We start from the raw sequence: 55,580 nt of genomic DNA, 5'->3' as shown, positions 1-55,580 counted from the left end.
AGCACGCAGAGCTGGTACTCCTCTTCGAAGCCGTCCGGCGGCTTCGGGCCGAGGTTCTTGACCACCTCCAGGCACAGCGTCGAGCCTTCGAACCGGCGACCGCGCATCCACCAGTACGTCACCAGCGCGGCCGCGAGCCGGAGCGCGCTGCGCACCTCGGCTTCGGTCGCCCAGCGCAACGCGGCCAGGAGATCGTCGTACGCGGCGTCGAGCCGGTCGAGCCAGACGAGCTGGTCGCCGGTGCGCAGAAGGGGATCGGCCTCCTCGGCGAGGGCGAGGAAATGCTCCGCGTGCGCGCGCCGCAGCTGCTCGGTCTCGCCCGCTTCGGCGAGTTTCCCGGCGAAGAAGGCCCGGATGGTTTCGAGCATCCGGTACCGGTCGCCGGTGCGTTCGACCAGCGATCTGTCCACAAGGGACGGAAGCAGGTCCGCGGTGTCCGGGATGGCGCAGACCGCTTCGGTGTCGGCGAGGGTCGTGCCGCCCGCGAAGACGGTCAGCCGCCTGCCGAGCAGGCGTTCGTCCTCCTCCAGGAGATCCCAGCTCCATTCGACGACGCCGCGCAGCGTGCGATGCCTGCTTTCGGCGCCCCGGCTGCCCTTGGAGAGCAGGCGGAACCGGTCGTCCAACCGTGCGGCGATCTCGCCGACGGGCAGCGTCCGCACGCGGGCGGCGGCGAGCTCGATGGCCAGCGGCAGCCCGTCCAGCGCGGCGCACACCCGCTGGACGTCGCCCGCCGTGGTGTCGTCGACGGCGAAGCCCGGGTCGTTGGCCAGCGCCCGGTCGGCGAACAGCCGGACGGCGGCGAATTCCAGCGACCGCGCGGGCGGCGTCCCCGGCGGCGGCACGGCGAGCCGCGGCACGGGGGACACGACCTCGCCGGTGATGCCCAGCGGTTCGCGGCTGGTGGCGAGCACGCGCAGCGCGGCGGCCGCGCCGAGCAGCCGGGCGACCAGCTTCGCGGCGGCCTCGACCAGGTGCTCGCAGTTGTCGAGCACCAGCAGCACCGCCCGGTCGGCCAGCGCGTCGATCAGCCGTTCCAGCGGCGCGGTGTCCACCGGGGCGGTGACCGTGCCGAGCGGGACCGTCCGCAGGCCGAGGGCGGTCAGCACGGCGTGGGCGACGTCGGCGTCCTCGCCGTACGGCGCGAGCTCGACGAAGACCGCCGGGAGGTCCGACGCGGTGGCGGTCTCGACGGCCAGCCGGGTCTTGCCCGTCCCACCGGGACCGGTCAGCGTCACCAGCCGCGAGCGGTCCAGTTGGCCGAGTACGTGCCGGAGGTCGCCTTCGCGGCCGATGAAGCTGGTGAGCTGCGCGGGGAGCGGCGCCGTCGTCGCCTTGACGGGCGGTGTCTCGCCGCGGAGCACGGCCAGATGCGCGGCGGCGAGCTCCGGCCCGGGATCGGCGCCGAGTTCGTCCGCCAGGACACGGCGGGCGTCCTCGAAGGCGGTGAGCGCGTCGGCCTGACGTCCGGCGGCGTGCAGCGCGCGGATCAGCAGCGCGCGTGGCCGTTCCCGCAGCGGCTGCTCGTCGATGACCTCGCGAAGCCCCGCGAGGACGTCTTCGTGTCTGCCCAGCTTGAGCTCGGCCTCGACACGGTCCTCGATCGCCGACGTCTTCAGCTCGTTCAGCCTGGCGACCTGCGGATCGCGGAACGGCGCGTCGGTGATGTCCGCGAACGCGGGACCGCGCCAGAGACCGAGGGCGTCGCGAAGCAGTTCAGTCGCCTTCGCGGCGTCTCCGGCCGCGAGAGTGCGTCGTCCTTCGGCGGCGAGCCGTTCGAAGCGGTGCACGTCGACGTCGCCAGGGTCCACGGCCAGCCGGTAGCCCGCCGGGCTGAATTCGACGGGCGCGAGATCCTTCAGCGCCCCGCGCAGCCGCGACACCTGCGATTGCAGCGCGTTCGCCACGCCTTCGGGCGGCTGTTCGCCGTAGAGACCGTCGATGAGCCGCTCCGCCGGGACGACCCGGCCCGCCTCCAGCGCGAGCAACGCGAACAGGGTCCGGACCCTGGGGCCGCCGACTCCGACGACGGTGCCGTCGTCGCGGCGCACCTCCGTCGCCCCCAGCACGCCGAATCGCATGCCGCAACCCTAGAGCGTCGTTGACCTGGGCGGATCCAGCCCGCCCGAGATCCGCCGAATGGCGTCTATACACTTCGCCGGGTCCCCACGCAATGGGAGAGGTATGTCTGAGCAGGAACAGGTGGTCCTCGGTCAGCCGACCGTCGGCGACGAAGAACTCGCGGCCGTGGCGGAGGTGTTCCGGTCCGGCTGGCTGGCCGGTGCCGGCCCCGCGTGCCGTCGGTTCGAGGAACGCTTCGCGAAGACCGTCGGCACCGCGCACGCCCTGACCACCAGCAACTGTGGGTCGGCACTCTTCCTCGGGCTGCGTGTGCTCGGCGTGAAGCCGGGCGACGAGGTCATCGTCGGCGACTACACCTTCCCCGCCACCGGCCACTCCGTGCTCCAGGCGGGCGCGACGCCGGTGTTCGCGGACATCCGCCCGGACGACTGGAGCGCCGACCCGGCGTCGATCGAAGCCCTGATCACCCCGCGCACGGTCGGCATCCTCGCCGTCGACGTCGCCGGGCAGCCGGGCGACTTCGACGCGTACCGCGCCATCGCCGACAAGCACGGCCTGTGGTTGTTCGAGGACGCCGCCTGCGCCGCGGGCGCGACCTACAAGACCCGCCCGGCCGGCAGCCTCGCCGACCTGGCCGCGTTCTCCTTCCACGGCCGCAAGGGCATCACCGCGGGCGAAGGCGGCGCGCTCGTCTCGGACCGCGAAGACCTCATCGCGCACGCGCGCAAGCTGCACACCTACGGCATCGAGCCCGCCATCACCCGCGAGGGTTCCGGCGCGCTGCCGATCCCGGAGTTCCACGAGCTGGGCTACAACTTCCGGCTCTCGGACGTGCAGGCCGCGATCATGAACGTCCAGCTCGACCGCCTCCCGGACCTGCTCTCGGCCCGCCGTTCGGTGGCCAAGCGCTACCACGAGGCGTTCGAGGACCTGCCCGGTCTCGACGTCCCGGTGGAACTGCCGGACCGCGAACACCCGTGGCAGGCCTACATCCTCACCGTGGCCCCGGAGATCGACCGCGACGCGCTCGCGCTGCGGATCCGCGAGCAGGGCGTGCAGTGCAACTTCGGCACCTACTCCTCGCACCTCCAGCCCATCTACGGCAAGAAGCAGACCTTGCCGGTTTCGGCGGACCTCTTCGCCCGTCACCTCGCCATCCCGATGCACGCCAACCTCACCGATGACCAGGTCGACCGGGTCATCGGGACCGTCAGCGCCGCACTGCCGAGCTAGGAGAGAAATGCCCGACAAGAAGGTCCTCTTCACCGGGGGTGGCGGCTTCATCGCCGCGCACGTCATCCCGATGCTGATCGAGGGCGGGTACACCGTCCGCGTCTTCGACAACATGACCCGCGGCGACCGCGCCCGGATCAACGAGTTCGTCGCCACCGGCAAGGTCGAACTGGTCGAGAAGGACGTCCGCTACGGCGGCGCCGTGCGCGAGGCCATGCGCGGCTGCACGCACGTCATCCACTTCGCGACCGTGTCGATCAACAAGTCGGTCGCGGACCCGCACGAGTCGATCGACATCAACATGGTCGGCAACCACAACGTCTTCGCCGCCGCGGCGGACGAGGGCGTCGAGCGGGTCGTGTTCGCCTCGACCGCGTCCGTCTACGGCGACCCGAAGCGGCTGCCGATGCACGAGGACGACGAGCTCAAGCCGCTCACGCCGTACTGCATCTCGAAGCGCGCGGGCGAGGACATGCTCGGCTTCTACGAGCGCACCAAGGGCCTGTCCTGGAACGCGCTGCGGTTCTTCAACGTGTACGGCCCCGGCCAGAAGATCGAGGCCTACTACACGTCGGTGATCAACCACTTCATCCAGCGCCTGCGCGCCGGCCAGCCGCCGATCATCGACGGCCGCGGCGACCAGTCGATGGACTTCGTGCACGTCACGGATCTGGCCCGCGCCGTCGTCGCGGCTCTGGAATCGGAGCAGGCGAACCTGCCGATCAACATCGGCACCGGGATCGACACCTCCATCGCGACGCTGGCGAAGATCCTCATCGACGCCGTCGGCGTGAACGTCGAGCCGCTGTTCAACGAGCGCGACGTGCTGGTCTCGCGCCGTGCCGCCGACATCACCCGTGCCCGCGAGATGCTCGGCTGGGAGCCGAAGATCTCGGTGGAAGAGGGCATGTACGAACTGGTGAAGGCCTCCGAGTGAGTGCCGGGCCGGGGGAGAGCCGCCCCATGCGCATCGCTGTCGTCAACAACTTCTTCCCGCCGAGGGTGGGCGGAAGCGCGCACATGGCGGCTTCCCTGGCCGAGCAGTACGCGGCTCGCGGGCACGAGGTGCTCGCGATCACCGCGGCGTACGCCGACGCCCCGGCCGACGAGACGAAGGACGGCTACCGCGTCGTCCGCCTGCCCGCGGTGAAGATGCCGCAGCTGGGCCTGTCGATCGACTTCGACATGAGTTTCGCCTCGCTGCGGCCGGGGAACTGGCGGCGGCTGCGGAAGCTGCTGGACGAGTTCAAGCCCGACGCGATCCACCTGCACGGGCAGTTCTTCGACCTGTCGTGGCTGGCCGGACGGTACGCGCGGCGGCACGGGCTGCCGATGCTGCTGACCATCCACACGCTGCTGATCAGCGACAACAAGCTGTACGGCGGCGTCTTCCGGTTCCTGGACACCGTCTTGGTGAACCCGATCCTGCGCTACCTCAAGCCGCGGTACGTCATCCTCGACAAACTCGGGGTCGACTACTGCGTCGAGCGCTACGGGACGAGTGACGCGAACTCGGACTACTTCCCGATCGCCGTCGACACCGGGAACTTCGAGAAGCCTTTGACGAAGGACGTGCGGGAAGAGCACAACCTGGGCGACGGTCCGGTGATCGTCTCGCTCGGGCACGTGATCCCGCTGCGCAACCGGCTCCCGCTGGTCGAGGCGCTGCCGTCCATTTTGGACAAGCACCCCGGCGTGAAGGTGGTCGTCGTCGGCCGCGTGTACCACGACGTCTTCCTGAAGCGGGCCGAAGAACTCGGCGTCGCGGACGCCATCGTCGTCACCGGCGCCGTGCCGAAGGCGGACGTGCCCGCGTACTTCGCCGCCGCCGACATCGTCACGCACGACCTCAACGGCGGCTGCGGCACCGCGTCGCTGGAGGCGATGCTCTCGGGCACCGCGACGATCGCTTCGGTGACCGAGGACAACTACCCGGGCATCGAACTGCGCAACGGCGAGAACATCCTGCTCGTGCGGCCGGACGACAGCGAGGCGGTGGCGAACACCGTCATCGAACTGCTCGACGACCCGGAGAAGCGGGCTTTGGTGGCACAGCGCGAAAGCGCGATGGTGCGGGCCAACTTCGGCCTCGACGTCGTCGCGGAGGAACACCTGCGCACCTTCGAGAAAATGGTGACCGAGGCCGATGTTCTTCGATGACGAGCGCAGCAACCGGCTGCGCCCGCAGATCCTGACCGAACTCGTCTCGCAGTACATGAACGACGCCGAGCGCGCTCGGTTCTACGGACTGCCGGAGTCGACGCGGGTCCGCGAACGGGTCAAGATCATCAGCCCGGAGAACCTGACGATCGGCGAGCACTGCTGGATCGGCGAAGGTGCCGCGCTCGACGCGAGCGGCGGGCTGGAGATCGGCGAGCACACCAGCATCGGCCTGAACACGCTGATCTTCACGCACTCCAGCTGGCTCGCGAACATGACGCTGCAGAACCACTCCGGCAGCGACCTCATCGAACGCAAGCCGGTGAAGATCGGCAAGGGCTGCTTCATCGGCGGCCTCGTGGTGATCATGGCGGGCGTCACGATCGGCGATTTCGCCACCGTGCAGCCGAACTCCGTGGTCGCGAAGGACGTCCCGCCGCGCAGTCTCGTCGCGGGCAACCCGGCGCGGGTGTTCCAGAAGTACGACGACGAGTACATCCAGTCCGAGGTGGAACGGGTGCGCGGCGAGAACGCGCGGCGGCGCGCGCTGGCCGAGGAGCGAGGGGACGCTTCTTCGTCCTGGGGCGCTCCGGCAGGCGACTTCACGGAGTAGGGGCGAGACGCCGCACACCCGAGATCGCCGCCCAGTCACGCGAGTTCCGCCTTCGGTCACGCGAGTTCGCCGTCTGATCACGCGAGTCACGCTTCCGGCGTCTTGCCGCCACGCAACTCCTCACCGTAATGATTCACTACCCTCCGTGCTGATACGTTGTCGGCGAAAGCGTGGGAAGATGGTCCGGTGATCACGGGCGAAGGAGAAGTTCGATGAGTGTCGTGCAGTGGCCTCACCGCCTTTTGACGCTCGACGACTGGGCCGCGCTGCCGGAAGACCCGGACCACCGGGTCGAAGTCGTTGAAGGGGTCCTCGTCGTGTCGCCGCGTCCCTTGCTGGTCCATCAGTGGGCCGTCACGCGTCTGGGGTTTCTGCTCCATGACCAGCTGCCCGCCGGATTCAGTGCGTGGAGCGAGGCGGAGATGATCATCGACGCCGCTCCGCTCACCGTCAGGGTGCCCGACGTCGTGGTGGCGAGAACAGGGATTCTGGAAAGCAGCCCGGCTCGTGTTCCAGGCGACGAGGCGAAGCTGGTCATCGAGGTCCTGTCCGAGGGCACCGTCCGCACCGACCGGGTCACCAAGTTCTCCGAGTACGCCGAAGTCGGTATCGAGCACTACTGGATCGTCGACCTCGACGACCCGGCGAGCATGGTCACCTACCGGCTGGTCGACGGCGAGTACGAGAACTTCGGCGAGCACACCGGAAAGGTGAGTCTCGACTTCGACGGCACTCCGCTCACCCTGGATCTCGACGCGCTGACCACCCGGCACGCTCAGCGCCCCTGACCACACGTGAGTTCCGCCTCCGCCTGCCGGAGGTCACCAACCGACGGGAACCATCACCCCACCTGGACCGACTACTAGGCTCAGCGTGCGGGTTTCCCGGTCGGGAGGGTGGGCGGATGAGGTTCACACGGTTCGGCGCGTCGTTGCTGGTCACCGGGTTGGCCCTGCTGGGCGCCGCGACCCCGGCGCTGGCCCATTCGGAACTGAAGAGCAGCGACCCGCAGCGAGGTGCGTCCCTGGCGACACCGCCGACGCAGGTCATACTGACCTTCACCGGCCCGGTCACCCTCCCCGAGAACCCGATCCAGATCACCGGCCCCGAGAACGCGTCGTGGACGGTCGGCCGGGCGGAGGTCGCCGGCGCCGTCGTCACGGCGCCCGTCCGGGCCGTCGGGCCCGCGGGCGAGTACACCCTCCGCTACAAGGTGACGTTCGAGGATTCGCACGTCGCGAGCGGATCGGTGAAGTTCAGCCTCGGCAATCCGGTCGCGCCGCCGTCCAGTCAAGCCCAAAGCAGCCAGGCCCCGGCCAGTCAGCCACAGAGCAGCCAAGCCCCGGCGCCGCAGGCCGACGAGACCACTCCCGCGGGCCTGCCGACCTGGGTGTGGATCGTCCTCGCGGCCGCCGCGGCGGCCGCCGGTGTGGTCGTCGCGCTCCGGTTCACTCGACGGAAGGACTGAGCCTTCACGGAACGAGAGCGAGTGAGGCAACCTTTCAGGTGGTCAACCGTCGAACGGAGATGAGGACCAGGGTGGCTCGCGGCGATGACGAGTTCGTCGAGTTCGTGCGGAACTCGTCGACCCGTCTTCAGCATGCGGCCTACCTGCTGACCAGTGACCGTCATCAGGCCGAGGACGCCGCCCAGACGGCGCTCGCCAAGACGTACGCGGCCTGGTCGCGGGTACGTCGCAAAGACGCCTACGCGTACGCGCGGCAGGTCCTCGTCAACCACGTCATCGACGGCTGGCGGCGCCCGATCCGCGAGAACGCCACCGAGGAGATTCCCGAGCGGCCGAGCGGGATGGACGTCGCCGGGGTCGTTGTCCAGCGGAAATGGCTCCTTGACGCGTTGCGTACCCTCACAGACCGGGAGAGAGCCGTGGTCGTGCTTCGGCACTTCTTCGACTTGAAGGAATCCGATGTGGCCGGTGAACTGGGTGTCTCGGTGGGCACCGTGAAGAGCACCAACTCCCGGGCCCTGAGCAAACTGCGGATCACCGCGGAGGACGGAACGGAACTGATCGGGGGGCTGGGACGATGACCGACCTCGAGACGCTGCGCTCAGCTTTGAGGGAAACGCCTGCCGAGGAGTTCGCCGAGCCCGACCTCGGCGCGATCATGGCCAAGGGCAGGCGCATCCGCCGCCGTCGCCGTCTCGCGACCGGCGCGGGCGGGGTCGCCGCCACCGTGGTGACGGTGCTGGTCATCGTCGGCGCGGTCGCGTTGAAGAAAACGCCGCCCGCCCAGCAGCCGCTCCCGCCCGCCGCGAGCGCCCCGTCTTCGTCGCCGACGTCCGTATCGCCGACGCCCGCGCCGCAGCCGACGATCACCAAGGCGCCGTCGACCTCGGTACCGCTGGGCAACATCATCTCCCTCGAGACCAAGGGCGAGGACGGCCGGGAGATGGTGCTCTACGCTTGCGCGCTCGACGAACCCGACATGCCGAACGTCGAGTTCGGCCTGCGGGTCGCGTACCGGAACGGCGACGGTTCGTACGACGACCTGATGATGAGCAACGAGTACAAGAAATCGGACCGGTCGTTCGGCTTCCACGCGGTGGACGGCGGAGACGTCGTCCGGGGCGCGTTCGTCCCCGTGTTCGGCTACTTCGCCGGCGAGGCGGCGCGGATCACCAGCACGGTCCGGGGGAAGCCGGTCGAGGCGAAGGTGGTTCCGTGGAGCGAAGACCCGACGGTCTCCCTCTTCTGGTTCGACGGTTCCCAGGTGGAGTCGTCGGGAGTGCTGACCCCTCTCATCGCCTACGACGCGAGGGGCCAGCGCCTCACCAAGTAGTTCAGGCCGCGGCCTGGGTGAGCACCTGGTCGACGACGGCGTGCGAAGGCAGGATCAGGTCGCGCTCGGTGTCGGCGTCGATCTTGCCTTCGAGCAGCTCCAGGAACCGGTCCAGCTGCGTCGCGAGCGGCTCGCGCGCGGTGACCAGCTCCGGGATCTCGATGACGGTCTGCTGCCGGTAGCCGAGGCCGTCCGGGGTGACCGAGTCGTGCGAGACGTGCCGGTAGATGGTGACGTCGCGGCGGAGCAGGTCGATCTCGATCATGCGGTCCAGCTCGGACACCCAGAGCGAACGGACCTTGCGCTGCCCGAGGCGGGACGCGGAAACCGTGGCGAGGCCGGACTCGAACGACAGCACCGTCTCGATGGTGTCTTCGGCGCCTTCGACCGAGTTCGGGTGGAAGTAGCCGGCGCCGGAGGCGACCCGCTGCGGGGTCGCGCCGCCGAAGAACTGGATCGCCAGGTCGACGTCGTGCACCAGCAGGTCCCACGCGACACCGGTCTTGATGCGCGGCGCGTAGGGGCCGTGGCGGCGGGCCATCAGGTGGATGGGCTCGTTGACCAGTGCCCGCGCGGTCATCACGGCCGGGTTGTAGCGCTCCAGGAGCCCGCACATCAGCGGGACGTCCTTCTTCGCCGAAAGCCCGACGATCTCCTTGGAGAATTCGAGGCTGTTGCAGACCGGCTTCTCGACCAGCAGCGGCTTGCCCTGGCCCAGGATCTCCTGCGCCAGCTCGTAATGCGCCTCGGTGGCCGAAGCGAGCACGACGGCGTCCACATCGGACAGTGAGCCGATTTCGGGCGTCCACTGGGTTTCGTAGCGCTCGGCGACCTTGCGGCCGGCCTCTTCGCGCGGGTCGATCACGCGGACGAGGTCCACGCGCTCGTTCGCGGCGAGCACACGGGCGTGCAGCGAACCCATGTTCCCGGTGCCGATGAGGGCGATCTTGTGCGTGGTCATGCGCCGAGTACCTCGCGAACCGTTTCGATGATGGTGTCCAGATCGGACTCGGAAAGGTGCGGGTGCACCGGCAGGGAAAGCGCCTGCGCGGCGACGGAAGCGGCCACCGGGAAGTCTTCGACCTTCGCGTCGGGGATCAGCGGGTGGTTCCGGTAGCAGTCGTAGTCGAAGACGATCTTCGGGTAGTAGATCCCGTTGCCGATGCCCTTTTCGGTGAGGGCGGCGGCGAGTTCGTCGCGCGAGAGGAAGGCGTGCGGGCCGACCAGCACGGTGTACTGGTGCCACACGTGCTCGCGGCCCGGCAGGACCTGCGGGATGTCCAGACCCGGCGTGCCGGCGAGGCCCTCGGAAAGGCGCTTCGCGTTGGCCTGGCGGGCGGCGGTGAGCTGGTCCAGCTTCTCCAGCTGCGGAATGCCGACGGCGGCGTGCAGGTCGGTCATCCGGTAGTTGTGCCCGGCGACCTCGTACTGGTACCGGGCGCGCATGCCCTGGTTGCGCAGCACGCGCAGGCTGTCGGCCAGCTTGTCGTCGTCCGTGGTGATCACGCCGCCCTCGGCGGTGGTCACGTTCTTGGTGGCGTACAAGGAGAAGCAGCCGATGCCGAAGGAGCCGGCCTGCTTGCCCTGGAACGACGCGCCGACGGCCTGCGCGGAGTCCTCGATGATCTTGAGGCCGTGTTCGGCGGCCAGCGGCGCGAGCTTGCCCATGTCCGCGGTCTGCCCGTAGAGGTGCACGGGCATCAGGACCTTGGTGCGGTCGGTGATCGCGGCGGCGACGGCGTCCGTGTCGATCGCGAAGTCGTCGCGCCGGATGTCGGCGAAGCGGACGGTCGCGCCGGCTTCCAGGATCGCGTTCAGCGTGGCCACGAAGGTGAACGGCGAGGTGACGACCTCGTCGCCCGGCTTCAGGTCGAGCGCCTGGATGGCGGCGACCAGCGCGGTGGTGCCGTTGTTGACGGCGATCGCGTGCTTCGTGCCGGAAACGCTCGCGAACGCGTCCTCGAAGCGCTTGACCATCGGTCCCTGTGCGATGGCGCCGGATCGCAGCACCTCGACGACGAGGTCCTCCGCGTCACGGACGTCGACCACGGTAATGGGGATCATCTGCAAGTCTCTCTCGACTGGGCGTTCTGGTGCGTCCGGTACAGTGAGCCGCCGGTTCTGCGCCCGGCCGCCCTCTCTGGCGCGGGCCACACGTTACCGGGACCGCCGAAGCGCCCATTACCCCAGGCTGCCTCCCAGCCACAACGAACGGATCTCACGTGGTGAACCGCATCCACCCGACAGCGATCATCGGCGAGGGCGTCGAGCTCGGCGAGGACAACGTCATCGGGCCGTACACGGTCATCGTGGGTCCCACGCGCATCGGCGACGGCAACTGGATCGGCCCGCACGTGACCATCGGGACCCCTGGCGAGGACCGCGGCCGCGAGCACCCCGCCGCCTGGGAGACCGCGCCGAACGGTGATCCCGATCACGACGGGCACGGCGTCGTCATCGGCGGCCGCAACCGGATCCGCGAATACGTCAGCGTCCACCAGGGCACCTGGCGCACGACCACCATCGGCGACGGCGGCTACTTCCTGCGCGGCTCCCACATCGCCCACGACTGCCTGGTCGAGGACGCCGTCACGGTCGCCTCGAACGTCATCACCGGCGGCCACTGCCACATCTGGTCCGGGGCGAACCTGGGCATGGGCGCGATCCTGCACCAGCGGGTCGTCATCGGCCCCGGTGCGATGGTCGGCATGAGCTCCGCGGTCCGCAAGGAGGTGGGCGCGTTCACCATCGCCGTCGGCAACCCCGCACGGGTGACGGGCGTCAATACCGTCGGGTTGTCCCGCCGCGGGCTGGACGAGGCCACCATCGAGGCACTGGGACCGTGGCTGAAGGGTAAGGCCGGTCTCCCTGAGGACGGGCTGGCCGACCGCTTGCCCGGCGACCTCTCTACCTTGGTGAAGGCGTGGGACGCCCGTCCGCGCGAGGAGCACTAGGAGTCAACAGATGGCGGAAGTCGCCGGCAAGCTGCGTGAGGTCTTCGTCGAGGCGCTGGACCTCGATGGCGAAGTCGACGTCGAGAACCTGAAGTACCGCGACATCGAGGCGTGGGACTCGGTCGGTCACATGGCGCTGGTCGCGGCCATCGAGGACGAGTTCGATGTGGAATTCGACACCGACCAGGTGATCGACATGTCCAGCTTCAAGGTCGCCGTCGACATGGTGACCGACCTGCAGTCCAAGTGATGCTGGACGGCAAGGTCGCCCTGGTCACCGGGGGTACCCGGGGCATCGGCCTGGCCACCGCGCGGGCGCTCGCCGAGGCGGGCGCCACCGTGGTGCTGACCGGCCGCGACGAGGCCAAGGCCAAGGAAGCGGCGGCCGCGGCGGGGGCGGCTAGGGGGCTCGCGCTGGACGTCACCGACGCCAAGGCCGTGTCGACGCTGGTCCGCGGCGTGGCCAAGGAGCACGGCAAGCTCGACATCGTGGTCGCCAACGCCGGGATCATGGAGGACGCGCTCCTCGGCATGATCCGCGAGGAGCTCGTCGACACCACGCTGAGCACGAACGTCGCCGGCACGCTGCACACCGTCCAAGCCGCGGCCAGGGCGATGATGCGCAAGAAGACCGGCGCCATCGTGGTGCTGGCTTCGATCGTCGGCGAGCACGGAAGCGCCGGTCAGACGGTGTACGCGGCGTCGAAGGCGGCTGTGGCGAACATCGCGCGTTCGGCGGCGAAGGAACTCGGCCGCTCCGGGATCCGGGTCAACGCGGTGGCGCCCGGCGTCATCGACACCGACCTGACCTCGGGCCTGACGGAGGACGCGAAGGCCGAGAACATCGGCAAGACGCCTCTCGGACGGCTCGGGACTCCCGAGGACGTGGCGAACGCGATCCGGTTCCTCGTCAGTGATGACGCTTCGTTCATCACCGGCCAGGTGCTGGGCATCGACGGAGGACTTGTTCTGTAATGACCCTGCTGGGTGTGGGTGCACGACTGATCGACGTCACGAGCGGCAAAACGCTCGCGGGCGAGGAACTCGACGCCGAGGTCACCCGCGTGGGAGCCGCCCTGGGGCTGCTGCCGCCGGGCGCGCTGTTCGCGCGGATGTCGGTGGACCTCGCGAGCGTGCTGAACTACCTCGGCGCGTTCGAGGCCGGCCGCGCGATCGCGCTGATCGATCCGGCGCTGGACGCCGACGTCCTGGCGGGGCTCATCGAGCGTTTCCGCCCGGCCGCCGTGCTGTCCGCGCCGGACGCGCCCGCACCCGAGGGGTACGGCGTCTCCGACGGCCACTGGGTCCGGGAGTCCGCCGAAGGGGTCGAGCCGCATCCGCATCTCGCGATCCTGCTGCCGACCAGCGGTTCCACCGGCAACCCGAAGCTGGTCCGGCTCTCGCGTGGCGCGGTGTTCGCCAACGCGGACGCGATCGCGCAGGTGCTCGGCATCGACCGCGACGAGATCGCGCCGACCAGCCTGCCGCTGCACTACAGCTACGGCCTGTCCGTGCTGAACTCCCACCTCCTCCGCGGCGCGACCGTCGTCATCGAGCCGTCCGGTGTGCTCGGACGCGGGTTCTGGGACGCCGTCAACGAGCACAAGGTCACCTCGCTCGCGGGCGTGCCGTACCACTACGAGATGCTGCGTCGCCTCAAGTTCGACCCGGCGAAGTACCCGACGCTGCGCACGCTGACCCAGGCGGGCGGCAAGCTGCGGGACGACCTCGTCGCCCAGTTCAACGACAAGATCCGCGAGGTCGGCGGCCGGATGTTCGTCATGTACGGGCAGACCGAGGCCGCCCCGCGGATGACCACCGTCCCGGCGGAACGGCTCGCGGAGAAGCTCGGTTCGGCCGGGCCCGCGCTGCCCGGCGGCTCGTTCGCCGTCCGGCGCGAGGACGGTTCCGAGACCACGCATCCGAAGATCGTCGGCGAGGTCGTCTACCGCGGGCCCAACGTGATGATGGGCTACGCCGAGGACGAGGCCGGGCTGGCCGCGGGCGACGAATACGGCGGCGTCCTGGCCACCGGCGACCTCGGTTACCTCGACGAGGACGGGTTCCTCTACATCACCGGCCGCCTCAAGCGGATCGGCAAGGTCTTCGGCAACCGCGTCAGCCTGGATGATCTCGAGCACGCCGTGCGTTCTGCCTCGGTGGGGATCGACGTCGTGGCCGCCGTCCCGGCAGGGGACAAGGTCGTCCTGTTCGCCGAAGGCGCCGACAAGGACATCTGCAAGGACGCCGCGAAGGCGCTGTCCGAGCGGCTGCACCTGCACACGAGCGGGTTCGACGTCCGCCCCATCGACACCGTGCCGTTGCTCGCCAGCGGCAAGATCGACTACCGGTCGCTGGAGGCCCAGGTATGAGCGTCTTTACGTTGTCTCAGGCCGAGCGTGAGAAGCACTTGCTTCCGCAGCTCGCCGAGCTCACCGCGCACCACCGCGACAACTCCGAAGGTTACGACCGCATCCTCTCGTCGCTCGGCATCGCGCGGGACGCGGAGTTCGCCTCCATCGCGGATCTGCCGTGGCTGCCGGTGCGGATGTTCAAGACGCACGACCTGCGCAGCATCCCCGAGTCCGAGATCTTCAAGACGCTGACGTCGTCGGGCACCACCGGCGCGGGCGCGTCGCGGATCTACCTGGACAAGGCCGCGGCCGGCGCGCAGACCAAGCAGCTCGGCGCCACGCTGCAGGAAGTCCTCGGCAACGAGCGGCTGCCGATGCTGATGGTCGACACGATCGGCATCATCAAGAACCGCCGCTCCTTCTCCGCGCGCGGCGCGGGCGTGCTGGGCATGGCGAACTTCGGCCGCAAGCACACCTACGTGCTCGACGAGAACGACGAGCCGGACGTCGAAGCGGTCAAGACGTTCCTCGCGACCTACGGCGACAAGCCGTTCCTGATCTTCGGTTTCACCTTCATGGTGTGGCAGTACCTCTACGAGGTCGCCCGTGAGCACAAGCTGGACCTGTCGAACGGGATCCTGATCCACTCGGGCGGCTGGAAGAAGCTGATCGACCGCGCGGTGGACAACACCGAGTTCCGGCGTCGCTTCAAAGAGGACACCGGGCTCACCCGGATCCACAACTACTACGGGATGATCGAGCAGATCGGCACCGTGTTCCTCGAAGGCCCGTCCGGGAACTCGCTGTACTGCCCCGATTTCGCGGATGTCGTGATCCGGAACCCGGAGACCTGGGAAGAGCAGCCGGTCGGCGAGCCGGGCGTGATCGAGGTCGTCAGCACGCTGCCGCACTCCTACCCGGGCCACGTCCTGCTCACCGAGGACCTCGGTGTCTACAACGGGATCGACGACGGCGACTGGCCGGGCAAGCACTTCTCCGTCATGGGCAGGCTGCCCAAGGCCGAGGCCCGCGGTTGCTCGGACACCTTCCAGGGGGCGGCGGCATGACTCTCAACCAGCGTTTTCCGCTCGGCGACGCGATCGAGGTCTCCTCGTTGGTCGAAGAGCTGCGGGCCGAGCCCGTCGGCGGACGGCTGCGGGTGGGCGACCCGCGTGTCGTCGAGTTCCTGACGAAGTTCGCGCGCAAACTGCTCGCGCCCGCGACGGCTCGCCGCTTCCCGGAGCTGGCGTCGCTCGGTTTCTTCCTGCGCAAGGGAGAGATCGCGAAGGCACTGTCCACTTTGGAGACTTCGGGTGACGCGCTGCGCTTCCCGCGCGGGCTGGTCTTCCACGTCCCGCCCGCCAACGTCGACACGATCTTCGTGTACTCGTGGGCGCTTTCCGCGCTGGCAGGCAACCACAACGTCGTCCGCGTGTCCTCGCGTTCGGCCGGTGCCGCCGAAACGGTGCTGGAGGCCCTGAACGCGGCACTGTCCGAAGTGGACGCGGACACCGCCGCCGCGATCACCGCGACCCAGCGCATGGTCACCTACGACCGCAGCGACGCGATCAGCGGCGCGCTGTCGGTCGCCGCGGACCTGCGGGTCATCTGGGGCGGTGACGCGTCGGTCGCGGCGCTGCGCAAGTACCCGCTGGCGCCGCACGCGCGCGACCTGACCTTCCCGGACCGGTCGTCGTTCGCGGTCGCGTCGGTGCGCGGCTGGCAGAACGCCTCCGAGGCCGAGCGCCGCGGTGCCGCCGAGGGCTTCTACAACGACTCGTACTGGTTCGACCAGGCAGCCTGCTCGTCACCGCGCGCGGTGTTCTGGGTCGGCGAAGAAGAGGGCGCCCGCGAAGCCGGACAGGAGTTCCGGAAGCTGCTCGCCGAGGTGCTGGCTACGAAACAGCACGTCACCGAGCCCGCGATGGCCGTCCAGAAGCGGGTCTCGGCGTACGGCGCGGCCGTCGACGGGCTCGTCAACGGCATCGACTTCCAGGGCAACGGCCTTGCGACGCTGGAGCTGGCCGACCCCGCGATCCTGCCGCGCGAATGGCTCGGCGCCGGCACTTTCGCCAACGCGCGGGTCGACACGCTTTCCGACCTCGTCCCGATCGTCCTCCGCAAAGATCAAACCGTCGGTCAATTCGGCTTCAGCAAAGAGGAATTGACGCAATTCGTGACGGAATTGGCGGGCCGCGGCGTCGACCGTGTCGTTCCCTTCGGATCGGCCCTGACGTTCTCCGCGGTTTGGGACGGCTACGATCTGCTGACCGAGTTCAGCCGCTTGGTGACCGTGCAGGCCTGACCTGCGGTTACGAGGTAGCAGCAGAGGAGGTTCAGTGACGACCGTCGAAACGCCCGAAGAGGACACTTCGGTAACTGTAAAACAGCCGAAATCCACCAAGGCGAAGATCCTCGACGTCGTCCGCTGGGTCGCCATCCTGCTGGTCGTCGCATTCGCGGCGAAGACGCTCGTCACCAATTGGGGTGAATTCTGGCGGACCTTGTCCGAGGTCGCGTGGGAATCCTCCACCTTGAGCCTGCTCGCGCTCATCGCCGCGATCATGGTGTCGACCTACGGCTGGCAGGTCATGGTCGACGACCTCGGCAAGCCGATCGGCTACGCGAGGGGCGCGCAGATCTGCCTCGTCGGCTCGCTCGGCAAGTACGTGCCGGGTTCGGTGTGGGCGTACCTGCTGCAGATGGAACTGGGCCGCAAGGCCGGGCTCGCCAGGGCCCGGATCTTCACCGGCTCGCTGATCCAGCTCGGCGTCGGAGTGGTGTCCGCGCTGGTCGTCTCGCTGCTCGCGGCCCCCGCGGTGTTCAGCAACAGCCCGCGCGCGATGTGGCTGTTCGTGCTCATCCCGGTCGGGCTGGCGATGCTGCACCCGCGCGTGCTCACCTGGGGCACGTCGCTCGTGCTGCGGATCCTGCGCCGCCCGCCGCTCGACCACCGGCTGAGCTGGTCGGTCGTCGGGAAGGTCTTCGGCTCGTCGACGGCCGCTTGGGCGTTGCAGGGCGTGCACCTGTGGCTGCTGGCGAACTCCGTCGGCACGCCGGGCTTCAGCGGCTTCGTGCTGTGCGTCGGCGCGATGGCGGTCGCGATGACCGTCGGGACGTTCGCGTTCATCCTGCCCAGCGGGGTCGGCGTCCGCGAGGTCGCGCAGGTCGCCGTGCTGACGGCGTCGGGCCTCACCGTCGGCCAGGCGACGGCGTTCGCCATCGCCTCGCGCGTCATGTTCACCGTCGCCGACCTGATCACGGCCGGCGCCGCCGCCCTCTCGGCCCGCCTCGTGACTTCCCGCTGACCTCGCGCGTTTAGTCGACTACTTGCGGCTCTCGCCTCACCCGTCGCAACGCGCTCGCTCACGAAGCACCTCGACACAAGTCCGTGAAGGCCTCCTTACTTACCCTCAAGGTAGTGAAGGCGGCCTTTACTACCTGGGGCGACGTCCCGGGGGTGCGGGCGTGTCGCGAAAGCCACTTTCGCGACGTCAGACGTCCCGAAAGTGGCTTTCGCGACACGCCCTGCCTGTGACTTCGCCGCCTACGACCGCCAGTAGGTGACTGATTGCGGGAGGCGCGTCAGGGGTTCAGCCGGTAGATCACCGCGCCGGAGTTGCGGTACACCTCGGTCACGAAGTTCAGCCCCTCCAGATCGCGCAGCCCGGCCTGCCGCGGGGCGCCCGTCGGGTAGCCGTACTGCCCGAGGATCACCCACCGCACGTTCAGCCGCGCCACCGCCGCCCGCACGCCGGGGTTCGACGGGTACTCCCGGAAGTGCCACTCCAGCAGCCGCGCGTCCGACGGCGCCAGCGTCTCGTCGAAATGCCCGGAGGTCGTGCGGACGCCGGAGAGCGCGTAAGTCCACACCGTCCCGTCCAGCCGGTCGTTGAGCGCGCGCTCGCCGGGCTTCACGAAGCCGGCGAGCTTCTCCATCGCGACGACCTCGTCCGGGCTCACCGGCAGCTTGTGCGGGTCGATCCCGGGCGTGTTCGCGTAGCCGGTCGCGACCTTCGCCGCGTTGGACCGCGCGTAGAAACCATTGCTCAGGAAAGCGAACCCGCCGAACACCGCCAGCGCGACGACGAACGCGGGCAACTTCCGGAGCGTCACGCTGTCCCGCAGCCACGCCTGCGTCTCGGCGAGACCGTGCGCCGCGATGATCGACAGCGGGACCGCCGCCATCGACATGAACCGGTACGGGTCGTTCCACCACGGCCGGGACAGCGCCAGCACGACGGGCTGCTCCGACGACGTCACCGCGATGTAGGCGAGTCCGGTGATCAACGCCGTCACGCCGATCCACCGCAGCGCGCCCGCCCGCGAGAAGAAGATGAAGCCCAGCAGCAGCGCGGCCGAAAGCCAGATCTGCGGGTACGGCTCGTAGTGCTGGAAGCCCAGCAGCGCGCCGAGCGCCGTCGTCGCCCGCCATTCGACCGGCCAGCTGCGGTAGGGCACCTCGCCGTTCGCGAGGCCGATCGCGCCGAACAGCTGCAGCCCCGCCACGACGACCGCGACGACGCCGACGATCGCCAGCGCGCGCAGGTCCCGTCCGATCCGCCGCCACCGCTCACCCGGCGCGACCCAGCGTTGCAGCAGCAGCGGCCCGGCGAACAGGATCGCGCCGAACAGCGCCGACGAGTGCACGCACAGCAGCCCGACGGCGCCGATCAGCAGCACGAAGCCGGTGTCGGGCGCGGGGCGGTCGAGGTAGCGCTTCACCGCGACGGCGGCCAGCGGGGTCAGCGCGAGGCCGAGCAGGAACGGGAGCAAAGGTCCCCTGCTCATCGATTCGTACAGGCTCATCACCGGGGCGATGGAGACGAGCGCGACCGCGCCCGCGAACACCGCGCGCCCCCGGAACACGCGCACCATCGTGACCAGCGACAACGCCAGCAACGCGGGCAGCAGCGCGGTGTTCACGTCCAGCGTCAGCGGGATGCTCGCCGGGCTGAGCAGGTACACCACGGACGCCAGCAGGTGGTACGCGTTGGGGTAGAACACCGGCGCCGCGTCGCCGTACCAGTTGACCTCGCCGGTGCCGAACAGGCTGCCGTCGCCGGTCTCGGCGATCTGCCGGACGCCGTTCGCGTGATAGACGGCGTCGAACCCCTGCGGGATGGCGTCCCATCTGCCCATCCCGCGGACCACCGCGTACATCCCGACGGCGGCCGCCAGCAGCAGGCACGCCCCGACGGCGAGGTGTCCGGACCGGCCCCACAGCGGTTCCTCCGGCGCGGGCGGCCAGCGGCGCAGCGTGAGCCGTCGCAGGCCGTGGGCGGCACCGGTGAACAAGATCGTCGCCACCGCGTAGGTCACCGGCGTGAACGGGAGCCCGAGCGCGGCCGCCCATGGCCCGGCGAGCCCGCCGATGGCGTAGCTCAGCAGCGGCGTCATCCCCGCGAGCACCCAGCCGCGCAGGCCGGCGGCGAAGCCGGTGAGCAGACCGGGCAAGCCGATGACGAGCAGTGCGACACAGACCGTGAGAACGTCGGTCAGGAGGGAGGTCTGGGTGGGCACAAGGCTTCCTCGGGGTGGGGAATCCGCACGAGACCCCCGAGGTGCGGAACGGAATGGGAAACCAGATTAACGGCTGAGGGGCGTTACCCGAAGGAGTCACGTCCCGATGGGGAATTCGGCGGAACGCGGGCTACTCCGCGCACACCTGGCTCACCCGTTCGTGTCAATTGACTGCGCCGAAAGAAACACACTGGCGCGGCGATCGATACTTGACCGTAGTCTTTTCGCACACGGAGCGGCTCGGCCCGGGAGGGTGGGGGATCAGGTGGTGATCGCGCTTGTCGTCGCCTGGGCCGTACTCGCGATCTTCGTCCTGGTGGCCTGGCCCAAGATCAGCACCGACAAGAGGTGGCGCACCGTCGCGCTGGTGCTCGCCCTCGGTTTCTCCGCGGCGCATCAGCTGCTGTTTTCGACCATCGCGGAAGACGCGTACATCACTTTCCGCTACGCCCAGAACATCGCCGACGGCAATGGTCCGGTGTTCAACACCGGCGAACGGATCGAGGGTTACGCGAATTTCCTTTGGATGATCGCGATCGCGTTGCCGAAGGCCGCTTTCGACGCCGATATCGAAACCTCCGCGATCGTGCTCGGCGTCCTCGCCACCCTCGGCGCCGTCCTGCTCGCGCACGTGACGGTGAACCGGGTGGTCGAGCGGGCCGCGGGGGAGCCGCGCCCGGCCTCCGGAGTGGCCGCCGCGGTCCTCGTCGCGGGTGCCGGCGGCCTCGCCGCGTACGGCGGATCCGGTACCGAGACGCCGTTGTTCGTGCTGCTCGTGTTCGGGGTCTTCGCCGCGCTCGCGGCCCGGCGTCCGGTCGTCGCGGGCGTGCTCGTCGCCTTCGCGATGATGACGCGCCCAGCGGGCGTCCTGCTCGCGATACTCGTCGGCGGCTGGCTGGTCGTCGCCGCGCTGCGCGGCCGCTACACCTGGTGGTCCCCGGCGGGCTGGCTGCTCGGCGGGCTCGTCTTCGCCGCGCCGTGGACGGCGTGGCGGATGACCTACTACGACCACGTCCTGCCGACGTCGGTCGTCATCCCCTTCGACCTCGACATCCCGGATCGGATCGATCGGGGGTGGCACTACCTGTCGGGTTTCTCGGTGGTCCACCAGGGATTCCTGCTGCTCGGCCTGGTCGCGGTGGTGGCGCTGTCGCTGCGCCGCACGGGCCGGGCACCGCATGAGGCCGAGGCCAGGTCGCTGGCCTGGCTGATGCTCGTCACGGCCGTCGTGATCACCGGGTTCGTGGTCTACTTCGGCGGCGACGCGAGACCGGCCTGGCGTCTGCTCGCGCCGATCCCGCCGCTGCTTTCGGTGGCGGCCGTGTCGGTCTACGGCGTGCTGACCTCGAAACCGAGCCCTCGGCCGCGGCCGAGGCTCCAGCGGCTGATGCCCGCCGCCGCGCTGGCGCTGTCCGGGCTCGCGGTGCTGGTCTCGGTGTTCAGCCCGGAGATGCTGGCCCGCGTACGCGCCTGGCACGACCACGGCGCTCAGCTGGAGGAGATCGGCCGCTGGCTCGACGTCTACCTGCCGCCCGGTTCGGTCGTGAGCACCTCCGCGCCCGGCGTGCTGTCGTACCACGCCGGGACGCAGCTGCAGATCGTCGGCGTCCGAGGCCAGAGCGAGGAAGCGGGCGAGGCCGTCGTCACGCGAAGACACCCGACGATCGCCGTCGTCACCGACAGCGGCTATTCGTCGACGCAGTCCTGCGTGATCGACCCGGCGTACGCGGCGAGGTACCGCGTCGCGACCTTCGCGCGCGAAGGAACGTCGTCGTGGCTCACCGTCTTCCTGCGGGCCGACGTCGAGCGTTCGGTGAGGGCGGCCCTCGACCGCTCACCCGATTTCCGCCACGTACCGTGCCCTTCGTGAGTGTCGACGAACGCGTTTCCCCCAGCCGGCCGGCGGTGCTTGAAGCAAGCTCTCGCCTGTTCGGCTTCGGTGTGTTCGCCGCCGCGCTCACCGTGCTGCTCGTCCGCTTCCTCGTGCCGAGGCCGATCGGGATGTCCGACAACGGCGACGGCTTCCGCGTGCTGTGCGGCGCGGGCATCCCGTGGAAGGGCAAACCGGAGCCGTTCGTGCACCTCGCGTACACCGCGCCGGTGGGCGAATGCGACGCCACGTATCTCCTGACCCAGAGCTGGTTCGCGCGGATCGCGCGGTGGATCGGCGGGCTGCTCGGCCTCGAATCGACGCTCAGCCTGGTCGTGCTCGGCGTGCTCACCAGCGTGCTCGCCGCCGCGGCGGTCGCGCTGATCGTCGTCGGACTGCCGTATTCGCGTCGCGTCCGCGGTTTCGCGGCCGCGGGGCTGCTGCTGGTCGTCGCGGACTCCGCGTTCTTCGGGTACTTCGCCTCCGTGCTCGGCGAAGGCGCCGCGTTCCTCGGACTGCTGCTCGCCGTCGGCGGCCTGCTGGTCGCCGCGCGGCCCGGATGGTGGCGCTACGCGGGCCTGGCCGTGCTTCTCTTCGGCGGCCTCATCGCGGTCAACGCCAAAGTCCAGACCCTGATGATCCTGCCGCTGCTCGCGCTCGCCGCGTCGCTCGTCCGCCCCGCCGGCGTCAGCGGTTCGAAGCGTTGGCTTCCCGTCGTGTTCGTCGTCGGCGCGCTCGCCGGAGGCACGGCCTACGCGCAGCAGACCGTCGAACCGGCGAAGCTGCCCGACGGCTCACTCGCCGCGCGTCCCGGCGACGATTCGCGCGAGATCAACATGTTCAACACGATCTTCCTGACCATTGTGGACGGTCGGCACGACACCGGGGCCGACCTCGCCGCGCTGGGACTGCCCGCTTCGTTCGGCCAGTACGCCGGCAACGGCTGGTGGCATCCGAAGCCCGCGACGACGGATCCCGAGTACCCGAAATACCGGGAACAGATCAGCAGGCGCAACGTCGTCGAGTACTTCGCGACACATCCCGGGCGGACCATCGGAATCCTGGATCGCGCGGCGGGCGATCTGCTCACCGCTCGGCCGCCCTACCTCGGCAGCTTCGACCAATCGGCCGGATTCGCCCCGGAGGCGCAGGAACACCGCGTCCCGGTGGCGTCGACCATCACGAAACTCTTGGCGCCACTGGGTTTCTTCGCCCTGCTGCCGATCTGGTTCCTGCTCGCCTGGCGTGGCTGGAAGACACGACGTGACGCGGTGGGCGTCGCGCTGGGATTCCTGCTCGCCGTCGCCGCCGGACAGTTCGCGCTGGCCGCCTTGGGCGACGGCTTGGAGAACGTCAAGCACCAGGTCATCGCCCTGTATTGCACGCTGCTCGGCGTCGTCCTCGCGCTGGTGACTTTCGCGCGCCAGGAGCGCTTCGAGTGATGTGACCTACGCGACCGTAGGTTGGTTACCCTACGGTAGCGTAACCTGAACGAATGGCCGAACTCGTTTACCCGCCCGTCATCATGGCGGCGAAGCTGATGTTCCGGGTGCTGGACAACCGCATCCGGGTGGAGGGGACCGAGCACATCCCGTCGACGGGCGGGGCGGTCATCGCCTGCAACCACGTGTCCTATCTCGACTTCATCTTCTGCGGGCTCGGCGCGCAGCCGGCGAAGCGCCTCGTCCGGTTCATGGCGAAGAAGGAGATCTTCACCAACCGGATCGCCGGACCGCTCATGCGCGGCATGCACCACATCTCCGTCGATCGCGGCGCCGGGCTCGCGTCGTACCGCGAAGCCGTCGAGCGCCTGAAGGCCGGAGAGGTCGTCGGGGTGTTCCCCGAAGCCACGATCAGCCGGTCCTTCACCGTGAAGGACATCAAGTCCGGCGCCGTGCGAATGGCCGCCGAAGCTGGCGTCCCGGTCGTGCCGATGGCGCTGTGGGGCACGCAGCGGCTGTGGACCAAGGGCCGGCCGAAGGACCTCACCAAACGCCACGTCCCGATCTCGATCCTCGTCGGCGAGCCGATGCACCCGAAGGCCGAAGAGGACGCCGAAGTCCTCTCGAAGGACCTTCGCGTGCGGATGTCCGCGCTCGTGGACCGGGTCCAGGCGGGCTACCCGGAGAAGCCGGGCTCCGACGACGAGCGCTGGTGGCTGCCCGCGCACCTCGGCGGCACCGCGCCGACGCCGGAAGAAGCCGCCAGGCTCGACCGCGAAGGCCGCTAGAACCAGCGTTCGAGCACCTGCGCGACGCCGTCCTCGGAGTTCGGCGCGGTCACCTCGTCGGCGACGTCCAGGACGTGGCGGTGCGCGTTCGCCATCGCCACCCCGTGCCCGGCCCAGCCGAGCATCTCGATGTCGTTGGGCATGTCCCCGAACGCGATCACCCGCTCGGCTGGGACGCCCAGCCGCTCGGCGACCTCGGCCAGCCCGGTCGCCTTGGTGACGCCGTGCGCGGAGACCTCGATCAGGCCGGCGTTCGTCGAGTAGGTGATGTCGACCGAACCTTCGAGCACCTCGCGCGCCGCCCGCGCCATCTCGTCCGAGGTCATCCCGCGCCTGCTGATCATCAGCTTGATCGCCGGATGCCCGAGCACCTCGGCCCGCGGCGCCTGCGTGCCCTCGTTGTCGCCCCACGGGTTGTGGTAGTCCGGTTCGATCACGAAATTGCGCATCTCCGGGTCCTGCGCGGACCCGCCGATCCGCTCCGCGGCGTACCGGCAGCCGGGAAGAGCGTGATCAAGAGCACTCACGGCGTCGTGCAGCAGTGTGGGCTCCAGCATGCCGTGGACGGCCACGATCCGGTCCGTCCCGATCTCGTACAGCACCGCGCCGTTCGCGCAGACCGCGTACCCGGTCAGGTCCAGCGGGCCCGCGATCGGGGCGATCCAGCGCGGCGGACGGCCGCTGACCAGCACGAACGGGACCCCGTCCTCGGTGACGCGCCGGACGGTCTCGATCGTGCGTTCGGTCAGGGCCTCCATCGGGCCGAGCAGGGTTCCGTCGACGTCGGAGGCGATCAAGAGGGGTTTTTCCACCGGCACATTGTCGCCGAAGATCCGCCCATCGGGCGAAGGGTCGGTCTGGACCAGTACCTTCCCCCGTGTGCGCGTAGGCATCGTGATCCTTCCGGAAGATCGTTGGTGGGCGGCCGAGCCGAAATGGCGGGCCGCCGAGGAGTACGGCTTCGACCACGCTTGGACGTACGACCACCTCGGCTGGCGGAACCTCGTCGACGGCCCCTGGTTCAGTGCGATGCCAACGTTGACGGCGGCCGCCATGGTGACGTCTCGGATCAGACTGGGCACCTTCGTCGCGTCGCCGGTCGCGCGGCACCCCGTGCCGTTCACCCGTGAACTGACCACCCTCGACGACATCTCCGACGGCCGGTTCATCCTCGGCGTGGGCGCCGGCGTCCCGCACACCCACTACGACGCCGCCGTCCTCGACGGCCCGGAACTGTCGGCCAAGGAGCGCACGGACCGCTTCGCCGAGTTCGTCGAGGCGCTCGACGGGCTGCTGATGACCGACGGATTCGACTTCGAGGGCGAGCACTACCGGGCCAAGGGCGCCCGGAACCTGCCCGGCTGCGTGCAGCGGCCCCGGCTGCCGTTCCTGGTGGCCGCGAACGGCCCGCGCACGATGACGCTCGCCGCCCGGTTCGGCGCGGGCTGGGTCACCACCGGCGTCAAGGCGGAGACCCAGGACGAGTGGTGGAAGGGCATCGCGGAACTCGTGAAGACCTTCGACGAGCGGCTCGACGCCGTCGGCCGGGACAAGGCGGGCGTGCAGCGGTTCCTGAGCCTCGACTCGGCGCCGGTGTTCTCCCTCTCCAGCGTGGGCGCGTTCACCGACGCCGCCGGGCGGGCCGGTGAACTCGGGTTCACCGACATCGTCACGCACTGGCCGCGGTCCGGGGACTACTACGTCGGCCGCGAGTCGACGCTCGAAGCGGTCGTCAGCGACGTACTCCCGGTACTCCAAGGTCGGGACGCCTAGGCCGATCGGGTGACATTGGCGGGTTTGCTCAACTAGTTCCGCCTAGCGGTCGTCTGAGGGATGAGTACAGCGAGTGGGCGCGGCCGTCGACGGCTGCCCCTCATGGGTCACCCCGGGGGTGAATGGGGGACTGAGGCTCGCGTGGTCGCGGCGGGGGCAGTCCGCGACCACGCGGGCTTTGATCTTCGGTCGTCCGCCCAGTCACGCGTGTCGTCCATCCGGTCACGCGAGTCACGTGTCTGATCACGCGAGTGACGTCTTCGAACCCGGCGATCGAGACGTCAGAGCCCTGGGCTGAGGCTCGATGGTGGTGCTTCGGGCGCGTTGCCGACGCGGCACCGAGCACGCGTGATCGAAGCCGGATCTCGCGTGCTCAGCGGCGGAACACGTGAGTGCGGAATCCAGACACGCGAGTCACGTCTTCGAACCCGTTCGGCCGAGCCTGACCGTCTAGCGGGTCAGGGTGTAGATCGACGCCCCCGCGTTGCCGAAGTCCTTCCGCAGGAAGTTCAGCCCGTCCAGGTCCCGCAGCCCCGGCGCCGGCGGCTCGCCGATCTTGATCGGCGTGCTCCCGATCAGCACATGCTTGATGTTCAGCCGCTTCACCGCGGCCTGCACCTCGGGGTCGGTGTCGTAATCCCGGAAGTGCAGCGCCAGGTACTTCGCGTCCGGCGGCGGCACGCCCGGGTCGTAGTGGCCGGCGACCGGGTGGATGCCGGTGATCGCGTACAGCCAGGCCGTCCCGTCGAAGCGCTCGTTGAGCACCTTCTCGTCCGGGCCGATGTTCATCTTGGTCAGCTCGTTCATCGCGGCGAGCTCGTCGGCGCTCACCGGCGGGGTGACCTCGCCCTCGGGCCCGTTGTAGTAGAGGAACGACACCGCGTGCGCGTTCGACTCGGTGTAGAAGCCCTTGGTCAGCACGGCCGACGCGGCCACGACGAACACGGCGGTCGCCAGCCCGAGCCGGGCGGGCAGCGCGGGACGGCTCTTCACCCAGGACCGTCCGCTCGCCCACTTCGCGAACCAGCGCTGCAGCTCCGCCATCCCGTGCCCGGCCAGCAGGCAGAGCGGAATGGCCGCGAGCGCCATCAGGCGGTACCGGTCGTTCCACCACGGCCGGGACAGCGAGATCACCCACGGCTCCGCGCCGAACGACGCGACCAGCACGAACAGTGCCGAGAAGCCGATCGCCGAAAGCCCCACCCAGCGCATCCGGCCGAGCTTGAACAGGCTCAGGACACCGATGGCCAGCAGCACCGTCAGCCACACCTGCGGAGCGCTCAGCACCTGCCGGAAGGTCACCAGCAGCCCCAGCGACTTCAGCACCGGCAGCTGCGAGCCCCACGCGTAATAAGGGTATGAACCCGAAGTGAATTTCAGCGCGCCCAGGATGTGCGGCGCCGCGAGCAGCGCGCTCCCCGCCACCACCGGCACCATCTTGACGACGTCGCCGCCGATCACCCGCCAGCCGCCGCGGCCCTCCGGCACGCCGTCGAGCGGCTTGTGCCGCAGCGCGCGGTACCAGCGCTGCACCACCAGCGGGAAGGCGAACAGCAGCGCGCCGAACAACGCCGACGAGTGCGCCGCCAGCAGTCCGACGGCGGTCAGCGCGAGCACGTAGCCGGTGTCGAGGCCGGGCCGCGCGAGGAACCGGGCCAGCGCGACCACGGCCAGCGGCGTCAGCACGATCCCCAGCGCGAACGGCAGCAGCCCGCTGGACACCGACTCGTAGGCGCCGGTGGTGGCCGCGGCGGCCACCAGGGCCGTGCAGCCCGCGAACACCGCGCGCCCGCCGAGCTGGCGGATCAGGGCGACCATCGACAGCGCGAAGATCCCGGCGACCGGCATGGTGATGGCGTTCAGCGTGACCGGGATCGTCGTGCCCGAGATCGAGTACACGAGCGAGCCGACCAGGTGGTACGCGTTCGGGTAGAACGAGCCGTCCGGGTACCAGTTGATGGTGCCCATGCCGGTCAGCGAGCCGTCGCCGGTCTCGGCGATGTAGCGGATGCCGTTCGCGTGGAACACGGTGTCCCAGCGCTGGAACACCGCCGTCGTCCCGCCGCGGGCGGAGAGCACCACGAGGATCGAGATGCCGACGGCCAGCGCGACGCAGGCCGCGACGGCGTAGTGCGCGCGCGGGTGCCACTTCGTCGGCGGCTCTTCGGCGCCCGGCTTGATCCAGCCGCGGCTCTGGCCCAGCTTGCGGAGGCCGAACCCGATCCCGGCGAGCACGGCCGTGACGGCCGCCACTGTAAGGGGGTTGTACGACACGCCAGCGAGTGCCAGCCACGGACCGGCCAGCCCGGTTACCGTGTAGGACAACAGCGGGGCCAGCCCGGCGAGGGCCCAGCCGCGCAGGCCCGCGGCCCGGCCGACGACTCCGCCGGGGACCGCCAGCACGGCGAGGTACGTGATGGTCGCACCGAAATACGACCAGAAGGTGTCCGGAGTAGGCACTGCTTCCCAAATGTGTGTGTCGAAGGTGAAAACCGGTGCTCGGTGCAGGGCACGTAGGTGACCTGCGTACCCTCGACGCCCGTGAGCGCGCACACGAACCCCGACAAGATTACTGAAGCCGATTTCGCCGGCTACGACCTCATCGTGGTCGGGTCCGGATTCTTCGGGCTGACCGTGGCCGAACGGGCCGCGGCCGAGCTCGGCAAGAAGGTCCTCGTGCTGGAGCGGCGCCATCACATCGGTGGCAACGCCTACTCCGAAGCCGAGCCGGAGACCGGGATCGAGGTGCACCGCTACGGTGCGCACCTGTTCCACACCTCGAACAAACGTGTGTGGGAGTACGTCAACCGCTTCACCGAGTTCACCGGCTACCAGCACCGGGTGTTCGGCAAGTACCAGGGGCAGGTCTACCCGCTGCCGATGAACCTGGCCCTGATCAACCAGTTCTTCGGCAAGTCGCACACGCCGGACGAGGCCCGTGAGCTGATCGCCAAGCAGTCGTCGGAGTTCGAGACCGCGAACGCGCAGAACCTCGAAGAGAAGGCCATCTCGCTGATCGGCCGCCCGCTCTACGAGGCGTTCATCCGGGCGTACACGGCCAAGCAGTGGGAGAACGACCCGAAGAACCTCGGCGCCGACATCATCACCCGGCTCCCGGTCCGCTACACCTTCGACAACCGGTACTTCAACGACACCTACGAGGGTCTGCCGGTCGACGGCTACACCGCGTGGCTCGAGAAGATGGCCGAGCACGAGAACATCGAGGTGCGGCTGAACGTCGACTACTTCGACGTCCGCGAGCACATCCCGGCAGGCACCCCGACCGTCTACACCGGGCCGCTGGACCGCTACTTCGGCTACTCCGAGGGCCGCTTCAGCTGGCGCACGGTGGACTTCGAGTCCGAGGTCGTCGAGACCGGTGACTTCCAGGGCACCTCGGTGGTCAACTACAACGACGAAGAAGTGCCTTACACCCGGATCATCGAGTTCCGGCACTTCCACCCGGAGCGCAAGCACTACCCGAACGACAAGACGGTCGTGTTCCGCGAGTACTCGCGCTTCGCCGGCGAGGCCGACGAGCCGTACTACCCGATCAACACCCCGGAGAACCGCGAGAAGCTCGAGGCCTACCGCGAGCTGGCGAAGGCCGAGGCCAGGGACAAGAACGTGCTGTTCGGCGGCCGTCTCGGTACCTACAAGTACCTCGACATGCACATGGCCATCGGCTCGGCGCTGTCCGCGTTCGACAACAAGATCGCGCCGCACCTGACCGATGGCGCGCCGCTGGACGGGTCCCTCGATGCTTGAGAAGGGCGCTCCCACGGGTGAGGTGGCCGTCCTGTCGAAGGCCCAGGGCGTCCTGAAGAGCGACGTCACGGTCAAGGCCGCACGGGGTCTTTCGCACTTCGGCGAGCACAGCGCGGGATGGTTCGCGCTGGGGCTCGTCGGGGCGGCCGTCGACAAGAAGCGCCGCAAGGACTGGCTGGTCGCGGCGGCGGGCGTCGTGGGCGCCCACGCCGCGTCGATCGCGGTGAAACGCGTGGTCAGGCGGCCGCGACCGGACCACCCGAGCGTCGAGGTCCTGGTCTCCACGCCGAGCAAGCTGAGCTTCCCGTCGTCGCACGCGACCTCGACCACGGCGGCGGCGGTGCTCTACTCCGGATTGACCGGGCGTAACCTGGTCCCGGCCCTGGTACCGCCGATGCTGGCCTCGCGGCTCGTGCTCGGCGTCCACTACCCGACCGACGTTCTGGCCGGAGCGGCCCTTGGGGGCGTAGTCGGCGGCTTGATACGTAGGAAGCTGAAGCGACGATGAGTGAAACGACCGAGAAAGCCGATTCCAAGCCCGACGACGTAGAACCCGTGGCCGAGGCCGCCGAACCGAAGAAGATCGCCGGCGGGCTCGTCGGCGGCATCATCAAGACGGCACGCCCGCGTCAGTGGGTGAAGAACGTGCTGGTGTTCGCCGCACCGTTCTTCGCCTTTTCGAAGTCGACGGACCGGACCGGCCTGCTGGTCGCCGCGCTGATCGCCTTCGCGGCGTTCTCGCTGGTGGCCTCCTCGGTCTATCTCATCAACGACGCCGTCGACGTCGAGGCGGACAAGGCCCACCCGACCAAGCGGAACCGGCCGATCGCGGCCGGGATCGTGCCGGTCCCGGTGGCCTACGTCTCAGCGGTGGTGTTCTTCGCTCTCGGCCTCGGCATCTCGTTCTTCGCCAGCTGGCAGCTCGCTGTCGTGCTGGCGGTCTACGAGGCCGTCCAGCTCGGCTACTGCTTCGGGCTCAAGCACCAGCCGGTGGTCGACCTGGCCATCGTCGGCTCGGGCTTCCTGATGCGGTCGATCGCCGGCGGTGTGGCCGCGGGTATCGCGCTTTCGCAGTGGTTCCTGCTGGTCACCGCGTTCGGCTCGCTGTTCATGGTAGCGGGCAAGCGCTACGCCGAGATCATGCTCTTCGAGCGCACCGGGGCGAAGATCCGGTCTTCGCTCAAGAAGTACTCGGCGAGCTACCTGCGGTTCGTCTGGGCGACGTCCGCGGCGATCCTGATCATGTCGTACTGCCTGTGGGCGTTCGAGATCCGCCAGGTCGAGCACGACTCGGTCTGGGCGGTCGTCTCGATGGTCCCGTTCGTGGTCGCCGTCCTGCGCTACGCCGTCGACGTCGACGGCGGCAACGCGGGCGAGCCGGAGGAGATCGCGCTCAAGGACCGCGTGCTCCAGGTGCTCGGCGCGAGCTGGGTGGTCACGCTGTTCCTGTCGTTCTACCTCTGATCCGACAGCTTCGGCACAGCGCATCCACAGGTTGCGCACGCATCCTCGGTGGTGGGAGCGGGTAGTGCGCCCGCTCCCATCGACCTAGGAGCGAAGATGAGCGACCCGCAGCGGCCGTCCGAGGACGAGGACAAGACGGTCGAGCAGCCTGCCGCTGCTCCCGCCGAGCCGCCACCGGTACAGCGGACCCCACCGGAGAAGGGCGGCTTCCGTCGCTTCGTGGGGCATCGCGCGACGCAGTTGGTCGCGGTCGGCCTGATCGGCTTCATCCTCGGCGGCGGAGTCATCGGTACCGCCGTCGGCCTGGCCTCCCGGGACGGCGACCGGCCCGGTTTCTCCCGTGAACACCGTGGTCAGGACGGTCCCGGCGCGCACCGGGACTTCCGCGGCGGGCACGGCGGGCGTCACGACGGGAACTGAAGATCATCCTTCCGTGGGATCGTCACGCGTGACGAGTCCCACGGAGGGTAGGTAACGGAATCATCACGGCAGCGTGTACCGTGTTCGTGATGCGAAGCGCCTCCGCTGAACTGCCCCAGGCTTCCGGTGCGCTGCCGGGAGTCACCGTCCTGAACCGCCCCTGGGTGTTGCCCGCCGGGACGGCGGTCGTGTCGGCCCTGGTGTTCGTGCTGGTCAGCGGGCATTTGATCGATGACACGTACATCACGCTGTCCTATGCGAAGAACCTCGCCTTCCACGGCCATTGGGGCCTGATCGAGGACGGCACCGCCAACACCGCGACGTCGCCGCTGAACGTCCTCGTGCTGGCGCTGGTCACGTTCATCGTCCGCGACGCCGTCTTCGCCGCCGGGATCGTCTTCGTCGCGAGCCAGGTGGCGCTCGTCCTCGGCCTGCGCCGGATCGGAGCCGCGACCGGTCTCCCCACCGGCTTCGCCCCGCTGGCACTGGGCCTGCTGCTGGTGAACCCGCTGCTGCTGTCGTCGGTCGGCCTCGAAGTCGCCCTCGGCGCGGCGGCCGTCGTCTGGCTGATGGTGCTGCTGTACGAACGCCGTCCCGCCGCCGCGGGCGCGGTGATCGGCCTGATCGCGCTGATCCGGATCGACCTGCTGCTGATCGCGTTCGTGCTGTTCCTCGCGCGCCGCGAGTTCTGGGTGGGCATCTGGCGCATGACGTTCGCCGCGCTCGCGGTGATGCTGCCGTGGTTCGCGTTCAGCTGGCTGACCTTGGGTTCGGCGGTGCCGGACACCCTGGTCATCAAGATCATGCAGCGGTCGTGGGGACCGTTCAGCTTCACCAACGGCCCGCTGCTGTACTGGCGCAACTACCCGCTCGCGGCGACGCTTTCCTTCCTGCCGCTCGTGATCGGCGGACTCGCCGGTCTGCTGTGGACGTTCCACTACCGGCGCGGTTCGGAGCGGGCGAAGCGCCTGGTGCCGTTCGCGACGCTGGCGATCGCCGGCGCGACGCACTACCTGGCCTACTGCTGGCTGAACGTCCCGCCGTATCACTGGTACTACGCGCCGAGCATCGTCGGCGCGACGGTCTTCCTCGCCGCGGCGGTGTGCGCGGTGCCCGGCCGGGCAAGACTCGGCACGGGGATCCTCGCCGGTGTTTTCCTGTTCGCGTGCGCCTTCGCCTACGCGACTCCCGAACTCCCGCGCCGGTTCGCGCCCATCACCAGCAACCACGCCGCGTCCGACGAATACCGGCAGATCGGCTCGCAACTGGGCGCGCTGACCAAGGGGCGCAAGGTGGAGAGCGCGGGCGAGGTCGGCGCGCTCGCCTACTCGTGCGACTGCGACATCGTCGACCAGTTCTCCGACCGCGGCTCGGTCGACCCGGCGATCAACGAGACGAAGAACCGCAGCGGCGAACTCGGCAAGGCGCTGCTGGCGGCGAACTTCCGGTTCTTCGACCACAGCGTCCCGCCCGCGACCCCGGATCTGGTGCTGGCCACCACCAGCAAGAACCCGCCCGCGAACGCGCTGGCGACCTGGACCATCCACTCGCCGTGGATGGGCACCCAGAAGCTCTACCTGCTTCCCGCCCGCTGACCCTCACGCGGAAATCAGCGGCGCGAGCGAACGCAGGCCGCTGGTATCGGTGCCGGGGGCCTATCGGGCAGGCCTTCTCCGTTGGATTCAGAGCAAGACCTTAGCGGCACAACCTGAACTGGTCCGCTGGAGCCGATCGCGACCCCCACTGTCCATAAGGGACGATTTTCCCAGCTGGGTGCGCCCGTTTTGGGCACTTTGCGCGGCTTCGTGACGGGGACACTCGGCGAGCGGCAGGCCTCGCCGGGAAGTCCGGAACCATGTCTTCAAGGCGGCGAAGACGGTGCCACTCACGACCGCATTCAGAGGACGAAATGCGGGAGGGGTCAGCGGCGTGAGTGGGCGCGGTCGGCCCGCGTGACCGCCAGCAGGTCCCGCTGGTAGACCACCGAACCGTCGGCGAAGACGAACTGAAGCACCGGCCGCGGCGGGAAACTCCGCCCCAGATACAGCGCGGTCACCGAACGCACGACTCCTGACGGCATTTCTTCGAAGGTGCGGAAGGGCTGGGCGGGATCCTCGCCCTCCAGCAGTTTCGCCGGGTACACGACGGCCAGCCGCCGGTCGGACAGTGTCAGCCGCGCCTCGCCATGACCACCGGCGAGGTGGTCCGCGAGCCGCGCGGCGGTCTGGTCGGCGGTCCGCGCGACGACCCAGTAGGCGATCGTCGGATCGTCGGTCCAGTCGCCTTCGAGGACGTCCGGAGCGGGCAGCGGCCACCGCGTTTTCCCTGTCACCGCAGGGATTTCCCGCGACGGCGCATAAGGCAGCGTGAGTTCGCCGTCCAGCAGCAGGCCGACGTAGCCGTGCGCGGGCGGGCAGCCGACGATCAGGCGTTCGCCCGGCGCGAGCCAGAACTGGTGCAGTTCCCGTTCGACGATCTCGTCGACGGACTTCGCGAGCGGAAGCGTGTTCTCCATCAGCTCACCGTCACCGAGTACAGCCAGGCGAACTGCCGCGGATCGTCGCAGTCGAACAGGAAATCCATCCCCGACCCGTCCACAAAGGACGCGTGCAGGCACGGGCGCTTCTTCTTGCCGTGTTCGGCCACCGCGAAACCGGCGATCGACCCACGCGGGATCTCGGTGCGCGGCACCATGTCGTGCCGCGCGATCGGGACGCCCTCGGCGTTCTCGCCATACGTCTTCGTGGTCATGATCGCCGCGATCTCCTTGCCGAACCCGATCGCCTTCGACATGAACGACTTCTTCGACGGCGTTTCCGGCGGGACGACCTTCTCCAGCACCACCAGCCGCGTGCTGGTCAGCGCCCACAGCCGCGAAAGCGAACCGCTCGTGGACATCTCCCGCACCGCCGCGTGCGCGATGCCGCCCTGTTCGCCGAGCACGATGACCTGCGGTGACGGCGGATTCGACGCGCCGCTGTCGTCGCCCCCGCCCAGCGCCGCGCCGACCATGTCCCCGGCGAAGTTCGCCGCGCCCGAGCCGAGTTTGCCCAGCATGCTCTTCTTCGGGACACCCCAGGGATCGAGGCCGCGTACGTCGTAGTTCAGCGTGCGGCCGTACGCGGCCCACAGCAACCGTTCGCCCGGGTGCAGCGAAGGCAGGGCCTGCGACGCCGCCCCGAGCGGGTAGCCGAGATTCATTCTTCGATCGTGAACCCTCTGTCGGTCGCCGCGCGGCGCTCTTCCTCGGACGACGAGTCCTGCGACTCGTTGTAGCCCGCCTTGACGCCTTGCTCGACGCCCAGCTCCGTCAGGTTACCGGCACTGCCGCGGAAAGCGGCCTTGCCGACGCTGGTCGTCCCGCTCATGCCCATCGCGCGCAACCCGGCCTCGGTGAGGTTCGTGGTGAGCGCGTCCGAGCCCTCGCCGCCGACGCCGAACCGGTCCGCGAACTTGTTGGCGGTCTTGGAGGCCCCGGTCGCCGGATTGGCCTTCGTGACGATCTTCGCGAGCGGGTTCTTGTCGATCTGGTCGGCGAGCCGCTTCTGCAGCCAGTTGCCGTCACGCAGCCCTTCGGTGCGCTCGACGACCTTCTTGAGCGGCCCGTTGCGGAGCATCTTCAGGATGTCTTCGAGCTTTTCGATCAACGGCTTGAGCTTGCCGAGCAGCTGCTTGACCTTCATCCCGAGCCGTCCGCCGGTCACCGCGACCTGACCGGCCGTGGCCGCTCCCGCCGCGCCGACCGAGGCGCCCGCCGTGATCCACGAGGCGGCCAGCGCGGCCAGCCACTCGATGATCAGGCCCATCACCAGTTCCTGGATGATGTCGATGACGATCTCGACGAACGCGTCGAACAGGTCGGCGGCGATCTCCAGGATCTGCTGCAGCCCGCGGACGTCGTTCGCGAACGCCTTGGCACCGCCCGAGAACTCGGTCATCTGGCCGCGGAACGCTTCGCCCGCGTCGCCCTTCCAGGCTTCCTTGGTGCCATCGGCGCGCTTCTGCTCGTGCTCGGCGACCCCGTCGAGCCACTTCGCCGTCTGCTCCCAGCCCTTGGCGGTGCTGCGCATCTGCTCGGGGTCGCCGATCGCGGGTTCCAGCACCAGTTCGACCAGCGGGCTGATCACGATCCCGATCAGGAAGCCGAGCCCGTTGTCCAAAAAGGACTGACCGGGGCTCATCACGAGCTGGAGCTGTTCCATGCGCGCGTGCACGGCCGCGATCGCGACGTCCGGCGGGCTGCTCGCCCTGGCGACGTCCGAGGACGTGCTGACCCACGAGCTGCCGTAGCCGCCGTTCTGCTCCCAGAACCCCTTGCGGCCGGAGTCGCCGGCGCTGTTGAGGTCACCGAGGCTGCCGGGGCCGCTGCCACCGTCGTCCAGCCCGGCGCCGAGGCCGGTGATGACCTCGGCGGTGCCCTGGTTGTGGTCGATGTAGGTCTTCGCCGCGGTGGTGGTCTTGTCGGCGATCTGGTCCATGAAGGACTTCGCCTGCTCCGCGAGGTCCTGGCATTCCTGCAGGCCCTCGAAGTACTTGAACGCCATCAGCTCGCCGAGCGGGCCGAAGCAGTCGTCGGAGACCCTGGCCTGCTCCAGCAGGCTCGCGAGGCTGCCGAAGTTCCCCGAGGCCTCTTTGGACCCCGTCGCGTGCGCCGTGAGCGCTTCCGTCTGGACGCCGAAGCCGGTCATGAGTCCCTCCGCAGGATCGGGCCGCCGAAGTCTTCGTCGTCGCTGGGTGCCGGACGCGAGGGACGCTGGGTACGGACGGGCTGCTGAACAGCCGGTCCGGCGAGGGATTCCGCGGGCGGGGGAGCGCTGGGCCCGAGCGGTGCGACGTGGGCGTTGAACGCCTCTTTGAACTGCTCCGCGCGATCACCGAGGATCGGCTGGACGGTCTGCTGCATCGCGGCCGCCGCCTGCTGCGTGGCTTCCCTGATCGCGTTCAGGATGTCCTGCTGCAGCGCGGTGTGCGAGCGGTTCATCGCCTTGGGGGACAGCTGGAGTCCCAGCAGCGCGCCGGACGGGGCGACGGTCACCGTCACCGAGCCGTCGGCGTTGCGCGCGGATCCGCGCAGCCCGGCGATCTTGTCCTTCAGTTCCGCGGCTTTGGCGGCCTGCTCCTGAAACGACCGGATGGCCGCGTCGAGCTTGGCTTCCTGGTCAGCCATCGATTCCTCTCAACCCGTGACGGAAGGGGGACCCTTCCCGGTCCGTGCACGGGTTGAGACGACCGTAGTGGCGGGGGCGTTCCCTAGATCGGGAGTTTGCGGAAGATCGGCCGGGGGATGTGCCGCAAGGCCGACATGACCAGGCGGAACGGCGCGGGCGACCACACCAGTTCCTTGCCCGCGCGCGAGGCCGCGACGGCGGTCTCGGCGACCTGCTCGACGTCCACGGTCAGCGGGGCGTCCTTCATGCCTTCGGTCATCTTGGTCCGGACCTGACCCGAGCGGACGACGGTGATCTGAACGCCGAATTCGGCCAGGGCCTCGCCGAGACCCAGGTAGAAGCCGTCGAAACCGGCCTTGGAGGAGCCGTAGACGAAGTTCGACCGGCGGACGCGCTCACCGGCGACCGACGACAGCGCGATGACCTTGCCGTGACCCTGCTTCTTCAGCTTTTCGGACAGCGCGACACCCACCGAAACCGCGGCCGTGTAGTTCACGGTCGCCGCCTCGACGGCCTTCGCGTGGTCCTGCCACAGCTCTTCCTGGTCGCCGAGCAGGCCGAACGCGACGACGGTGACGTCGATGTCGCCGCCCTCGAACGCCTTGTCCAGCACGGCCGGGTGGGCGTCCAGGGCCTTGGCGTCGAAGTCCACGCATGCCACCTCGGCGCCCTTGTCCTTCAGGCGCTGCGCGGCCGCGTCGAGCCGGGGCGACTGACGGCCGGCCAGCACGACCCGGAGGGGGCGCTCGGCCAGGTACTTCTCCGCGATCGCGAGCGCGATGTCGGAGGTGCCGCCGAGCAGCAGCAGGGACTGGGGGTTGCCCACAGCGTCGATCACAGTTCCAACCTTCGGGACATGTCAGAGGCGAAAACGCCTTCGGGGTCAACGGAAGCGCGGACCTTGCGCCATTCCTCCAGCCGCGGGTACATCTTCGCGAAGTTCTCCGCGGAGGTGCGCGAGTCCTTCGCCGTGTACAGACGGCCGCCGAGCGCGAGCACGTCTTCGTCGAGTTCCTGGCAGAACCGGCTCAGCCCGTCCTTGATCGGGAAGTCGAGGCAGACCATCCAGCCGGGGTGCGGGAACGACAGCGGCGCCGCGTTGCCCTCGCCCATCTGCTTGAACACGTTGAGGAACGACACGTGCCCGGAGTCCGCGACCTTCTGGATGATCCGGCGCAGCGGCTCGTGCGCGTTCAGCGGCGTGCTGAACTGGTACTGCAGGAAGCCGTTGGTGCCGTACGCGCGGTTCCACTCGCCGAAGAGATCCAGCGGGTGGTAGAAGGCGGTCAGGCTCTGGATCTGGTCGCGGGCGTTCTTCGCGGTCTTGCGGTAGTACAGCTCGCCGACCATGGAGAACGACAGCTTGTTCGCCAGCCCGTTCGGGAACACGTCCGGCAGGGTCGCCAGGGTCCCCGGGTTGAACTTGAGCGGGTCCGCGCGCAGCTTGGGCGGCAGGTCGTCGAGCTTGGCGAGCGAGCCGCGCTGGAAGGCGGCCCTGCCGAGCTTCGCGCCTCGGGAGATCGAGTCGAACCAGCCGGACGAGTACGTGTAGTTGTCCTCGGAGCCGTCGGTGACCAGCGCCAGCGTCTCGTCGAGGTTCGCGGTGCGCTGGATGTCGGCCTTGAAGTAGGCCGTCTCCGTCTTGGTCATCCGGATCCTGGCCCGGACGATGATGCCGGTGAGGCCGATGCCCGCCACGGTCGCCCAGAACAGCTCCGCGTCGGGGCCGTCCGGCGTGATCGTGCGCACCTGCCCGTCGGCGGTGACCAGGTCCATCGACACCACGTGGTTGCCGAAGCTGCCCGCCGAGTGGTGGTTCTTGCCGTGGATGTCGTTGGCGATCGCGCCGCCGATGGTCACCTGGCGCGTGCCCGGCAGCACCGGGACCCACAGGCCGTACGGGAGCCCCTCGCGCATCAGCTTGTCGAGGCTGACCCCGGCGTCGAGGTCGACGATGCCGGAGTCCGGGTCGATCGAGTGGATGCGGTCCAGCGCGGTCATGTCGACGACCAGGCCACCCGCGTTCTGCGCCGGGTCGCCGTAGGACCGGCCGAGCCCGCGCGCGATGACCCCACGCTCCCCGGCCCGGGTCACCGCCTTGGCGATGGCCTCCACGTCGGGGGTGCTCAGGACGTCCGCGATCGTCGGCGAAGTCCTTGCCCAGCCCATGAGCGACTGCCGCTGTGTCTTGGGTGCTTGGGTCACGCCGACCAGGGTAACCACGCCGAACACTGCCCGGAACGTGACCCTGAAGTGCTCGCTTCTACACTTTGCGCATCAGCCCCAGCAGTTTATGAGGTAGAGCAGTGGTGGCGACCGACCCGAAAGCCGGTGTGACGGCAGGAGAGCCGTCGTCCCCTGGGCTGCTCGGGCAGCTCGTCCGCTTCGGCCTCATCGGCGGCTTCTGCGCCTTGGTCGATTTCGGCGTCTACCAGGGGCTCCGCGCTCTAGCGATGGACGCGACGCCGTGGGTGGACATCGCCCGCGCGCTCAGCTTCATCGTGGGCACCACGACCGCGTTCTTCCTGAACCGCAAGTTCACCTTCGCCGGTGGACGCCAGGAAGGCGCGCGTCAGATCGGTAGCTTCGTACTCCTGTACGCCGTGACGTTCTTCGTCGCCGTCGGCGTCAACCGCACGATGCTGCACGTCCTGCCGGAGTCGGGCTGGAAGTCCACTCTCGGTTGGGTCGTTTCGCAGGCAACCGCGACCATGATCAATTTCGTCATGCTCAAGTGGGTCGTCTTCCGTGAGCCCCGCGCCACCAGCCCAGTCTTGACCAGCACAGAGGAGAACTGAGGATTCATGCCCGGTAAAGCCGCCGTCACCGGAGAGGCCCCGAGCGCCATGGTGAGCACTATCGACGACACCCGCTTCGCGGAACGCACCCCGCAGGGCCGTCTCACCGCGCAGCGCGGGCTTTACGCCGGCCCGGCCCCCATCGTCAGCAAGGACCTCTACGCCGAGCTCGAATGGGGCAGTGCCGTGCGCGAGCGCGCGGGCATCTCCATCGAGCCGGCGTCGAAGGTGTCCGGCAACACCTATTTCGGGCGCTTCCCCGCGAGCTACTGGCAGCGCTGGACCGACGTGACCGAGGTCCAGGTCGAGGCCGTCGTCACCGGGGACGGCCAGCTGTCCGTCGGTGCTTCCGACATCGAGGGCGACGCGCGTGTGGTCGCCGCCGAGATCGTCGCGGGCGCGAAGCAGCAGAAGGTGACGCTCACCGCGAAGCTCGACAAGTTCTACGACGGCGGCGCGCTCTGGCTCGACATCGAGACCGAGGGCGGCCAGGCGCTGCACGTCGAGAAGGTCCGCTGGACGGTCGAGGCGCCGGAGAAGATCCGCCCGACCGCGGTGACCATCTGCACGATGAACCGCGCCGACGACTGCCTGTCGAACCTGCAGGCGCTCGCCGCCGACGTCTCCTCGCTGGAGACGCTCGACGCGATCTACGTCGCCGACCAGGGCACCGACCTCGTCGAGTCGCGTGACGGCTTCGAGCAGGTCGCGAAGGACCTCGGCGACAAGCTGCACTACATCAAGCAGCCGAACCTCGGTGGCGCCGGCGGGTTCACCCGCGGCCTCTACGAGGTCGCCGGGCACACCGAGACCGAGCACGCGAACGTCCTGTTCATGGACGACGACGTGCTGCTGGAGCCGGATCTGGTGATCCGGATGACCGCGTTCTCCAACCGCACGGTCAACCCGGTCATCGTCGGCGGGCAGATGCTGAACCTGCTGCACCCGAACCAGCTGCACGTCGGCGCCGAGTACGCCCGGCTGAACACGCTGGAGCCCGGCCAGCCGGTCCAGCACTCGCTCTCGACCGCCGACCTGCTCGGCGTCGACGAGGAGACCCTCAAGCCGAACCGCCAGGAACGCCGCCTCGACGCCGGGTACAACGGCTGGTGGTCGTGCCTGATCCCGTACGAGGTCGTCAAGGCCACGGGCTACCCGCTGCCGTTCTTCTTCCAGTGGGACGACGCGGAGTACAGCTACCGCGCGCGGGGCGCGGGCTTCCCCACGGTCACCCTTCCGGGCGCCGGCGTCTGGCACGCCGACTTCCACTGGAAGGACTGGGACGAGTGGCACCGCTACTTCAACCTGCGGAACTCGATCATCACCGCCGCGCTGCACTCGCCGTTCAACCTGAACCTGCTCTCGCGCGTGCTCATCGCGCAGCTGGTCCGGTACCTGCTCGGCATGCAGTACGGCCTGTCCGCCACGCTGATCAAGGCCGTCGAGGACTTCCTCGAAGGGCCGGAGGTCCTGCGTGACGGCGGCGTCGCCGCGATGAAGGAGATCCGCCGGATCCGCGACGAGTACCCCGAGACCAAGCGGCACAAGGCCACCGACGTCCCGGGCATCGCGTCGAACGACATCGGCATCATCAACAGCGCGCCGCGGCCCAGCATGCAGCGCCTGGTGCTGATCAAGCGGATCCTCGACCGGGTGCTCGGCCGCAGCCGTCACTCGCTCGGCGCGATCCCGATCGACGAGGCCCACTGGTGGCACGTCGCGACCTTCGACACCGCCGTCGTCACCGACGCTTCGCAGGAAGGCGTGCGGGTCCGCTCGTACGACCGGGCGAAGATGTTCGACCTGGCGCGGAAGGGTGCCAAGGTCATCCAGCGGCTCCGCAAGGAAGGCGCGGCGGTGCAGGAGCAGTACAAGCGCTCCATGCCCGAGCTGACGTCGCGGGACAACTGGAAGCGGCTCTACAAGCTGTAGTCCGCTTCGCTCCAGAGAGTGTCATGAAAGGGTCGTTCAGGACGTTTTTCGTCTTGAACGACCCTTTCATGACATCCGGAGACACCCCACGACCGAGCGAAGTAAGGGTAGCCTTACTCGTATGACGGATCCGGTCGCCCGAGCCCAAGCCCTCGCCGATGACGTTCTCTTCCCGGCAGCCACCGAAGTCGACCTCAAGGGCGAAGTCCCTTCAAGCCACTTCGACGCCCTCGCCGCCGAAGGCTTCTACGGCCTCGCGGCGCCCGAAGAGGCCGGCGGTCCCGGTGTCGACCTCCCGACGATCGTCGGAGTCCTCGAAGCCTTGGCCGGCGGCTGCCTCAGCACGATGTTCACCTGGGTCCAGCACCACGGCCTGGTCGCCGGGCTGTCCGCCACCGACCGCGCCGACCTGCGCGAACGCTACCTCCCGGCGCTGATCCGGGGAGAGCTCAAGGCGGGCGCCGCGTTCGCCGCGGTGATCCCGACCCCGCCCAGGCTGCGCGCGGAACGCGTCGAGGGCGGCTATCTGCTCGACGGCGAGGCGCCGTTCGTCAGCGGCTGGGGCGTCATCGACCTGCTCCAGCTGTGCGCCCGGGACGGAGACACTGTCGTGAGCGCGGCCGTCGACGCGGTCGCGGCGGAGGGAGTCGAGGTCCAGCCGCTCGACCTCGTCGCCGCGCAGGGCACGTCCACCGCGCACCTCGGCTTCACCCGCTACTTCGTCTCCGACGACCGCGTCTACGGCAGGACTCCGCACGCGGAGTTCGTCGCGGGCAACACGTTCCCCTCCCGCCTCAACGGCTGTGCCCCGCTCGGCCTGGCCGCTCGCGCCGCCAGGCTCATCGAAGAGCTCGGGAAGGCCGACGTCGCCGCCGGGATCCGGACCGAGATCGACGCCGTCCGCGCGCGGCTCGACGCGGGTCTCGCCGATCCGCCGTCCCTGCCCCCGGCCCGGGCGGCCGGCGCGGAACTCGCGTTCCGGGCCGCGGGTGCGCTGGTCGCGGCCAACGGCAGCACGTCGGTCCTCGCCGGACGACACCCCCAGCGGCTCGTCCGGGAAGCCACCTTCCTGCTCGTCGCCGCCAGCCGCCCGGAGATCAAGTCGGGACTTCTGGAGCTGTTCTCCAGGGACTAGTGGAGCCCGAACACTCTCGTCTTGCGGTTCAGATCGTCGAGGTAGGCGGCGGCGACGTGCGAGAAGTTGATCGCCACCTCGGAGTCGTCCTTGGTCTGGACGGTCTGGACCGAACCGGTGCGGACGAAATGCGAGAGATCCTTGGCCAGCCGTTCGGTTTCTTCGGCCGTGAGGGCGAAGAGGAGCGGCTCGCCGCCGGCGGCGAGATGGAGTACGAGCGCGGGTTTCTGGTCTGCCATGAACCCATGGCACCAGCACGGATCATGGCGCGGCAAGCGGGTTCGCTGCGGGCGTACCGGGCCGGTGGACTACGTTCGACCCCGACGAACAAGACACCCGCGGGGGGAAATGGCGATGCCGCATTCGTTCTCGTTGTCGCTGGCGGCGGTGGACATCCTGCTCGAACACGGCCGCTTCGGCCCGGCGCCGGTCCCGTTCGAGGTCCCGCACATCGGCACCACGACCGACCAGCGCGCGATGGTGCGCGAGGCCGTCTTCCGCGACCTCGAAGGCCGCGGCATGATGCGCGGCGGCAGGCTCGACGCCGACGTCGAACTCGCGCTCGCCACGTTCGTCGCTCCGCAGCTCGCCGTGTGGGCGGTCGCGCAGATGGACAAGGACAAGCAGCTGTTCGCGCGGTCCGCGACGAACGGCCAGTTCGCGGTCGTCGTGCGCCAGGACGAGAACCTGCTCGTGTTCGAGGAGACCAGGCCGACCGCGATCGTCGCGTCGATCGTCGACCTGCTGCCGCTGACCCCGGCGGGGCCAGGCCAGTCCGTCACCATCGCGAAGCCGGCGAGCGCGCCGAAGCGTCCTCGCAACGACGACGCGTACGACCCCTTCGCCAAGGTCAGCGGGCCGCGCTCGCACGGGTCGAACCCGCAGCAGCGGCAGGTGGAACGGATCTTCGAGAAGCCGAAGACACGCGTCGGCCAGTTCAGCGTGTTCATCCGCGGCGGCCAGGTCTTCCCGCCGCTGGCGTGGTTCGACACCGAAGCGGGCCGGTTCATGATGACCTCGCGCCAGGCCGCCGACGGGCAAAGCTGGCTGACCTACGCTCCGGCCGACAACGCGAGGATCGCGCAGCAGCTGTACACCCAGCTCGAAGGTCAGTTCTGAACCGCCGGGAACCGGGGTGACGCCCGTTTCGTCACAGTTCAGGCGCGTACCGCGATGATCGGCGAATACGTTCGATCCTCGTTGCGCTGAGTGCTCGGCTAGTAGACTGCCGGGCGGTACGCACGGGCGAGCAGACGATGCAGTGGGGCGGACGATGGCTTTCGAAGCGGACGGCGGACAGGCGGCACCGAACTTCTCGCTGGGGGCGGCCGCCGCGAACTACGTGGAGGCGGGCGGCCTGAACCAGGCCGCGATCGCCAAGGTCAGCGCCGAGACCCAGAAACTGGTCTCGGCCGCCAAGAGCGGCGGCTTCAAGATCTCCGAAGAGGGCGTCAAACCCCTTCGTGAGGCCCTGTTGAAGATGTCCGAAGAGCTCACCGCCCTCAGCAGGAGGACGATGCGGCTTTCCGAGGCGCCCCAGCTCGGCGACCATCCGTACGGGAAGGCCGTCGCGGCCCACGACCACAAGGGCGCCGCCCAGGCGAGCAACTCCGCGAGCGCGGTACTCGAACAGTTCAAGCAGGTCGTCCGCGACGCCGACGAGGCTCTGGCCAGGGCCGCCGGACTGTACAAGGGTGTCGAGGACAGTGCGATCGACGCCACCAAGAAGATTCAGGCCTGAGGAACGATGAAGAAGCTTTACGTGGTGCCGCTCGCCGCGGCCGCCTTGGTCCTGACCGCGTGCTCCAGCGAAAAGCCGGGAAGCGCGAGTCCGGCGCCGTCGGTTCCGCCCGCCCAGACCGGCGCGTCCAGTTCGGCACCCGCCACCGGCGACACCAAGTCGATCGATCCGTGCTCGCTCCTCGGCGTGGCCGACCTCGCGTCCTTCGGCACGTTCAAGCCGCCGACCACGGCGAACGAGGGCGGAGCCCGTTCTTGCCAGTTCGACAAGCAGGCGACGAGCGCCGCGGACGCCGTGTCCTTGGGTGTCGACATCCGTGACACGCAGAACATCGACAGTGTCAACGACGCCGGAAACGGCAAGACGACCGGCAACGTCAACGGGCGCAAAGCGGTACTCGCACCCAGGCCGGGCGGGTGCTTGATGGCGCTCGAACTCGGCCCGTCGGCGCGGGTCGATGTCCTGGTCGCGGCCGGCGAAACCAAGCAGGCCTGCGAGTTCGCCGAGAAGATCGCCGACATCGTCGAACCGAAGCTTCCGAAGGGCTAAGGGGGAATCAGGATGACCACGAAGACACCGAACCTGAGCGAGAAGCAGGTCTCCGACCTTTCGCCCGCGGCACGCGACGCGTACTTCCAGCAGAAGGCCCAGGAAGGCGTCGATCCCAGTGACGGCTGGCTGTTCGGCGCGGTCAAGCAGTTCATGGCCTCCGGGAAGGCGCATCAGCAGTCCCAGGAGGTCGGCGACAAGAACGTCGACGAGCTGACCAAGAACAAGGACGTCCAGTACGTCGAGGGGCTGGAGCCGTCGAACGCGGACTACCAGGGCTACGACCACACGAAGCTCGAGCAGTTCGTCAACAGCAACCTGAACGTGGAGCAGGTCTCCGACGTTTCGACCGCGTACCACGAGATGCACAAGGCCTTCGACACCTTCTCGAAGACCATGGACCAAGCGGTCACGGCGTCCCAGGGCACCTGGGAAGGTGACGCGGCGGGCAACGCGCAGGGCTACTTCAAGAGCCTCAGCAAGTGGTCCGACGCGAACTCCCAGAACGCGAAGCTCGCCTCCGAGACGATCTACGACCAGGGCACCGCGGCTTCCACCGTGAAGAACACGATGCCCAAGCCGATCCCCTTCAGCTGGAAGGACGAGGTCGGCGGCTGGGTGACGTCGAACCCGTTCAACCTGGGCGACAACATCGACAAGTCCATCCAGAAGCAGAAGGACAGCCAGGACGCGCACACCGAGGCCGCGTCCGCCATGCACAGCTACGACAAGTCGCTGTACGAGGCCGCGTCGAAGCAGCCGGCGTTCGCCGAGCCGCCCAAGTTCGGCGTGGACGGTGGCGGCGGTATCGACAAGCCGCAGCCGTACGAGGTCCCGCCCGGATCGCGGAACCCCGGTGACGGCCAGCCCGGCCACGGCAACCCCGGCAACACCTACATCCCGCCGGGCAACGGCGGCGGGGGCAACGGTGGCGGGGGCAACGGCGGAGGCGGTGGTGGCGGCGGGGGAGGCAGCCACATCCCCGGCCCCGGCAGCACCACGGGTACGGGCAGCATCCCGTCGAGCACGACGCCGTCGGGCTTCCAGGGCAACCAGCCGCCGATCGGCACCCCCGGCCCGAACAACAACTCGAACGCCATGCCGATGAGCCCGATGCCGATGTCGCCCATGATGGGCGGCGGCATGGGAGGCGACTCGGAGTACAACAGCCGGAGCGGCCGAGGTGGTGGCGGCGGCGGGTTCGGTCCCGGTGGCGGTTCCGGCTCCACGCCAGGCTCGGGTTCCGCGTCCGGCGCGGCCCGCCCCGGCGGTATCGGCGCCGCGGAAGCCGCCGCGGGTCGCGGGATGGGCGGTCTCGGCGGTGGCGCCGCCGGCCGTGGCGGACCGGGGATGGGCGGCGGTATGGGTGGCCGCGGTCAGCACGCGGACGGGGACGAGGACACCGAGCACCAGCGTCCGACGTACCTCGTCGAGGGCGACCCGGACGAGGTCTTCGGGACCGACATGCGCACCGCGCCGCCGGTCATCGGCGAGTAAGTAGACGTATGAAAAGGGGCCCCTCGCGCGAGCGAGGGGCCCCTTTTCATACGGGTCAGTAGCGGTAGAACTTCTCCTTGCGACCCTGGCGCACCAGCTTCAGCCACTGCAGGAAAGCCTTGGGGTCTCGCTTCACACCGACGAAGTACAGTCCGAATCGCACCACTTCGAGCGCGCCGATCTTACGCATGCCCGGCTGCGAAAGCAGGTACCCCCGGTTGCGGTAGGTGTAATAACGCTTGACCTCGTTCTCCGGGTCCTGCGCGTGGAACCGGCCGCCCAGCATCGGCTTGAACTCATCGGAGCCGTCCGGGTGCAGGTACGCGGTCTTGAGCGAGGTGCCGAACGGCAGCCCCGAACGCGCCAGGCGCCGGTGCAGTTCGACCTCGTCACCGCGGAAGAACAACCGCAGATCCGGCACGCCGACGACGTCCAGCGTGGAAGCGCGGAACAACGCGCCGTTCATCAGCGAGGCGATGCCGGGCAGGAAGTCGGTGCCCAGCTCCGACGACGAACGCTTCCAGGTCAGCCCACGCCGCAAGGGGAACGCGAGCTTGTCCGGAGCGTCGATGTTGGACACCACGGGGGAGATCTCGGCGAGGTCTCGCTTTTCGGCCTCTTCCAGCAGGATCGCGAGGACGTTCTCGTCGGCGGGACGGCCGTCGTCGTCGGCCAGCCAGACCCAGTCCGCGCCCAGCGAGAGCGCGTGCAGCATGCCGAGCGCGAACCCGCCCGCGCCACCGAGGTTGCGATGCGAAGGCAGGTACGTGAAGGGAAGCGGATAGTTCTCGACGATGTCCCGCGCGGACTTGTCCGGCCCGTTGTCGACCACCACGAGGTGGTCGACCGGCCGTGTCTGCGCGGCGATCACCTTGAGCGAGTCCGCGAGCAGTTCCCGCCGATGGCGCGTGACGACGACGCCGACGACGGCGCCTTCGGGCAACTGCCGGGTCTCGCTGGTCATCCTTGGCCACCGTTCGTCGTCGCCAGCGGCTCCGGCTCGATGCCGAAGCGCTCCAGCGTCTCCTTGCTCATGTTCTCGAACGGGTCGCGGCCCTTGTAGCCGGTGAGCACGTCGCGCAGCGAACCGCGCTGCTTCACGTGCCCTTCGTCCATCCAGATGGCGGAGTCGCAGAGCTCGAAGAGGAACTCGTCCGAGTGGCTGGCGAACACCAGGATGCCCGACCGCTTGACGAGGTCCTTCAGCCGGTCCTTGGCCTTGTTGAGGAACGCCGCGTCGACCGCGCCGATGCCCTCGTCGAGGATCAGGATCTCCGGATCGATCGAGGTGACCACGCCGAGCGCGAGGCGCACGCGCATACCGGTCGAGTACGTCCGCAGTGGCATCTGCAGGTAGTCGCCGAGTTCGGTGAACTCCGCGATGTCGTCGACGCGGGCTTCCATCTGCTTCGCGGTCATCCCGAGGAACAGGCCGCGGATGATGATGTTCTCCATCCCGGAGATCTCCGGGTCCATGCCGATCCCGAGGTCGAAGACCGGCGCGATCTTGCCGGAGATCCTCGCCGAACCGCGGGTCGGCTCGTAGATCCCGGACAGCAGGCGAAGCAGTGTCGACTTCCCGGCGCCGTTGTGGCCGACGAGGCCGACACGGTCGCCTTCCTTCAGCTGGAGCGTCACGTCGTGGAGGGCTTCGATGATCGGCACCTTGGTCTCGGTGCCGATCTTGCCGCCGACCTTGCCCAGCACCTTCTTCTTCATGGAGCGGGTCTTCGCGTCGAAGATGGGGAAGTCGACGTAGGCGTTGTGCACATCAATGCTGACCATCTGTCACACCCAATAAGAGACGCGGGAACGGTAATTACGCATCGCGACCAGCGCGAGGACCCAGCCGACGACGGTGAAGCCGAGCACCACGTACCAGCTGTTGATGCTGACGGCCTGCCCGATCAGCGGTGCGCGCACGATCTGGATGAAGTGGAACAACGGGTTCCCGTGCACGAACGGCAGGGCCCACGAGGAGTCGACCCGCGCGCCACCCGCCATGAGCTGGTCGATCGGCCACACGATCGGCGTCAGGTAGAACAGCAGCTGGATGACCGAGCTGATCACCTGCGGGATGTCGCGGTAACGGGTCGAGATGATGCCCAGCAGCAGGGTGACCCAGCCGGCGTTCAACGCGAGCATCAGGATGCCGGGGATCGCGCTCAGCGAGTACCAGCCGAGGCCGGGGTGGCAGATGCCGGAGAAGCCCTCGTTGCAGTTGCCGGTGTTCAGCGAGTACCGGTGGTTGAGCGAGGTGAAGAAGATCGCGATGACGATCACGTAGACGATCAGGTTGTGCATCAGCATCAGGGTCTGGCGCCACACCGTGCGCAGCACGTAGACCGACAGCGGCGCCGGGAGCTGTTTGATCAGCCCTTCGTTGGAGATGAAGGTCTCCATGCCCTCGGACAGGCAGCCGCTGATGAAGCCCCAGACGATGAATCCGGTGCTGATGTAGGGCAGGAACGTCGCCGTCGGCATGTGGAACAACTGTGAGTACAGAAGGCCCAGGCCCAGCGCGATGATGCCCTGGCTGATGGTGATCCAGAACGGGCCGATCACCGAGCGGCGATACCGCTGCTTGATGTCCTGCCAGCCGAGGTGTCCCCACAGCTCTTTGGCGGCGAACCCGGTCTTGATGTCGGCGAACGCGCGCGAGAAGGTCTTGCTGTCCGAAATCGGTGGAACCGAGGTCGGCGCAGCGCTGTCGGCGGCGTGAACCGTGCTGGTGGCATGCACGGGAACGAGGGTACCGATGGGGCCGATGGTGCCTGGGCCGCCCCGCCCCGACCACGGAAAGCTACCGTCGGCTTCGCACTCGAACGCGGTGCGTGTGCTGGTATTTTCTGCCCTCATGACTGCTGCACTCGGCGACGCGAGCCTGATGGTCAATCTGCTCGCCGCATACGCCGACCGGCCGGAGCCTCGTTCGGTCGCCGTGGTCGGGAACCAGCCGCTTCAGCCGGACCCCCGGCGGGCGAAGGCCATCGACGCCTGCGACCTCGTGATCAGGGTCAACGGCTTCGTCGTGGACGAGCCGGGCGGCCCCGAGGTCGTCGGCAGCCGCGTGCACGTCGTCGTGTTCAACCGCGCCGTCCGCGCCACGAAGCACGTCTTCCGTGACTACCGCAAACGGCTCTACCTGCTGGTCGAGCCGGGGCGGATGCACTGGGAGCCCGAAGACATCCCCGGCTGGTGGCCCGGTGACCTCGGTTACGTGCCGGTGCCGAACCGCGAGGTCGTCCTGCCGCTTTCGGACGCGCTCGGCCTGCCGAGCCGCGAAGAGGGGCTGTGGTCGACGACCGGGACGCTGGCCGCCTGGATCGCGCGCACGTCGTTCCCGCACGCCAACCTGGTCCTGTCGGGGTTCTCGTTCATCGACGACCCGGCCCAGACCCACTGGGAGCACGCCGCGGGCGACTCCTGCATCGTCGGACCCGAACACCGGATCGCCGCGGAGGGCAGGCTGCTGGACTCCTGGACGAAGACCGGCGAAACCGAACTCCTGCGCTGAACCGCAGCCAGCTCACCCCGAGAAGGAACCATCCATGGCAGTGCAGAAACTCCGCAGCGGCGTGATCAGCCGGATCGCCAGGCTCATCGACTTCCGGATCGACGAGCGGCTCCGCGACCTCAACGGCCGCGTCAACGACCTCGAACACGCCACCGCGGACCACCGCCGCCGGCTCGACGGCGCCGAAAGCGGTCTCGAGCACGCGCGCGGCGACCTGCGCTGGACCCGCGCCGAGCTGGACCGTCTGATCCCGAGCGTCGCGGCCCAGGAGGCCCAGCTGGAGGATCTGCGCGAGTCGCTGTCGCTGCCGACGCACGCCGACAAGCCCGAACTGGCCGAGGCGCGCAGCCTGATCCAGGAGATCCAGCGCCAGCACGCCCAGATCCGCGTCCGGCTCGCCGGGATCGCCCGCTACGAAGACCGGTTGCGCCGTATCGAAGACACCATCACCGTCCCGGCAGGCGAATGACCGGCTCGCTGGCCGAAGCCGGGGACGACGACCTCGACCGGATCCGGCGGTGGCGCAACCACCCGTCGGTCCGCCGGGTCAGTTTCACCACGCACGAGATCGGTGCCGAAGAACACCGTCGCTGGTTCGACGCGGCCCGGGCCGACCCGAGCCGTCGCGTGCTCGTCTACCGGCACGGCGGGGCGCCCGCCGGTGTCGTGCTGTTCAGCGACATCGACGTCGAGGCCGGAAGCGCGGAATGGCACTTCTACCTGGACGTCGAGGGGCTCGGCCGGGACACCCTCCCCGCCTGGCTGAAGCTGGAGGGCGCGGCCGTCGACTACGGCTTCGACGTTCTCGGCCTGGACCTGCTGGGCGGCGCGACACTCGCGGACAACCGTCAGGTCCTGCAACTGCACAAGCGATTCGGCTTCACCGAAACACGCAGGTATGTTCGAGAGGTCGACGGCGAGCCGCGCGAGGTCGTCTGGACCGAATTGCGCGCCGCCGACCGCCGGACCAGGAAGAAGAGGTAGTCCCACCCCGATGACCGCCAGCGAGGTGCGCATCGGCGCACATGTCCTCTCGGCGGCGCACCCGCCGTTCGTGATCGCCGAAATGTCCGGTAACCACAACGGTGACCTCGGCCGGGCACTGGAGATCGTCGACGCGATCGCCGAAACCGGCGCGCAGGCGGTCAAACTGCAGACCTACCGGCCGGACACGATCACCATCGACGTGGACACGCCGGACTTCCGGATCGGCGACTCGCATTCGCTGTGGGGTGGCGAGAACCTCTACAAGCTCTACGAGCGCGCCCACACGCCGTGGGAGTGGCACGAGCCGCTGTTCGAGCGTGCCCGTGCCCGCGGTCTCGAGATCTTCTCCAGCCCGTTCGACCCCACCGCCGTCGACCTGCTGGAGTCGCTGGGTGCGCCCGCGTACAAGATCGCGTCGTCGGAGATCGTCGACCTGCCGCTGATCGAACTGTGCGCGAAGACCGGCAAGCCGCTGATCATTTCGACCGGGATGGCCAGCGTCGCCGAGATCGACGCGGCGGTCCGGACCGCGCGTGAAGCGGGCAACGATCAGATCGTCGTGCTCGGCTGCACCGCGAGCTACCCGGCGTCGCCCGCCGAGAGCAACCTGCGCGGCCTGCCCGTCCTGGCGGGCGTCACCGGGACGCTCGTCGGCCTGTCCGACCACACGCCCGGCATCGGCGCCCCGCTCGCGGCCGTCGCGCTCGGAGCCGTCGCCATCGAGAAGCACGTGACGCTGGCCAGGAACGACGGCGGCGTCGACTCGGAGTTCTCGCTGGAGCCCGACGAACTGGCCGCGCTGGTGACCGAGTCGCACCGCGCGTGGGAGGCGCTGGGCGCCGCGGTGATCGGGCCGCGTGAGAGCGAGAAGGAAGGCCTGCGGTTCCGGCGTTCCCTTTACGTCGTCGAGGACGTGCGCGCCGGGGACACGGTGACGCGGGAGAACGTCCGGTCCATCCGGCCCGCCGGGGGGCTGGCGCCCGCCGAGATCGTGAACGTGCTCGGCCGCACCTTCGCTTCCGACGTACCGAAGGGCACCGCGCTCACCTGGGGCCTGATCTAGGCGCGTCTAGCCGAAGAAGCCGTGGACCTCGTCGATGACGCGGTCCACGTCGCCGTCGGTCAGCGCCGGGAACAGCGGCAGCGAAAGCTCCTGGCTGTAGTACAGCTCCGCGTTCGGGCACATCCCGCGCTGGTACCCGAGGTCCTCGAACACCGGGTGCCAGTACGCGGGGATGTAGTTGACCTGTACGCCGATTCCCTTGGCACGCAAGTGATCGAACAGCGCGCGGCGACGTCCTCCGAGGACTCGCAGCGGGTACAGGTGCCACACCGGATCCGCGCCTTCGCGCACGGCGGGTGTCAGCAACTCGTCCAAAGAGGACAGTGCGGCGGTGTAACGGGCGTGGATCTCCGCGCGCCGCCCCTTGAACTCGGCGAGCCGTCGGAGCTGGCTGCTTCCCAAGGCGCACAACACATCCGGCAGCCGGTAGTTGAGGCCGAACTCGTGCACTTCCTGGTGCCACGCGCCTTCGTCCGGATACCGCTGCGCCGTTTTGTCCCGCACCAGCCCGTGGTTGCGGAAACCGCGAGCCCTGGCCAGCAGCTTGTCCGAGCCGGCGACGACCGCGCCGCCCTCGGCCGTGGTGAGGTTCTTGGTGGGGAAGAAGGAGAAGGTGGTGAGGTCGGCGAGCGAGCCGACCGGCCTGCCCTGCCAGCTCCCGCCGACGGAATGCGCCGCGTCCTCCAGCAGCAGCGCGCCGTTGTCGCGGGCGATACGGCCGAGTTCGTCCAGTTCCGCCGGGTGGCCGGCGTAGTCGACGGCGGCGACGACCTTGGTCCGCGGCGTGACGGCCGCCGAAGCCGCCGCCGGATCGAGGTTGCCGGTGTCCGCTTCGACGTCGGCGAACACGACCTTGCCGCCGAGCAGCGCGGCCGTCGCGGCTGTCGCGACGAACGTCATCGGCGACGTGACGACCTCGTCACCGGGGCCGATCCCAGCCGCCGCGTATGCGACGTGCAGCGCGGCCGTGCCCGAGGTGACGGCCACCGCGGGCGTGCCGCCGGTGTGCCCGGCGAGGTCGGATTCGAAGCGTGTGACGGCCGGGCCGGTGGTCAGCCAGTCGCCGCGCAGCACCTCGGTGACCGCGGCGATGTCTTCGTCGGAGACGGACTGGCGGCCGTACGGGAGGAAGTCACCCATACTGCTCGACCAGGCTGCGCAGCTCGTCCGCGTCGAGCCACAGGTCGTTGGTGTCCGAGCGGTACGCGAAGTTCTCCGGCACGGCTTCGCCGTCCGACGGCGGTTCATAACCCCAGCCCGCGATATGCGGCTGGACGACGTACCGGTCGCTCAAGCGCACGGTCCGGCGAGCGTCGTCGGGGGCGATCATCTCTTCGTGCAGCTTCTCGCCGGGCCGGATGCCGACCTCGTGCATCGGCGAACCGGGCGCGATGGCCTGCGCGAGCTCCACCAGCCGCATGCTGGGGATCCGCGGCACGTAGAGCTCGCCGCCGTTCATCTGGTCGAAGGAGTCGACCACGAACTGCACGGCCTGCGGGAGCGTGATCCAGAAGCGGGTCATCTCCTTGTGCGTGATCGGCAGCGACTCGCCCTTGGCGGCGAGCGCGCGGAAGAACGGGATCACGCTGCCGCGCGAGCCCATCACGTTGCCGTAGCGGACCACGGAGAACCTGGTCGGATGTGTCGCGGCGTAGTGGTTCGCGCTGATGAACATCCGGTCGGCGCACAGTTTCGTGGCGCCGTAGAGGTTGATCGGGCTGGACGCCTTGTCCGTCGAAAGCGCGACGACCTTCTTCACGCCCGTGTCGATCGCGGCCTCGATGACGTTCTGCGAGCCGACGACGTTGGTCTGCACGAATTCGAACGGGTTGTACTCGCCCGTGTCGACCTGCTTGAGGGCGGCGGCGTGCACCACGTAGTCGACGCCGTGCATCGCGCGCTCGAGGCGGCGGCGGTCCCGGATGTCGCCGATGAACCAGCGCAGCCTCGGGTCGTCGCCGAACTGCTGGCGCGCTTCGTACTGCTTGAGCTCGTCACGGGAGAGCACGACCAGCCGTCGCGGGTTCAGCTCGGCCAGGGCGTAGGTGATGAACGCCTTGCCGAACGAACCGGTCCCGCCGGTGAGCAGGATGCTGGAGCCATCCAGCTCGGACATCGTTGACCTCCGCGTTTCGGTGCTACTGCCGCAGGACATCATGTCACCCATGGATCCAGACCCCGGGGCCCACGTGGTCAACGCCGTCATCCAGGCACGCGCGTCGTCGACCCGGCTGCCCGGCAAGGTGCTCCGGCCGCTGGTGGGCCGGAGCGTGCTCGGCTGGGTCGTCCGCGCCGCCGCGAGTTCGCCGGGAATCGACAACGTCGTGGTCGCGACCTCGACCGAGGCCGACGACGACGCGGTGGCCGAGGAGGCCGCCCGGCACGGCGCTCTGGTCGCCAGGGGGCCGCTCGACGACGTCCTCGCACGCTTCGCGGTGGCCGTCGAGTCGTACCCGGCCGACGCCGTGGTGCGGCTCACCGCGGACTGCCCGCTGCTGGACCCGGAGCTGATCGGGCAGCTCGTCACGCTGTGGCGGGCGACGCCGTCGCTGGATTACCTGAGCACGACCCTCGTGCGCACGCTGCCCCGAGGCTTCGACGCGGAACTCGTGCGCGGCGAAGTGCTGGTTGAGCAGGTCGAGACCGCCCGCGGCGCCGATCGGGAACACGTGACTTCGGGTGTCTACTCGCGCCCGGAGACGTACTCGTGCTCCGGCGTCGTGGTCAGCCCGGCCGCCGACGACCTCCGCGTGACCCTGGACACCGTCGAAGACTGGTCGGTCATCGAAGGCGTCGTGGCGGAGCTGGGGGATCGCGTCGGCGACTGGCGCGAGGTGGTCGCCGTGCTGCGAGCCCGGCCCGAGCTCGCGACGCTCAACAGGCACGTCGAACAGAAGAAGGTGGCCAGGTGACGAGGCTGGTGCTGCGGGCCGACGCCTCCGGGACGATCGGCGCGGGCCACGTCTCGCGCATGGTCGCCTACGCCGAACGCGCGGTCGCGCGGGGCTGGGAGGTCGTTTTCTCGGGCCGGGTGGACAACGCCGAATGGCTGGCCGCGCGGTTCGGTGAGCTGGCCGTTCCGGTGGCGCCGTCCGTGCCGTTCGACGGTTTCGACGTGGTGGTCGTCGATCACTACGGACTCGGTGAGCTGCGCGAAGAAGTGAATCGCGCGGGAGCGCTGCTGGTGTCGGTCGAGGACGACGTGTTCGGCAGGCGCGCGGCGGACCTCGTCGTCGACTGTGGGTTCGCCCCGGCGCCGAGGCCCGACGACGGTTCCGGCTCCCTGCTCCGTGGCGTGGCCTACGCGCCTATGCGTGACGTCGTCCGCGAAGCGCGCGAAAAGCGCCTCGGTCGTGAAGTCGCCGAGCGAGCCCACGTGACCGTGGTGCTCGGTGGTGGGACCGAGTGGGCGGGCACGGTCAGCGCGTTGCTGCACGCCTTGCGCGACACGGGACTGCCGTTCGTCGCCGATGTCCTCGTACGCGGTGAACCGGTCGTGCCGGAAGCGCTGCCGGGACAGGAGTTCCGCGTTCAGCCACCCGGACCCGGCCTGCTCGACCTGCTGGTGGAGACGGACGTGGCGGTGAGCGCGGCCGGCGTCACGCTGCTGGAGCTGTGCTGTCTCGGTGTGCCGACGGGCGTCGTGAAGCTGGTCGATAACCAGGAGACCGGGTACCGGGGTGCCCTGGATCTCGGGCTGGCGGCCGGGTTGGGAAGCGCGGCGGAGCTGGACGTCGACGCCGTCGAGACGCTGCGGACCCTGCTGCTGGATCCCGCCGTGCGGCGGCGGTATTCGGAGACGGCGTCGTCCGTTGTGGACGGCCGGGGTGTGGACCGCGTGCTGGACGCGGTGGCTGGACGATCACGAACACTTGGCGGACACGGTCCGCCGGACCCGTCTCGAAATCGGCAGGGTCGCGGATCGGTTGCGCGACGCGGGTTTCCGCG

General features: G+C 69.0%; 55 protein-coding genes (1 of these 55 running past the window's edge). 37 read left to right on the top strand and 18 right to left on the bottom strand.

What is annotated here, in order from left to right:
- A protein-coding gene (locus AB0N89_RS08480; protein ID WP_364201728.1) for a BTAD domain-containing putative transcriptional regulator crosses the window boundary here: on the bottom strand, window positions 1-2,081 show its 5' portion. 1,051 nt of this gene lie to the left of the window's left edge; the window shows 2,081 of its 3,132 coding nt (coding positions 1-2,081); the start codon lies at window positions 2,079-2,081; its stop codon lies off the left edge, out of view.
- 103 nt (window positions 2,082-2,184) lie between these two features.
- On the opposite strand from AB0N89_RS08480, the gene AB0N89_RS08475 reads away from it, so the two are divergent.
- The 8 genes from AB0N89_RS08475 to AB0N89_RS08440 all read left to right on the top strand — a co-directional run bounded on the left by AB0N89_RS08475 (window position 2,185) and on the right by AB0N89_RS08440 (window position 8,889).
- The gene (locus AB0N89_RS08475; RefSeq protein WP_364201725.1) at window positions 2,185-3,315 is read left to right on the top strand and encodes a DegT/DnrJ/EryC1/StrS family aminotransferase; all 1,131 of its coding nucleotides are present in this window, start codon (window positions 2,185-2,187) and stop codon (window positions 3,313-3,315) included.
- Window positions 3,316-3,322: 7 nt separating this feature from the next.
- Entirely contained in the window at window positions 3,323-4,252 is a 930-nt protein-coding gene (locus tag AB0N89_RS08470; RefSeq protein ID WP_364201722.1) for an NAD-dependent epimerase/dehydratase family protein, read from the top strand.
- A 26-nt stretch (window positions 4,253-4,278) separates the two neighbouring features.
- Window positions 4,279-5,475: a glycosyltransferase family 4 protein gene (locus tag AB0N89_RS08465; RefSeq protein ID WP_364201719.1), complete on the top strand. Its 1,197-nt coding sequence runs from the start codon at window positions 4,279-4,281 to the stop codon at window positions 5,473-5,475.
- Window positions 5,462-6,088, top strand: coding sequence for an acyltransferase (locus tag AB0N89_RS08460; RefSeq protein ID WP_191255959.1), 627 nt, complete (start codon window positions 5,462-5,464; stop codon window positions 6,086-6,088). Before AB0N89_RS08465 ends, AB0N89_RS08460 begins: the two co-directional genes overlap by 14 nt.
- Window positions 6,089-6,300: 212 nt before the next feature.
- Entirely contained in the window at window positions 6,301-6,876 is a 576-nt protein-coding gene (locus AB0N89_RS08455; protein WP_364201716.1) for a Uma2 family endonuclease, read from the top strand.
- A gap of 116 nt (window positions 6,877-6,992) precedes the next feature.
- Window positions 6,993-7,556: a copper resistance CopC family protein gene (locus tag AB0N89_RS08450; RefSeq protein ID WP_364201714.1), complete on the top strand. Its 564-nt coding sequence runs from the start codon at window positions 6,993-6,995 to the stop codon at window positions 7,554-7,556.
- Window positions 7,557-7,627: 71 nt separating this feature from the next.
- A complete protein-coding gene (locus AB0N89_RS08445) occupies window positions 7,628-8,137 on the top strand; it encodes a SigE family RNA polymerase sigma factor (RefSeq protein WP_364201711.1) in 510 nt (169 codons plus the stop codon).
- The gene (locus AB0N89_RS08440; protein ID WP_364201709.1) at window positions 8,134-8,889 is read left to right on the top strand and encodes a hypothetical protein; all 756 of its coding nucleotides are present in this window, start codon (window positions 8,134-8,136) and stop codon (window positions 8,887-8,889) included. Before AB0N89_RS08445 ends, AB0N89_RS08440 begins: the two co-directional genes overlap by 4 nt.
- 1 nt (window position 8,890) lies before the next feature.
- Here the strand turns inward: AB0N89_RS08440 and AB0N89_RS08435 are convergent, their stop codons facing one another.
- Complete coding sequence (locus AB0N89_RS08435) at window positions 8,891-9,850, bottom strand: Gfo/Idh/MocA family oxidoreductase (protein ID WP_184898264.1); 960 nt, start codon at window positions 9,848-9,850, stop codon at window positions 8,891-8,893.
- Window positions 9,847-10,953 (bottom strand): DegT/DnrJ/EryC1/StrS family aminotransferase, encoded by a 1,107-nt coding sequence (locus tag AB0N89_RS08430; RefSeq protein ID WP_364201705.1) that lies wholly within the window; start codon window positions 10,951-10,953, stop codon window positions 9,847-9,849. The genes AB0N89_RS08435 and AB0N89_RS08430 overlap by 4 nt, the downstream gene beginning before the upstream one ends.
- A gap of 158 nt (window positions 10,954-11,111) precedes the next feature.
- Between AB0N89_RS08430 and AB0N89_RS08425 the strand changes: the two genes are divergently transcribed.
- Genes AB0N89_RS08425 through AB0N89_RS08395 form a run of 7 tightly spaced genes read left to right on the top strand, consistent with a single transcriptional unit; the run spans window position 11,112 to window position 17,505 of the window.
- Window positions 11,112-11,843, top strand: a complete 732-nt coding sequence (locus tag AB0N89_RS08425) for a UDP-N-acetylglucosamine acyltransferase (RefSeq protein ID WP_364201703.1) — start codon at window positions 11,112-11,114, stop codon at window positions 11,841-11,843.
- A 10-nt stretch (window positions 11,844-11,853) separates the two neighbouring features.
- Complete coding sequence (locus tag AB0N89_RS08420; protein WP_005149592.1) at window positions 11,854-12,093, top strand: acyl carrier protein; 240 nt, start codon at window positions 11,854-11,856, stop codon at window positions 12,091-12,093.
- Complete coding sequence (locus AB0N89_RS08415; protein ID WP_364201700.1) at window positions 12,093-12,818, top strand: SDR family NAD(P)-dependent oxidoreductase; 726 nt, start codon at window positions 12,093-12,095, stop codon at window positions 12,816-12,818. Before AB0N89_RS08420 ends, AB0N89_RS08415 begins: the two co-directional genes overlap by 1 nt.
- Window positions 12,818-14,215, top strand: a complete 1,398-nt coding sequence (locus AB0N89_RS08410; RefSeq protein ID WP_364201697.1) for an AMP-binding protein — start codon at window positions 12,818-12,820, stop codon at window positions 14,213-14,215. Before AB0N89_RS08415 ends, AB0N89_RS08410 begins: the two co-directional genes overlap by 1 nt.
- Window positions 14,212-15,264 (top strand): acyl-protein synthetase, encoded by a 1,053-nt coding sequence (locus AB0N89_RS08405; RefSeq protein WP_364201694.1) that lies wholly within the window; start codon window positions 14,212-14,214, stop codon window positions 15,262-15,264. Before AB0N89_RS08410 ends, AB0N89_RS08405 begins: the two co-directional genes overlap by 4 nt.
- Complete coding sequence (locus AB0N89_RS08400) at window positions 15,261-16,502, top strand: acyl-CoA reductase (RefSeq protein WP_364201691.1); 1,242 nt, start codon at window positions 15,261-15,263, stop codon at window positions 16,500-16,502. The genes AB0N89_RS08405 and AB0N89_RS08400 overlap by 4 nt, the downstream gene beginning before the upstream one ends.
- A gap of 34 nt (window positions 16,503-16,536) precedes the next feature.
- Window positions 16,537-17,505 carry a lysylphosphatidylglycerol synthase transmembrane domain-containing protein gene (locus AB0N89_RS08395; RefSeq protein ID WP_364201689.1) on the top strand — a complete coding sequence of 323 codons (969 nt, stop codon included), beginning with the start codon at window positions 16,537-16,539 and terminating at the stop codon, window positions 17,503-17,505.
- Window positions 17,506-17,782: 277 nt separating this feature from the next.
- Here the strand turns inward: AB0N89_RS08395 and AB0N89_RS08390 are convergent, their stop codons facing one another.
- Window positions 17,783-19,720 (bottom strand): DUF6541 family protein, encoded by a 1,938-nt coding sequence (locus AB0N89_RS08390; RefSeq protein WP_364201686.1) that lies wholly within the window; start codon window positions 19,718-19,720, stop codon window positions 17,783-17,785.
- A gap of 265 nt (window positions 19,721-19,985) precedes the next feature.
- On the opposite strand from AB0N89_RS08390, the gene AB0N89_RS08385 reads away from it, so the two are divergent.
- The 3 genes from AB0N89_RS08385 to AB0N89_RS08375 are packed head-to-tail and all read left to right on the top strand — an operon-like array spanning window position 19,986 to window position 23,820.
- The gene (locus AB0N89_RS08385) at window positions 19,986-21,590 is read left to right on the top strand and encodes a hypothetical protein (RefSeq protein ID WP_364201683.1); all 1,605 of its coding nucleotides are present in this window, start codon (window positions 19,986-19,988) and stop codon (window positions 21,588-21,590) included.
- Window positions 21,587-23,032, top strand: a complete 1,446-nt coding sequence (locus tag AB0N89_RS08380) for a hypothetical protein (RefSeq protein WP_364201680.1) — start codon at window positions 21,587-21,589, stop codon at window positions 23,030-23,032. The genes AB0N89_RS08385 and AB0N89_RS08380 overlap by 4 nt, the downstream gene beginning before the upstream one ends.
- A 53-nt stretch (window positions 23,033-23,085) precedes the next feature.
- Window positions 23,086-23,820: a lysophospholipid acyltransferase family protein gene (locus AB0N89_RS08375; protein WP_364201677.1), complete on the top strand. Its 735-nt coding sequence runs from the start codon at window positions 23,086-23,088 to the stop codon at window positions 23,818-23,820.
- Here AB0N89_RS08375 and AB0N89_RS08370 read toward each other — a convergent pair.
- On the bottom strand, window positions 23,817-24,617 hold the full coding sequence (locus tag AB0N89_RS08370) for an HAD family hydrolase (protein WP_364201987.1): 801 nt from the start codon (window positions 24,615-24,617) through the stop codon (window positions 23,817-23,819). The genes AB0N89_RS08375 and AB0N89_RS08370 overlap by 4 nt on opposite strands.
- Before the next feature lie 82 nt (window positions 24,618-24,699).
- On the opposite strand from AB0N89_RS08370, the gene AB0N89_RS08365 reads away from it, so the two are divergent.
- Complete coding sequence (locus AB0N89_RS08365) at window positions 24,700-25,593, top strand: LLM class flavin-dependent oxidoreductase (RefSeq protein WP_364201674.1); 894 nt, start codon at window positions 24,700-24,702, stop codon at window positions 25,591-25,593.
- Window positions 25,594-26,043: 450 nt separating this feature from the next.
- Here AB0N89_RS08365 and AB0N89_RS08360 read toward each other — a convergent pair whose 3' ends face one another.
- Entirely contained in the window at window positions 26,044-28,053 is a 2,010-nt protein-coding gene (locus tag AB0N89_RS08360) for a DUF6541 family protein (RefSeq protein ID WP_364201671.1), read from the bottom strand.
- A gap of 81 nt (window positions 28,054-28,134) precedes the next feature.
- On the opposite strand from AB0N89_RS08360, the gene glf reads away from it, so the two are divergent.
- The 5 genes from glf to AB0N89_RS08335 all read left to right on the top strand — a co-directional run bounded on the left by glf (window position 28,135) and on the right by AB0N89_RS08335 (window position 32,840).
- The gene (gene glf, locus AB0N89_RS08355) at window positions 28,135-29,361 is read left to right on the top strand and encodes a UDP-galactopyranose mutase (protein WP_364201668.1); all 1,227 of its coding nucleotides are present in this window, start codon (window positions 28,135-28,137) and stop codon (window positions 29,359-29,361) included.
- Entirely contained in the window at window positions 29,354-29,869 is a 516-nt protein-coding gene (locus tag AB0N89_RS08350) for a phosphatase PAP2 family protein (RefSeq protein ID WP_364201665.1), read from the top strand. The genes glf and AB0N89_RS08350 overlap by 8 nt, the downstream gene beginning before the upstream one ends.
- Complete coding sequence (locus tag AB0N89_RS08345; RefSeq protein ID WP_364201662.1) at window positions 29,866-30,825, top strand: decaprenyl-phosphate phosphoribosyltransferase; 960 nt, start codon at window positions 29,866-29,868, stop codon at window positions 30,823-30,825. The genes AB0N89_RS08350 and AB0N89_RS08345 overlap by 4 nt, the downstream gene beginning before the upstream one ends.
- Before the next feature lie 96 nt (window positions 30,826-30,921).
- The gene (locus tag AB0N89_RS08340) at window positions 30,922-31,245 is read left to right on the top strand and encodes a hypothetical protein (protein WP_364201660.1); all 324 of its coding nucleotides are present in this window, start codon (window positions 30,922-30,924) and stop codon (window positions 31,243-31,245) included.
- Between the two features lie 89 nt (window positions 31,246-31,334).
- The gene (locus tag AB0N89_RS08335) at window positions 31,335-32,840 is read left to right on the top strand and encodes a hypothetical protein (RefSeq protein ID WP_364201658.1); all 1,506 of its coding nucleotides are present in this window, start codon (window positions 31,335-31,337) and stop codon (window positions 32,838-32,840) included.
- A gap of 326 nt (window positions 32,841-33,166) precedes the next feature.
- Here AB0N89_RS08335 and AB0N89_RS08330 read toward each other — a convergent pair whose 3' ends face one another.
- From AB0N89_RS08330 to AB0N89_RS08305, 6 genes are all read right to left on the bottom strand, one after another.
- Window positions 33,167-33,760, bottom strand: coding sequence for a hypothetical protein (locus AB0N89_RS08330; protein WP_364201655.1), 594 nt, complete (start codon window positions 33,758-33,760; stop codon window positions 33,167-33,169).
- Window positions 33,760-34,446: a hypothetical protein gene (locus AB0N89_RS08325; protein ID WP_364201652.1), complete on the bottom strand. Its 687-nt coding sequence runs from the start codon at window positions 34,444-34,446 to the stop codon at window positions 33,760-33,762. Before AB0N89_RS08325 ends, AB0N89_RS08330 begins: the two co-directional genes overlap by 1 nt.
- Complete coding sequence (locus tag AB0N89_RS08320; protein WP_364201649.1) at window positions 34,443-35,933, bottom strand: WXG100 family type VII secretion target; 1,491 nt, start codon at window positions 35,931-35,933, stop codon at window positions 34,443-34,445. The genes AB0N89_RS08325 and AB0N89_RS08320 overlap by 4 nt, the downstream gene beginning before the upstream one ends.
- Entirely contained in the window at window positions 35,930-36,412 is a 483-nt protein-coding gene (locus AB0N89_RS08315) for a YbaB/EbfC family nucleoid-associated protein (protein ID WP_364201646.1), read from the bottom strand. Before AB0N89_RS08315 ends, AB0N89_RS08320 begins: the two co-directional genes overlap by 4 nt.
- 83 nt (window positions 36,413-36,495) lie before the next feature.
- Complete coding sequence (locus AB0N89_RS08310; RefSeq protein WP_364201643.1) at window positions 36,496-37,251, bottom strand: decaprenylphospho-beta-D-erythro-pentofuranosid-2-ulose 2-reductase; 756 nt, start codon at window positions 37,249-37,251, stop codon at window positions 36,496-36,498.
- Window positions 37,248-38,618, bottom strand: a complete 1,371-nt coding sequence (locus AB0N89_RS08305; RefSeq protein WP_364201641.1) for an FAD-binding oxidoreductase — start codon at window positions 38,616-38,618, stop codon at window positions 37,248-37,250. The genes AB0N89_RS08310 and AB0N89_RS08305 overlap by 4 nt, the downstream gene beginning before the upstream one ends.
- 101 nt (window positions 38,619-38,719) lie before the next feature.
- Here AB0N89_RS08305 and AB0N89_RS08300 point away from each other — a divergent pair, with 101 nt between their 5' ends.
- From AB0N89_RS08300 to AB0N89_RS08290, 3 genes are all read left to right on the top strand, one after another.
- Window positions 38,720-39,211, top strand: a complete 492-nt coding sequence (locus AB0N89_RS08300) for a GtrA family protein (protein ID WP_364201639.1) — start codon at window positions 38,720-38,722, stop codon at window positions 39,209-39,211.
- Between the two features lie 6 nt (window positions 39,212-39,217).
- On the top strand, window positions 39,218-41,143 hold the full coding sequence (locus AB0N89_RS08295) for a glycosyltransferase (protein WP_364201637.1): 1,926 nt from the start codon (window positions 39,218-39,220) through the stop codon (window positions 41,141-41,143).
- A 121-nt stretch (window positions 41,144-41,264) separates the two neighbouring features.
- Entirely contained in the window at window positions 41,265-42,278 is a 1,014-nt protein-coding gene (locus tag AB0N89_RS08290; protein ID WP_364201636.1) for an acyl-CoA dehydrogenase family protein, read from the top strand.
- Here AB0N89_RS08290 and AB0N89_RS08285 read toward each other — a convergent pair.
- The gene (locus tag AB0N89_RS08285; protein ID WP_364201634.1) at window positions 42,275-42,517 is read right to left on the bottom strand and encodes a hypothetical protein; all 243 of its coding nucleotides are present in this window, start codon (window positions 42,515-42,517) and stop codon (window positions 42,275-42,277) included. The two genes, AB0N89_RS08290 and AB0N89_RS08285, sit on opposite strands and share 4 nt — an antisense overlap.
- Before the next feature lie 115 nt (window positions 42,518-42,632).
- Here AB0N89_RS08285 and AB0N89_RS08280 point away from each other — a divergent pair, with 115 nt between their 5' ends.
- From AB0N89_RS08280 to AB0N89_RS08265, 4 genes are all read left to right on the top strand, one after another.
- Entirely contained in the window at window positions 42,633-43,397 is a 765-nt protein-coding gene (locus AB0N89_RS08280; protein WP_364201632.1) for an ESX secretion-associated protein EspG, read from the top strand.
- 154 nt (window positions 43,398-43,551) lie between these two features.
- Window positions 43,552-44,019, top strand: a complete 468-nt coding sequence (locus AB0N89_RS08275; protein WP_364201630.1) for a hypothetical protein — start codon at window positions 43,552-43,554, stop codon at window positions 44,017-44,019.
- Between the two features lie 6 nt (window positions 44,020-44,025).
- On the top strand, window positions 44,026-44,568 hold the full coding sequence (locus AB0N89_RS08270; RefSeq protein ID WP_364201627.1) for a DUF3558 domain-containing protein: 543 nt from the start codon (window positions 44,026-44,028) through the stop codon (window positions 44,566-44,568).
- Window positions 44,569-44,580: 12 nt separating this feature from the next.
- Complete coding sequence (locus AB0N89_RS08265) at window positions 44,581-46,065, top strand: hypothetical protein (RefSeq protein WP_364201624.1); 1,485 nt, start codon at window positions 44,581-44,583, stop codon at window positions 46,063-46,065.
- Between the two features lie 55 nt (window positions 46,066-46,120).
- Here AB0N89_RS08265 and AB0N89_RS08260 read toward each other — a convergent pair whose 3' ends face one another.
- From AB0N89_RS08260 to AB0N89_RS08250, 3 genes are read right to left on the bottom strand one after another with little or no spacing between them, the layout of a single operon-like run.
- A complete protein-coding gene (locus AB0N89_RS08260) occupies window positions 46,121-47,029 on the bottom strand; it encodes a glycosyltransferase family 2 protein (protein ID WP_364201621.1) in 909 nt (302 codons plus the stop codon).
- Window positions 47,026-47,850 (bottom strand): ABC transporter ATP-binding protein, encoded by an 825-nt coding sequence (locus AB0N89_RS08255; protein WP_364201618.1) that lies wholly within the window; start codon window positions 47,848-47,850, stop codon window positions 47,026-47,028. Before AB0N89_RS08255 ends, AB0N89_RS08260 begins: the two co-directional genes overlap by 4 nt.
- Window positions 47,851-47,853: 3 nt before the next feature.
- Window positions 47,854-48,807, bottom strand: a complete 954-nt coding sequence (locus tag AB0N89_RS08250) for an ABC transporter permease (protein ID WP_364201615.1) — start codon at window positions 48,805-48,807, stop codon at window positions 47,854-47,856.
- Between the two features lie 145 nt (window positions 48,808-48,952).
- Between AB0N89_RS08250 and AB0N89_RS08245 the strand changes: the two genes are divergently transcribed.
- Genes AB0N89_RS08245 through pseI form a run of 4 tightly spaced genes read left to right on the top strand, consistent with a single transcriptional unit; the run spans window position 48,953 to window position 51,632 of the window.
- Window positions 48,953-49,582 (top strand): hypothetical protein, encoded by a 630-nt coding sequence (locus AB0N89_RS08245; RefSeq protein WP_364201984.1) that lies wholly within the window; start codon window positions 48,953-48,955, stop codon window positions 49,580-49,582.
- Window positions 49,583-49,616: 34 nt separating this feature from the next.
- On the top strand, window positions 49,617-50,051 hold the full coding sequence (locus tag AB0N89_RS08240; RefSeq protein ID WP_364201612.1) for a hypothetical protein: 435 nt from the start codon (window positions 49,617-49,619) through the stop codon (window positions 50,049-50,051).
- A complete protein-coding gene (locus AB0N89_RS08235; RefSeq protein ID WP_364201610.1) occupies window positions 50,048-50,566 on the top strand; it encodes a GNAT family N-acetyltransferase in 519 nt (172 codons plus the stop codon). Before AB0N89_RS08240 ends, AB0N89_RS08235 begins: the two co-directional genes overlap by 4 nt.
- A gap of 10 nt (window positions 50,567-50,576) precedes the next feature.
- Entirely contained in the window at window positions 50,577-51,632 is a 1,056-nt protein-coding gene (gene pseI, locus AB0N89_RS08230; RefSeq protein ID WP_364201607.1) for a pseudaminic acid synthase, read from the top strand.
- Window positions 51,633-51,638: 6 nt separating this feature from the next.
- On the opposite strand, the gene AB0N89_RS08225 is transcribed toward pseI, so the two are convergent.
- Window positions 51,639-52,772: an aminotransferase class V-fold PLP-dependent enzyme gene (locus tag AB0N89_RS08225; protein WP_364201605.1), complete on the bottom strand. Its 1,134-nt coding sequence runs from the start codon at window positions 52,770-52,772 to the stop codon at window positions 51,639-51,641.
- Window positions 52,765-53,748, bottom strand: coding sequence for a UDP-N-acetylglucosamine 4,6-dehydratase (inverting) (gene pseB, locus AB0N89_RS08220; RefSeq protein WP_093931748.1), 984 nt, complete (start codon window positions 53,746-53,748; stop codon window positions 52,765-52,767). Before pseB ends, AB0N89_RS08225 begins: the two co-directional genes overlap by 8 nt.
- Window positions 53,749-53,797: 49 nt before the next feature.
- Between pseB and AB0N89_RS08215 the strand changes: the two genes are divergently transcribed.
- Together AB0N89_RS08215 and AB0N89_RS08210 are read left to right on the top strand one after the other, a co-directional pair.
- On the top strand, window positions 53,798-54,544 hold the full coding sequence (locus tag AB0N89_RS08215) for a glycosyltransferase family protein (protein WP_364201602.1): 747 nt from the start codon (window positions 53,798-53,800) through the stop codon (window positions 54,542-54,544).
- The coding region (locus AB0N89_RS08210) for a hypothetical protein (RefSeq protein ID WP_364201599.1) at window positions 54,541-55,580 on the top strand (1,040 nt) is incomplete at its 3' end. The genes AB0N89_RS08215 and AB0N89_RS08210, both read left to right, overlap by 4 nt.

The organism is Amycolatopsis sp. NPDC089917 (assembly GCF_040684635.1).
Taxonomy (GTDB): Bacteria; Actinomycetota; Actinomycetes; order Mycobacteriales; family Pseudonocardiaceae; genus Amycolatopsis.
Note: the sequence above shows the minus strand (reverse complement) of the source record. Positions and strands in the feature narration are given on the sequence as shown.

Excerpts from the sequence above, each read along its gene's own strand:
- AB0N89_RS08475 (WP_364201725.1), top strand. The coding sequence starts at position 2,185 with ATGTCTGAGCAGGAACAGGTGGTCCTCGGTCAGCCGACCGTCGGCGAC.
- AB0N89_RS08470 (WP_364201722.1), top strand. The coding sequence starts at position 3,323 with ATGCCCGACAAGAAGGTCCTCTTCACCGGGGGTGGCGGCTTCATCGCC.
- AB0N89_RS08465 (WP_364201719.1), top strand. The coding sequence starts at position 4,279 with ATGCGCATCGCTGTCGTCAACAACTTCTTCCCGCCGAGGGTGGGCGGA.
- AB0N89_RS08460 (WP_191255959.1), top strand. The coding sequence starts at position 5,462 with ATGTTCTTCGATGACGAGCGCAGCAACCGGCTGCGCCCGCAGATCCTG.
- AB0N89_RS08455 (WP_364201716.1), top strand. The coding sequence starts at position 6,301 with ATGAGTGTCGTGCAGTGGCCTCACCGCCTTTTGACGCTCGACGACTGG.
- AB0N89_RS08450 (WP_364201714.1), top strand. The coding sequence starts at position 6,993 with ATGAGGTTCACACGGTTCGGCGCGTCGTTGCTGGTCACCGGGTTGGCC.
- AB0N89_RS08440 (WP_364201709.1), top strand. The coding sequence starts at position 8,134 with ATGACCGACCTCGAGACGCTGCGCTCAGCTTTGAGGGAAACGCCTGCC.
- AB0N89_RS08435 (WP_184898264.1), bottom strand. The coding sequence starts at position 9,850 with ATGACCACGCACAAGATCGCCCTCATCGGCACCGGGAACATGGGTTCG.
- AB0N89_RS08430 (WP_364201705.1), bottom strand. The coding sequence starts at position 10,953 with ATGATCCCCATTACCGTGGTCGACGTCCGTGACGCGGAGGACCTCGTC.
- AB0N89_RS08420 (WP_005149592.1), top strand. The coding sequence starts at position 11,854 with ATGGCGGAAGTCGCCGGCAAGCTGCGTGAGGTCTTCGTCGAGGCGCTG.
- AB0N89_RS08415 (WP_364201700.1), top strand. The coding sequence starts at position 12,093 with ATGCTGGACGGCAAGGTCGCCCTGGTCACCGGGGGTACCCGGGGCATC.
- AB0N89_RS08410 (WP_364201697.1), top strand. The coding sequence starts at position 12,818 with ATGACCCTGCTGGGTGTGGGTGCACGACTGATCGACGTCACGAGCGGC.
- AB0N89_RS08405 (WP_364201694.1), top strand. The coding sequence starts at position 14,212 with ATGAGCGTCTTTACGTTGTCTCAGGCCGAGCGTGAGAAGCACTTGCTT.
- AB0N89_RS08400 (WP_364201691.1), top strand. The coding sequence starts at position 15,261 with ATGACTCTCAACCAGCGTTTTCCGCTCGGCGACGCGATCGAGGTCTCC.
- AB0N89_RS08375 (WP_364201677.1), top strand. The coding sequence starts at position 23,086 with ATGGCCGAACTCGTTTACCCGCCCGTCATCATGGCGGCGAAGCTGATG.
- AB0N89_RS08350 (WP_364201665.1), top strand. The coding sequence starts at position 29,354 with ATGCTTGAGAAGGGCGCTCCCACGGGTGAGGTGGCCGTCCTGTCGAAG.
- AB0N89_RS08345 (WP_364201662.1), top strand. The coding sequence starts at position 29,866 with ATGAGTGAAACGACCGAGAAAGCCGATTCCAAGCCCGACGACGTAGAA.
- AB0N89_RS08340 (WP_364201660.1), top strand. The coding sequence starts at position 30,922 with ATGAGCGACCCGCAGCGGCCGTCCGAGGACGAGGACAAGACGGTCGAG.
- AB0N89_RS08335 (WP_364201658.1), top strand. The coding sequence starts at position 31,335 with ATGCGAAGCGCCTCCGCTGAACTGCCCCAGGCTTCCGGTGCGCTGCCG.
- AB0N89_RS08330 (WP_364201655.1), bottom strand. The coding sequence starts at position 33,760 with ATGGAGAACACGCTTCCGCTCGCGAAGTCCGTCGACGAGATCGTCGAA.
- AB0N89_RS08325 (WP_364201652.1), bottom strand. The coding sequence starts at position 34,446 with ATGAATCTCGGCTACCCGCTCGGGGCGGCGTCGCAGGCCCTGCCTTCG.
- AB0N89_RS08320 (WP_364201649.1), bottom strand. The coding sequence starts at position 35,933 with ATGACCGGCTTCGGCGTCCAGACGGAAGCGCTCACGGCGCACGCGACG.
- AB0N89_RS08315 (WP_364201646.1), bottom strand. The coding sequence starts at position 36,412 with ATGGCTGACCAGGAAGCCAAGCTCGACGCGGCCATCCGGTCGTTTCAG.
- AB0N89_RS08295 (WP_364201637.1), top strand. The coding sequence starts at position 39,218 with ATGCCCGGTAAAGCCGCCGTCACCGGAGAGGCCCCGAGCGCCATGGTG.
- AB0N89_RS08290 (WP_364201636.1), top strand. The coding sequence starts at position 41,265 with ATGACGGATCCGGTCGCCCGAGCCCAAGCCCTCGCCGATGACGTTCTC.
- AB0N89_RS08285 (WP_364201634.1), bottom strand. The coding sequence starts at position 42,517 with ATGGCAGACCAGAAACCCGCGCTCGTACTCCATCTCGCCGCCGGCGGC.
- AB0N89_RS08280 (WP_364201632.1), top strand. The coding sequence starts at position 42,633 with ATGCCGCATTCGTTCTCGTTGTCGCTGGCGGCGGTGGACATCCTGCTC.
- AB0N89_RS08275 (WP_364201630.1), top strand. The coding sequence starts at position 43,552 with ATGGCTTTCGAAGCGGACGGCGGACAGGCGGCACCGAACTTCTCGCTG.
- AB0N89_RS08270 (WP_364201627.1), top strand. The coding sequence starts at position 44,026 with ATGAAGAAGCTTTACGTGGTGCCGCTCGCCGCGGCCGCCTTGGTCCTG.
- AB0N89_RS08265 (WP_364201624.1), top strand. The coding sequence starts at position 44,581 with ATGACCACGAAGACACCGAACCTGAGCGAGAAGCAGGTCTCCGACCTT.
- AB0N89_RS08260 (WP_364201621.1), bottom strand. The coding sequence starts at position 47,029 with ATGACCAGCGAGACCCGGCAGTTGCCCGAAGGCGCCGTCGTCGGCGTC.
- AB0N89_RS08255 (WP_364201618.1), bottom strand. The coding sequence starts at position 47,850 with ATGGTCAGCATTGATGTGCACAACGCCTACGTCGACTTCCCCATCTTC.
- AB0N89_RS08245 (WP_364201984.1), top strand. The coding sequence starts at position 48,953 with ATGGTCAATCTGCTCGCCGCATACGCCGACCGGCCGGAGCCTCGTTCG.
- AB0N89_RS08240 (WP_364201612.1), top strand. The coding sequence starts at position 49,617 with ATGGCAGTGCAGAAACTCCGCAGCGGCGTGATCAGCCGGATCGCCAGG.
- AB0N89_RS08235 (WP_364201610.1), top strand. The coding sequence starts at position 50,048 with ATGACCGGCTCGCTGGCCGAAGCCGGGGACGACGACCTCGACCGGATC.
- pseI (WP_364201607.1), top strand. The coding sequence starts at position 50,577 with ATGACCGCCAGCGAGGTGCGCATCGGCGCACATGTCCTCTCGGCGGCG.
- AB0N89_RS08225 (WP_364201605.1), bottom strand. The coding sequence starts at position 52,772 with ATGGGTGACTTCCTCCCGTACGGCCGCCAGTCCGTCTCCGACGAAGAC.
- pseB (WP_093931748.1), bottom strand. The coding sequence starts at position 53,748 with ATGTCCGAGCTGGATGGCTCCAGCATCCTGCTCACCGGCGGGACCGGT.
- AB0N89_RS08215 (WP_364201602.1), top strand. The coding sequence starts at position 53,798 with ATGGATCCAGACCCCGGGGCCCACGTGGTCAACGCCGTCATCCAGGCA.